At 72.8% G+C, this 57671-nt stretch carries 47 protein-coding genes (2 of these 47 cut by a window edge); 30 read left to right on the forward strand and 17 right to left on the reverse strand.

All coding sequences use genetic code 11. The features are described 5' to 3' along the window. A protein-coding gene (gene dnaG / locus VF202_10280) for a DNA primase (protein HEX7040491.1) crosses the window boundary here: on the reverse strand, window positions 1–410 show its start. The gene continues 1411 nt to the left of window position 1, outside the view; 410 of the gene's 1821 nt are visible here — the first part of the coding sequence; its start codon is at window positions 408–410; the stop codon falls past the left edge of the window. 50 nt (window positions 411–460) lie between these two features. Continuing rightward, on the reverse strand, window positions 461–1003 hold the full coding sequence (locus VF202_10285) for a phosphoribosyltransferase family protein (GenBank protein HEX7040492.1): 543 nt from the start codon (window positions 1001–1003) through the stop codon (window positions 461–463). A 99-nt stretch (window positions 1004–1102) separates the two neighbouring features. Between VF202_10285 and ruvB the strand changes: the two genes are divergently transcribed. The 5 genes from ruvB (at window position 1103) to VF202_10310 (ending at window position 6987) form a co-directional block, all read left to right on the forward strand. Further along, complete coding sequence (gene ruvB / locus VF202_10290) at window positions 1103–2104, forward strand: Holliday junction branch migration DNA helicase RuvB (protein ID HEX7040493.1); 1002 nt, start codon at window positions 1103–1105, stop codon at window positions 2102–2104. A 70-nt stretch (window positions 2105–2174) separates the two neighbouring features. Continuing rightward, a complete protein-coding gene (locus VF202_10295) occupies window positions 2175–3239 on the forward strand; it encodes a response regulator (GenBank protein ID HEX7040494.1) in 1065 nt (354 codons plus the stop codon). Between the two features lie 359 nt (window positions 3240–3598). After that, on the forward strand, window positions 3599–4882 hold the full coding sequence (locus VF202_10300) for an ABC transporter substrate-binding protein (protein HEX7040495.1): 1284 nt from the start codon (window positions 3599–3601) through the stop codon (window positions 4880–4882). Window positions 4883–5050: 168 nt separating this feature from the next. Then, complete coding sequence (locus VF202_10305; GenBank protein ID HEX7040496.1) at window positions 5051–6145, forward strand: sugar ABC transporter permease; 1095 nt, start codon at window positions 5051–5053, stop codon at window positions 6143–6145. After that, window positions 6142–6987 carry a carbohydrate ABC transporter permease gene (locus VF202_10310; GenBank protein ID HEX7040497.1) on the forward strand — a complete coding sequence of 282 codons (846 nt, stop codon included), beginning with the start codon at window positions 6142–6144 and terminating at the stop codon, window positions 6985–6987. The genes VF202_10305 and VF202_10310 overlap by 4 nt, the downstream gene beginning before the upstream one ends. An 82-nt stretch (window positions 6988–7069) precedes the next feature. Here the strand turns inward: VF202_10310 and VF202_10315 are convergent, their stop codons facing one another. Further along, window positions 7070–9043, reverse strand: a complete 1974-nt coding sequence (locus VF202_10315) for an acetoacetate--CoA ligase (protein HEX7040498.1) — start codon at window positions 9041–9043, stop codon at window positions 7070–7072. 23 nt (window positions 9044–9066) lie between these two features. Between VF202_10315 and VF202_10320 the strand changes: the two genes are divergently transcribed. From VF202_10320 to VF202_10355, 8 genes are all read left to right on the forward strand, one after another. After that, window positions 9067–10932, forward strand: a complete 1866-nt coding sequence (locus VF202_10320; protein ID HEX7040499.1) for an ABC transporter transmembrane domain-containing protein — start codon at window positions 9067–9069, stop codon at window positions 10930–10932. 5 nt (window positions 10933–10937) lie between these two features. Continuing rightward, on the forward strand, window positions 10938–13001 hold the full coding sequence (gene uvrB / locus VF202_10325) for an excinuclease ABC subunit UvrB (GenBank protein HEX7040500.1): 2064 nt from the start codon (window positions 10938–10940) through the stop codon (window positions 12999–13001). Further along, on the forward strand, window positions 12998–14650 hold the full coding sequence (locus tag VF202_10330) for a hypothetical protein (GenBank protein ID HEX7040501.1): 1653 nt from the start codon (window positions 12998–13000) through the stop codon (window positions 14648–14650). Before uvrB ends, VF202_10330 begins: the two co-directional genes overlap by 4 nt. 46 nt (window positions 14651–14696) lie before the next feature. Then, a complete protein-coding gene (locus tag VF202_10335) occupies window positions 14697–15188 on the forward strand; it encodes a CarD family transcriptional regulator (protein ID HEX7040502.1) in 492 nt (163 codons plus the stop codon). Further along, window positions 15185–16057: a 16S rRNA (adenine(1518)-N(6)/adenine(1519)-N(6))-dimethyltransferase RsmA gene (gene rsmA / locus VF202_10340; protein ID HEX7040503.1), complete on the forward strand. Its 873-nt coding sequence runs from the start codon at window positions 15185–15187 to the stop codon at window positions 16055–16057. Before VF202_10335 ends, rsmA begins: the two co-directional genes overlap by 4 nt. A gap of 94 nt (window positions 16058–16151) precedes the next feature. Further along, complete coding sequence (locus VF202_10345) at window positions 16152–17096, forward strand: carbohydrate kinase family protein (GenBank protein HEX7040504.1); 945 nt, start codon at window positions 16152–16154, stop codon at window positions 17094–17096. A gap of 260 nt (window positions 17097–17356) precedes the next feature. Then, window positions 17357–18310: a S41 family peptidase gene (locus VF202_10350; GenBank protein HEX7040505.1), complete on the forward strand. Its 954-nt coding sequence runs from the start codon at window positions 17357–17359 to the stop codon at window positions 18308–18310. Continuing rightward, window positions 18307–19158 carry an MBL fold metallo-hydrolase gene (locus VF202_10355; GenBank protein ID HEX7040506.1) on the forward strand — a complete coding sequence of 284 codons (852 nt, stop codon included), beginning with the start codon at window positions 18307–18309 and terminating at the stop codon, window positions 19156–19158. The genes VF202_10350 and VF202_10355 overlap by 4 nt, the downstream gene beginning before the upstream one ends. A gap of 19 nt (window positions 19159–19177) precedes the next feature. On the opposite strand, the gene thrC is transcribed toward VF202_10355, so the two are convergent. Together thrC and VF202_10365 are read right to left on the reverse strand one after the other, a co-directional pair. Then, window positions 19178–20497, reverse strand: coding sequence for a threonine synthase (gene thrC / locus VF202_10360; GenBank protein ID HEX7040507.1), 1320 nt, complete (start codon window positions 20495–20497; stop codon window positions 19178–19180). Further along, window positions 20494–21528: a homoserine dehydrogenase gene (locus VF202_10365; GenBank protein ID HEX7040508.1), complete on the reverse strand. Its 1035-nt coding sequence runs from the start codon at window positions 21526–21528 to the stop codon at window positions 20494–20496. Before VF202_10365 ends, thrC begins: the two co-directional genes overlap by 4 nt. Before the next feature lie 111 nt (window positions 21529–21639). Between VF202_10365 and ychF the strand changes: the two genes are divergently transcribed. The 4 genes from ychF to VF202_10385 all read left to right on the forward strand — a co-directional run bounded on the left by ychF (window position 21640) and on the right by VF202_10385 (window position 26053). Beyond that, window positions 21640–22725, forward strand: coding sequence for a redox-regulated ATPase YchF (ychF, locus tag VF202_10370; GenBank protein HEX7040509.1), 1086 nt, complete (start codon window positions 21640–21642; stop codon window positions 22723–22725). A gap of 108 nt (window positions 22726–22833) precedes the next feature. After that, on the forward strand, window positions 22834–23439 hold the full coding sequence (locus tag VF202_10375) for a helix-turn-helix domain-containing protein (GenBank protein HEX7040510.1): 606 nt from the start codon (window positions 22834–22836) through the stop codon (window positions 23437–23439). Between the two features lie 281 nt (window positions 23440–23720). Next, the gene (locus VF202_10380; GenBank protein ID HEX7040511.1) at window positions 23721–23909 is read left to right on the forward strand and encodes a hypothetical protein; all 189 of its coding nucleotides are present in this window, start codon (window positions 23721–23723) and stop codon (window positions 23907–23909) included. After that, window positions 23906–26053: a BspA family leucine-rich repeat surface protein gene (locus VF202_10385; GenBank protein ID HEX7040512.1), complete on the forward strand. Its 2148-nt coding sequence runs from the start codon at window positions 23906–23908 to the stop codon at window positions 26051–26053. Before VF202_10380 ends, VF202_10385 begins: the two co-directional genes overlap by 4 nt. A gap of 123 nt (window positions 26054–26176) precedes the next feature. On the opposite strand, the gene VF202_10390 is transcribed toward VF202_10385, so the two are convergent. Further along, complete coding sequence (locus VF202_10390; GenBank protein HEX7040513.1) at window positions 26177–28828, reverse strand: POTRA domain-containing protein; 2652 nt, start codon at window positions 28826–28828, stop codon at window positions 26177–26179. 74 nt (window positions 28829–28902) lie between these two features. On the opposite strand from VF202_10390, the gene VF202_10395 reads away from it, so the two are divergent. Together VF202_10395 and VF202_10400 are read left to right on the forward strand one after the other, a co-directional pair. Next, window positions 28903–29745, forward strand: coding sequence for a purine-nucleoside phosphorylase (locus VF202_10395; GenBank protein ID HEX7040514.1), 843 nt, complete (start codon window positions 28903–28905; stop codon window positions 29743–29745). Window positions 29746–29809: 64 nt separating this feature from the next. Then, window positions 29810–30316: a DivIVA domain-containing protein gene (locus tag VF202_10400; protein HEX7040515.1), complete on the forward strand. Its 507-nt coding sequence runs from the start codon at window positions 29810–29812 to the stop codon at window positions 30314–30316. A 101-nt stretch (window positions 30317–30417) separates the two neighbouring features. Here VF202_10400 and VF202_10405 read toward each other — a convergent pair whose 3' ends face one another. Together VF202_10405 and VF202_10410 are read right to left on the reverse strand one after the other, a co-directional pair. Further along, window positions 30418–30861 carry an SUF system NifU family Fe-S cluster assembly protein gene (locus VF202_10405; GenBank protein ID HEX7040516.1) on the reverse strand — a complete coding sequence of 148 codons (444 nt, stop codon included), beginning with the start codon at window positions 30859–30861 and terminating at the stop codon, window positions 30418–30420. After that, the gene (locus VF202_10410) at window positions 30861–32087 is read right to left on the reverse strand and encodes a SufS family cysteine desulfurase (GenBank protein HEX7040517.1); all 1227 of its coding nucleotides are present in this window, start codon (window positions 32085–32087) and stop codon (window positions 30861–30863) included. The genes VF202_10405 and VF202_10410 overlap by 1 nt, the downstream gene beginning before the upstream one ends. A gap of 78 nt (window positions 32088–32165) precedes the next feature. On the opposite strand from VF202_10410, the gene recF reads away from it, so the two are divergent. Genes recF through gpmI form a run of 3 tightly spaced genes read left to right on the forward strand, consistent with a single transcriptional unit; the run spans window position 32166 to window position 35741 of the window. Next, a complete protein-coding gene (gene recF, locus VF202_10415) occupies window positions 32166–33233 on the forward strand; it encodes a DNA replication and repair protein RecF (protein HEX7040518.1) in 1068 nt (355 codons plus the stop codon). A 40-nt stretch (window positions 33234–33273) separates the two neighbouring features. Further along, window positions 33274–34200, forward strand: coding sequence for a DUF721 domain-containing protein (locus tag VF202_10420; protein ID HEX7040519.1), 927 nt, complete (start codon window positions 33274–33276; stop codon window positions 34198–34200). Between the two features lie 20 nt (window positions 34201–34220). Continuing rightward, the gene (gene gpmI / locus VF202_10425; protein ID HEX7040520.1) at window positions 34221–35741 is read left to right on the forward strand and encodes a 2,3-bisphosphoglycerate-independent phosphoglycerate mutase; all 1521 of its coding nucleotides are present in this window, start codon (window positions 34221–34223) and stop codon (window positions 35739–35741) included. A gap of 151 nt (window positions 35742–35892) precedes the next feature. Here gpmI and groL read toward each other — a convergent pair whose 3' ends face one another. The 3 genes from groL to VF202_10440 form a co-directional block, all read right to left on the reverse strand. Continuing rightward, window positions 35893–37530 carry a chaperonin GroEL gene (gene groL, locus VF202_10430; GenBank protein HEX7040521.1) on the reverse strand — a complete coding sequence of 546 codons (1638 nt, stop codon included), beginning with the start codon at window positions 37528–37530 and terminating at the stop codon, window positions 35893–35895. 42 nt (window positions 37531–37572) lie between these two features. Further along, window positions 37573–37875 (reverse strand): co-chaperone GroES, encoded by a 303-nt coding sequence (gene groES, locus VF202_10435; protein HEX7040522.1) that lies wholly within the window; start codon window positions 37873–37875, stop codon window positions 37573–37575. Between the two features lie 226 nt (window positions 37876–38101). Then, a complete protein-coding gene (locus VF202_10440; GenBank protein HEX7040523.1) occupies window positions 38102–38431 on the reverse strand; it encodes an FUN14 domain-containing protein in 330 nt (109 codons plus the stop codon). Window positions 38432–38571: 140 nt separating this feature from the next. Between VF202_10440 and VF202_10445 the strand changes: the two genes are divergently transcribed. The 6 genes from VF202_10445 to VF202_10470 are packed head-to-tail and all read left to right on the forward strand — an operon-like array spanning window position 38572 to window position 44815. Continuing rightward, entirely contained in the window at window positions 38572–39504 is a 933-nt protein-coding gene (locus VF202_10445) for a pseudouridine-5'-phosphate glycosidase (protein ID HEX7040524.1), read from the forward strand. After that, on the forward strand, window positions 39501–40589 hold the full coding sequence (locus VF202_10450) for a RodZ domain-containing protein (protein ID HEX7040525.1): 1089 nt from the start codon (window positions 39501–39503) through the stop codon (window positions 40587–40589). The genes VF202_10445 and VF202_10450 overlap by 4 nt, the downstream gene beginning before the upstream one ends. 16 nt (window positions 40590–40605) lie before the next feature. Then, window positions 40606–41772 carry an ABC transporter permease gene (locus VF202_10455; GenBank protein ID HEX7040526.1) on the forward strand — a complete coding sequence of 389 codons (1167 nt, stop codon included), beginning with the start codon at window positions 40606–40608 and terminating at the stop codon, window positions 41770–41772. Window positions 41773–41825: 53 nt separating this feature from the next. After that, on the forward strand, window positions 41826–43610 hold the full coding sequence (locus tag VF202_10460) for a DUF2207 domain-containing protein (GenBank protein HEX7040527.1): 1785 nt from the start codon (window positions 41826–41828) through the stop codon (window positions 43608–43610). Window positions 43611–43637: 27 nt separating this feature from the next. After that, a complete protein-coding gene (locus VF202_10465) occupies window positions 43638–44384 on the forward strand; it encodes an ABC transporter ATP-binding protein (GenBank protein ID HEX7040528.1) in 747 nt (248 codons plus the stop codon). Further along, a complete protein-coding gene (locus tag VF202_10470; GenBank protein ID HEX7040529.1) occupies window positions 44381–44815 on the forward strand; it encodes a DUF423 domain-containing protein in 435 nt (144 codons plus the stop codon). Before VF202_10465 ends, VF202_10470 begins: the two co-directional genes overlap by 4 nt. Here VF202_10470 and VF202_10475 read toward each other — a convergent pair. Then, window positions 44799–46154: a family 1 glycosylhydrolase gene (locus tag VF202_10475; GenBank protein ID HEX7040530.1), complete on the reverse strand. Its 1356-nt coding sequence runs from the start codon at window positions 46152–46154 to the stop codon at window positions 44799–44801. The two genes, VF202_10470 and VF202_10475, sit on opposite strands and share 17 nt — an antisense overlap. Before the next feature lie 45 nt (window positions 46155–46199). Between VF202_10475 and VF202_10480 the strand changes: the two genes are divergently transcribed. Together VF202_10480 and VF202_10485 are read left to right on the forward strand one after the other, a co-directional pair. After that, the gene (locus VF202_10480; protein ID HEX7040531.1) at window positions 46200–47150 is read left to right on the forward strand and encodes a DMT family transporter; all 951 of its coding nucleotides are present in this window, start codon (window positions 46200–46202) and stop codon (window positions 47148–47150) included. 188 nt (window positions 47151–47338) lie between these two features. Next, a complete protein-coding gene (locus tag VF202_10485) occupies window positions 47339–47845 on the forward strand; it encodes a CarD family transcriptional regulator (GenBank protein HEX7040532.1) in 507 nt (168 codons plus the stop codon). A 131-nt stretch (window positions 47846–47976) separates the two neighbouring features. Here VF202_10485 and VF202_10490 read toward each other — a convergent pair whose 3' ends face one another. The 5 genes from VF202_10490 to rplJ form a co-directional block, all read right to left on the reverse strand. After that, a complete protein-coding gene (locus VF202_10490; protein HEX7040533.1) occupies window positions 47977–48372 on the reverse strand; it encodes a hypothetical protein in 396 nt (131 codons plus the stop codon). Between the two features lie 104 nt (window positions 48373–48476). Further along, on the reverse strand, window positions 48477–53117 hold the full coding sequence (locus VF202_10495) for a DNA-directed RNA polymerase subunit beta' (GenBank protein ID HEX7040534.1): 4641 nt from the start codon (window positions 53115–53117) through the stop codon (window positions 48477–48479). Further along, window positions 53114–56491, reverse strand: a complete 3378-nt coding sequence (locus VF202_10500) for a DNA-directed RNA polymerase subunit beta (GenBank protein ID HEX7040535.1) — start codon at window positions 56489–56491, stop codon at window positions 53114–53116. Before VF202_10500 ends, VF202_10495 begins: the two co-directional genes overlap by 4 nt. A 408-nt stretch (window positions 56492–56899) precedes the next feature. Beyond that, window positions 56900–57289, reverse strand: a complete 390-nt coding sequence (rplL, locus tag VF202_10505) for a 50S ribosomal protein L7/L12 (protein ID HEX7040536.1) — start codon at window positions 57287–57289, stop codon at window positions 56900–56902. Between the two features lies 1 nt (window position 57290). Then, a protein-coding gene (rplJ, locus tag VF202_10510; protein ID HEX7040537.1) for a 50S ribosomal protein L10 crosses the window boundary here: on the reverse strand, window positions 57291–57671 show its 3' portion. 156 nt of this gene lie beyond the right edge of the window; the window shows 381 of its 537 coding nt (coding positions 157–537); its start codon lies beyond the right edge, outside the window; it ends in the stop codon at window positions 57291–57293.

A 57671-nucleotide genomic window follows, 5' to 3' on the forward strand; every position in this document is an offset into this window, starting at 1 on the left:
TCGGCGAGGCCGCGCCCGGCCAGGTAGTCCCGCGCCGGACGGCCCAGCTGGGAGCGGAAGAAGGCCAGCGCGAGCTTGTTGACGTCGAGGAGGTCGCGGCGCTTGCCCGCCGCCTCCGAAGGCGGCGTGACCTCGACGCCGGCCCTGGCCCCGAGGAGGCGCAGCGCCTCGGGGAACGACAGCGCCTGGGTGCGCATGACGAAGTCGAAGACGTCGCCCTTGGCCTGGCAGCCGAAGCAGTAGAAGAAGCCCCTGTCGACGAGCACGTGGAAGGACGGCGTCTTCTCGGAGTGGAACGGGCACAGGCCCTTGAGCCGCCCGCGCCCGGCCGGCCTGAGGCTCACGACCTCGCCGACGACCTCGGCGATGGGGAGCCTCTCCCTGATCAGCTCCTTGGCGTCCCGGCTCACGGACAGCACCTCTCCTCGCCCCCGCGGGGGCGGCGCCCCGCCCCCGCGCCTCAAGCCCCGGCGGCGGCCGGGAAGAGGGGCAGGTGGCCGAGCGCGGTCACGTCGTCGCGGCCGTTCCCCTCGGTGAACACGACCAGGGTGCCCACGACCTCGGCACCGACGCTCTTCAGCAGGTCCTTGAGGCCGTCGAGCGTGCCGCCCGTGGAGACGACGTCGTCGACGATGGCCACCCGCCTGCCGGCGAGGCGCTCGACGTCGTTGCCGTCCAGCACGAGGAGCTGCGGCTTGCCGGTCGTGATGCTGACGACCTCCCGCGTGACAGGCGAGACCATGTACGGCTTCACCGTCTTGCGCGCCACGACGTAGGGCAGGCCGGTCCTCACGCTCAGGGCGTGCGCCAGGGGCACGGCCTTGACCTCCGGCGTGACGAAGCCCTCCACGCCCGGCGGCAGCCGCCGCGCCAGCTCGTCGGCGGCGACCTCGGTGAGCTCGGTGTCCCCGAGCAGGTTGAGCAGGGCCACCGACACGCCGCCCACGTCGACGACCGGCAGCTCCCTCTCGATCCCGCCCACTGTGATGCGGTGCGTAGGCACTTCAGCCAGCCTCCCGTGCGTCGCCGCCCCGGTCGCCCGGGGCGGGCCGACGAACATGCAGATTACCGCGACCGGGCCGCCGGCATGCCCCGTGGTACGATGCGCGTCGTGGAGGACGTACGCTTGCGCCCTACCACCTTGGCCGAGTACGTAGGGCAGGCGCGCCTCAAGAAGAAGCTGGCGGTCTACCTCGAGGCGGCGCGCGAGAGGGGCGAGCCCCTCGACCACCTGCTCCTCTACGGACCGCCGGGTCTGGGCAAGACCACCCTGGCGCACATCGTCGCCCACGAGATGGGCGTGGGGATACGCGTGACCTCGGGACCGGCGATCGAGAAGCCCGGCGACCTGGCCGCGATCCTCACGAACTCCCTCGAGGAGGGCGACGTCCTGTTCATCGACGAGATCCACCGCCTGAGCCGCGTCGCTGAGGAGCACCTCTACCCCGCGATGGAGGAGTTCAAGATCGACATCGTGCTGGGCCAGGGGCCGGCGGCGCGCTCCATAAGGCTCGAGCTCCCGCGCTTCACGCTGATAGGCGCGACGACCCGGCCGGGCCTCATTACCGGCCCGCTGCGCAGCCGCTTCGGCATCGTCGAGCACCTCGAGTTCTACACGGGCGAGGAGCTCGCCGAGGGTGTGCTGCAGGACGCCAGGCGGCTCGGCTTCGCGATCGACGACGACGCAGCCCTGGAGATCGGCCGACGCTCGCGCGGCACCATGCGCATCGCCAAGCGCATGCTCAGGCGCGTGCGCGACTACGCCCAGGTGGCGGGCGACGAGCGCATCACGCTGGGGCGCACCCGCGCCGCGCTGGAGTCCCTCGGCATCGACGACGCCGGCCTCGACAGGCGCGACAGGGCGATCCTCGACGCCATCGTCCACAAGTTCGTGGGCGGGCCCGTGGGCCTCGACACGCTGGCCACGGCCGTGGGCGAGGACCGCACGACGCTCGAGGAGGTGTACGAGCCGTTCCTCATCCAGATGGGGCTGCTCCAGCGCACCGCCAGGGGCAGGGTCGCCACCGAGGAGGCGTACCGGCACCTCGGCCTGCCGGTCCCGGTCGCGGACGCGCCGCTGTTCGGCGAGGCCGGCGCGGGGTGAGTACCTAGCGGGAGACTTATCCCTCATCGCCGCGGCGCCCGGCTTGGCACCCTGTCGTTAGGGTGAGAGCGTGATCGAGGGCAGCCTCCGGAACGTCCCGCTAGCCGACATCTTCCAGGTCATCGCCACCGGCCAGAAGTCGGGCGTGCTGACGGTGCAGCGCGGCCAGGCGCGCGCCCGCATCTACTTCGACCAGGGGCGCATCGGCTACGCCCACGTCACTCCCGGCGTGCACCTCGGCGAGATCCTCGTCCGCATGGACCTCCTCACCGCACACGAGGTGCAGGAGCTCCTGAGGAGGCAGCACGCCGAGAACCCCGGCACGCAGCTGGGCGAGATGGCCGTGCGCCTCGGCCTCCTCAAGCAGGAGGACCTCCACCAGGCCATCGACCGTCAGGTGCTCGAGGTCGTCAGCGACCTGCTCACCTGGTCTGAGGGCCACTTCTACTTCACCGACACCCCCACGGAGGCGACGCAGCAGAGCCTCGACCACAGCGTCGACGCCATGAGCCTGCTCATCCAGGTGGCGGCCAGGCAGGAGCAGTTCGCCTCCACCGACGTCGGGCCCGATGCCGTCTTCACGCGCGCCGGCGACCCCACCCGCGTGGACATGCCGCCGGGCGGCTGGGAGGTGCTGGCCTCCGTCGACGGAAGGCGCTCGGCCCGCACGATCGCGGCCGAGCTCGACCTGACCGAGCGGCACGTCTACCACCTCCTCGGCGAGCTGGCCAGGCTCGGGGTCATCGAGCGCATACCCGTGGCCGCCGACGACCCGCTCGTCCTCGTGGTCTCCCCCAACACCGCCCTGCAGCGCCTCATCAGGCTCGGCCTGCAGCGCGCCGGCTTCACCGCGGCGGCCGTCTACCGCTACGACGAGACCGAGCGCGCGATCGAGGAGCACCACCCGAGCGCCCTCGTCGTCGACGACGACCGCGTCGGCTCGGCGTGGGAGGTCGTGCGCGAGCTGCGGCGCCGCCCCGCCCACGCCCACGTGCCCGTGCTGGTGCTGGTCGACGAGCAGCCGCGCCCCGGCCTGTTCCGCCGCCTCCCCCGCGCCGAGACGCTGCTGAAGCCGTTCCACGAGCTGCGCCTGCAGGAGCTCGTGAGCCGCATGGTGGGCCGCAAGGCGACCTGACCGGCGGGACAGCCGTCGCCCGACCCGACCGGCGGGCGCGCCGCTAGGCGACCCGCACCCCGCGAAGCCGGCCGGCCCGTGAGGCCGCCACGCGAAGCCGGCAGGGCCGAGCCCGCGTTCGCGCCGTGCCGGCCGGGCAGAAGACCGCGTCTTCGCGTCCGGCACGAACCCCGCGCGCACGTGAGGTTTGCCACTCACGACGACCGCTGCTATCATCGGGGCGCCAATCGCTCGTCCTAGCGCCGGGCGGCGCGTCCCGCCGCCGTCGCTGCCGCCGCCCCTCCCGGGCGCGGGCCGACGGCGACGCTGCAGCGCGGGCGTGCTCGCACCCGCCGGGCGGGCCACGAAGGGAGTCCAGCATGAAGAGGTTCCTACTCGCTGCGGCGGTCCTGTTCTTCGTCGGGACCAACGCGCTGGCGCAGGAGGAGCAGGTGACCATCGTGGTCGCCACGGGCGCCGTGGGGCAGGAGCTGGAGCTCACCCGCGCCGCGGCCCAACGCTACATGGAGCAGCACCCCAACGTGACCGTGGACGTCATCGAGACGCCCGACCTGTCGAACGACCGCCTCGGGGTCTACCTGCAGGTGTTCGAGGCGCAGTCGCCCGACATCGACGTCATGCAGATCGACGTGATCTGGCCCGGCGACCTGGCCGAGCACCTGGTGGACCTCTACGAGTACGGCGCCGAGGAGGTGGTGGACCAGCACTTCCCGGCGATCGTCGAGAACAACACGGTCGACGGGCGCCTCGTGGGCATCCCGTGGTTCACCGACTCCGGGCTCCTCTACTACCGCACCGACCTCCTCGAGAAGTACGGCTACGACGCCCCGCCCACCACCTGGGACGAGCTCGAGGAGATGGCCCAGACGATCCAGGACGGCGAGCGCGCCGAGGGCAACCCCGACTTCTGGGGCTTCGTCTGGCAGGGCAACTCGTACGAGGGCCTCACCTGCGACGCCCTCGAGTGGATCGCCTCCAACGGCGGCGGCACGATCATCAGCCCCGACGGCCAGGTGACGATCGACAACCCGGCCGCGGTCGAGGCCGTCGAGCGGGCGGCCGGCTGGGTGGGCACGATCTCGCCCGACGGCGTCACCAGCTTCGGCGAGGAGGACGCCCGCAACATGTTCCAGGCCGGCAACGCGGCCTTCATGCGCAACTGGCCCTACGCCTACAGCCTGGGCAACGCGGAGGACAGCGCGATCGCCGGCAAGTTCGACGTGGCGCCGCTCCCGGCGGGCGCCTCGGGCAACGGCGCCGGCACGCTCGGCGGCTGGCAGCTCGCGGTGTCGCGCTACAGCGAGCACCCCGACATCGCCGCCGACGTGGCGCTCTACCTGGCGTCGCCGGAGGAGCAGAAGATCCGCGCCGTCGAGGGCAGCTTCCTGCCGACCGTCATGTCGCTCTACGAGGACCCCGAGGTCCTCGAGGCCGCGCCGTTCTTCGGCCGGCTCTACGACGTGCTCATCAACGGCGTCGCGCGCCCCTCGACGGTGGCAGCCCCGAACTACGCCCAGGTCTCGCAGGCGTTCTACACGGCGGTCCACGACGTGCTGACGGGCGCCTCCACGGCCGAGGACGCGCTGGCGCTCGCCTCCCTCGACATCCAGGACATCACCGGCCTGGAAGCCGGCCAACCCTGACGCTGCCGAGAGTCGAGCTGAGCGTCTGACTTCAGACGGGGCCGGGCCTGCCGCGAGCGAGCCCGGCCCCGCGTCGCACGGGGCCTCGCGGACCGAGAGGGACGCGGGGCGCAGGGGAAAGGAACGAGAGTGGAAGGGAGCCTACCGGCATCCTCGGACCGCGAGGGGGTGCTCACGCCTCCGAGGACGGCCACGGCGCGGAAGAGGGGCCCGTCGCGCCTGGCGCGCGCCGAGGCCCGCACCGCCTGGCTGCTGCTGCTGCCGACCTTCGTGATCCTGGCCGTGATCGCGTTCTACCCGTTCTCGCGGGTGGTCACCTCGAGCTTCACGAACGCCCGCTTCGCCAGCGCCAACGCCGAGACCCGCTACGTCGGCCTGGCGAACTACCGCGCGCTCCTCTCGATGACGATCAGGGAGCTGCCGCGCGTCGTCGACGATGACGGCCAGCCCGTGCTGCGCGACGGCGAGCCCCAGTACGAGAGCTGGGTGCGGGTGCTGCCGCGCGAGCCCCTGCGCTACCGCGCCGTCTTCGAGTTCTCGCTGCTCGGCCGGCGCTACGTCGTCGGCGCCGTCACCGCCCCGTTCGTCAGGGCGATCTGGGACACCAGCGTCTTCACCGTCATCGCGGTGTTCCTCGAGACAGTGCTGGGCATGGTCATCGCCCTCGCCCTCAACACCGAGTTCCGCGGGCGCGGGCTGATGCGCGCGGCCATGCTCGTGCCCTGGGCCGTGATCACGGCGGTGAGCGCGCGCATCTGGGAGTGGATGCTCCAGCCCACCCGCGCGGGCCTGTTCAACGCGCTCGGCAGCTACCTGGGCATCAGCGACGGACGCACCGACTTCTTCGGCAACCTGACCCTGCAGCTCCCCAGCATGATCGCGATGGACGTCTGGAAGACCACGCCGTTCATGGCGCTGCTGCTGCTCGCCGGGCTCTCGACGATCCCCTCGGAGCTCTACGAGGCTGCCGAGGTCGACGGCGCCAGCCGGCTCAGGCAGTTCTTCACGATCACGCTGCCGCTCCTGAGGCCCACGCTGGCCGTGGCCCTGGTCTTCAGGACCCTCGACTCGCTGCGCGTCTTCGACATCTTCCAGGTCGTGCTCGGCAACCGCCGCTTCTCCATGGCCAGCTACACGCAGGACCTGCTCATCAGCCAGCGCGACATGGGCACCTCGTCCGCCGCCTCCGTCGTGATCTTCGTGATCATCGCGATCTTCGCCGTGCTCTACATACGCATGCTCGGCCAGAGGAGCCTCGAATGACCCGCGCTGCCAGGCGCGCCGTCGGGCGCGCGCTCTTCTACGTGCTCATCGCCGCGATCTTCGTCTACCTTATGTTCCCCTTCTACTGGGCGATCGTCTCGGCGCTGAAGACGCAGTCCGAGCTGATCAGGACGCCGGCCACGCTGTGGCCGACGAACCCGGTCCTCGACAACTTCAGGTCGGTGCTGTCGAACGACCGCTTCCTCAGAGCCCTCCTCAACTCGACGATCGTCGCGAGCTCGGTGACGGTCCTCTCGCTGGTCGTCGGCTCGTTCGCCGGCTACGCGCTGGGCAAGATGCGCTTCGCCGGCAAGACCCCGTCGCTCTACGTGATCCTGGCGATGACGATGTTCCCGCAGATCGCCGTCCTCGCCGGCCTCTACGCCGTGATCAGGGTGCTCGGCATGCCGTCGATACCCAGCATGATCCTCTCCTACATGCTCTTCACGCTGCCGTTCACGGTGTGGGTCCTGACCTCGTTCTTCCGCGGACTGCCCGACTCGCTGCTCGAGGCCTCCCGCGTCGACGGCGCCACGCTCTTCCAGGCGTTCCGCCTGGTGCTGCTGCCGCTGACGGCGCCGGCGCTCGTCACCACGGGCCTCCTCGCCTTCATCCAGGCGTGGAACGAGTACCTGTTCGCGCTGACCTTCACGGTCATCGACCCGCCGGCGCGGACCGTGCCCGTCGCCATCGCGCTGTTCACGGGCGAGGTCGCCAGGCAGGAGCCCTTCGGCGAGATCATGGCCGCCGCGATCATCGTGACGATCCCGCTCGTCGCGCTGGTCCTGATCTTCCAGCAGCGCATCGTCGCCGGGCTGACGGCCGGCGCCGTGAAGGGTTAGGAGCGGGCCCAGGCGGGGGCGCAGGGCCGTCTGAGGGTCCCCGGTCGCCCTCCGCCCGCTGCCGCCGCGCGGCGCCGGCGGGCTAGGCCCGCGCCGCGGCGGCCTTTGCCGCGATCTCCTCGAGCACCTCGGGGTTCGCCACGACCTCGGCGTTCTCGACGGGCTGGCCGTTGACGAGCTTGGCGACGGCGATCTCCATGGGCTTGCCGCTGCGCGTGCGCGGCAGGCCGGAGACCTGCAGCACGACCCGCGGCACGTGCCGGGGCGAGGCGCCCTCGCGGACCGCCCGCTTGACGCGCGCCTCCAGCTCGCCGGTGAGCTCCACCCCCGGACGCAGCACGACGAGGAGCCACACCTCCTCGTCGCTGGCGACGCCGCCGGCCAGCTCGGGCCCCACCTTCCGCCCCACGGCCGCAGCCTCCACGACCTCCGGCACCGCCTCCAGCGCGCGGTAGACCTCGGCCGTGCCGATGCGCACGCCGCCGGGGTTCAGGGTCGCGTCGGAGCGTCCGTGCACGACGATGCCGCCGTGCGCCGTGAACTCGATCAGGTCGCCGTGCCGCCACACGCCGGGGTAGGTGGAGAGGTAGGCGGACCGGTAGCGCGCGAAGCCCTCGTCGCCCAGCAGCCGCAGCGGCATCGAGGGCAGCGGCTGCCGGCAGACGAGCTCGCCGGGCCTCCCCGTCACCGGGCGACCGTCGTCGTCGAAGGCGGCCAGGTCGACGCCCAGGCCGGGACGCTGGATCTCGCCCGCGTAAACCGGCAGCGTCGGCACGCCCAGCATGAAGCAGCCGACGATGTCGGTGCCGCCCGAGATGCTGGCCAGGTGCACGTCCTCCTTCACGCGCTCGTAGACGTAGCGGAACCCGCTCGGGGAGAGCGGCGAGCCCGTCGAGGTGATCGTGCGCAGCGCCGACAGGTCGCAGCGCTCGCCCGGCCGCGCGTCGGCGGCGGCGAGCCCGTGGAGGTAGCGCGCGGAGGTGCCGAACAGCGTGACGCGGTGGCGCTCCGCCACCTCGAACAGGGCCAGTTCGTGGGGATGCACGGGCGAGCCGTCGTAGAGCACGACCGCGGCGCCGCAGGCCAGCGACGACACCAGCCAGTTCCACATCATCCAGCCGCAGGTCGTGTAGTAGAGGACGACGTCGCCGGGACGCACGTCGCAGTGCAGCGCCAGCTCCTTGACGTGCGTGAGCAGCGCGCCGCCGGACCTGTGCACCAGCGCCTTCGGCAGCCCGGTCGTGCCGGAGGAGAACAGCACGTAGAGCGGGTGGTCGAAGGGCAGGTCCTCGAGCACCGGCTCGCCGCCCTCGCCGAGGAAGGCGTCCCAGGTCACGAAGCCGGCGGGGACGGCGTCGGGCAGGCCGGGGTAAGGCACCGCCACGGCCGGCACCCCGCCGAGCGCGTCCCGCAACCGGGTCGCCGTGCCGGCGGTGTCGAAGCGTCTGCCGCCGTAGAGGTAGGCCGTCGTGGCGAACAGGGCCTTGGGGCCGAGCTGCGCGAAGCGCGCCGCCGCCGCGTCCGGCCCGAAGTCCGGCGAGGCGGACGCGAACACGGCCCCCAAGCCCGCGCAGGCGAGCAGCAGCGCCAGCGTCTCCGGCAAGTTCGCGGCCAGCGCCACGACGTGGTCGCCGCGCCCCACGCCCAGCCGCCTCAGGCCCGCCTGTACGCGCGCCACCAGGTCGAACAGCTCGTCGCGCGAGAGCGTACGCTCCGCGCCGGCCTCGCTGACGGCCACCACGGCCGGCGCCCCGCCGTCCACAGAGTCCGGCGGCCTGAGCAGCGCGCGGGCGTAGGAGAGGGTCGCGCCCTCGAACCAGCGCGTCAGCGGCATGGGGTCGCCCGAGCGCACGCGCGAGGGAGGAGTCGCGAAGGGCAGGCGCAGGTACCGCGCCAGGAAGCCCCAGAACGCCTCGGGCTCCCGCACCGACCAGGCGTGGAGGGCGTCGTAGTCGGGGAGGCGCACGCCGTGCTCGGCCTCCACGGCGCGCCGGAAAGCCTCCATGCGCGACGCGGCAGCCCGCTCCTGCGTCGGGCGCCACAGGGGCGTGGTCACGGACCCGAGTGTACCCTTGGCTGATGACCTTCCCCCGTTCCGGACGCGCCCCAGGGACCCGCGCCGGCGGCCGCCGGGAGGGCGGGCGTCCTGGTCGCGGGCTCGACCTGGCCCCGCTGCGCCGGCTCGCCGCACTCGCGCGGCCCCACGCCGGCTGGCTCGCGCTCGGGGTCGCCAGCGTCGCTTTCGCCGGGGTGATCGGCCTGGCGTTCCCCCTGGTCGTGCGGAGCCTGCTCGACGCCGCCTTCGCGCCGGGAGCGGCGCCGGGCGCCGCACGGAGGGCGCTCGACGGCGCCATGCTGCTGCTCGTCGCGCTGATGCTGGTCCAGGCCGGGTTCAACTTCCTGCGCACCTACAGCCTCGGACGCGTCGGCGAGGCCGTCGTCGCCGACCTGCGCAAGGCCGTGTTCGGCCACCTCATAGGCCTGGACGTGCCGTTCTTCACCGGCCGCAAGACCGGCGAGCTCGTCTCGCGCCTCACCGCCGACGTCGCCACGGTCCAGGCGGCCGTCTCCCAGGCCCTGGCGCAGCTAGTGAACCAGGGCATCACCCTGCTCGGCGGCCTCGTGCTCCTGTTCGTGCTCCAGCCGCGGCTGACCCTGGTGATGCTCGCCGTGGTGCCGCCAGTGGTCGTGGCCGGCGCCGTCTTCGGGCGCGGCCTGCGGCGCGCCAGCGCCGAGTTCCAGGACCGCCTCGCCGCCGCCAGCGCCGACGCCGAGGAGGCGATAGGCGGCGTGCGCGTGGTCAAGGCGTTCGGCGCCGAGGAGACCGAGCGACGCCGCTACGCCGCCGGCGTGGACGCCGCCTTCCGCGCGGGCCTGAGGCGGGTGCGCCTCCGCGCCCTGTTCATCCCGGCCGTGCTGCTGTGCGCCTTCGCGGGCCTGGGCACCGTGCTGTGGTACGGCGGGCGCCTCGCGCTCGCCGGCCAGCTCTCCTCCGGCGACCTCGTGGCGTTCCTGCTGCTCACGATGTTCGTGGCCGGCTCGCTGGGCACGTTCACCGGCCTGTGGTCGCAGCTCCAGGAGGCGTCGGGCGCCTCGCAGCGCGTCTTCGAGCTCCTCGACGCCCGGCCCGAGCTGCCGGTGGACCCTGACCCCGTCCGCCTCCCGAGCGCGCGCGGCTCCGTCGCCCTCGAGGACGTGAGCTTCACCTACCCGGGCCGCCCCTCCCCCGCCCTGGCCGGCGTGAGCCTCGCCGCCGAGCCGGGCAGCGTCGTCGCCGTCGTGGGGCCCAGCGGCGCCGGCAAGAGCACGCTGCTGTCGCTCCTGCTGCGCTTCGCCGACCCCACGTCCGGGCGCGTGACGCTAGACGGCGTCGACCTGCGCCGCCTCGACCCCGGCGACCTGCGGCGGCACGTCGGGTACGTGCCCCAGGAGACCGTGCTGTTCTCCGGCTCGGTCGCCGAGAACCTGCGCCTGGCCAAGCCCGACGCGTCGGACGACGAGCTGCGCGCCGCCGCCGAGGCCGCCGACGCCCACGCCTTCATCGCGGAGCTGCCGCAGGGCTACGACACGCCGGTCGGCGAGCGCGGCGTGAGGCTCTCCGGCGGGCAGCGCCAGCGCATCGCCATCGCCAGGGCCCTCCTCAAGGACCCGCGCGTGCTGCTCCTCGACGAGGCCACCAGCTCGCTCGACGGCGAGTCGGAGGCCGCGGTCCAGCGCGCCCTCGCCCGCCTGATGGCCGGCCGCACCACCGTCGTCGTGGCGCACAGGCTGGCCACGGTCGTGAACGCCGACAGGATCTACGTGCTGCACGCCGGACGCGTCGTGGACGCCGGCACGCACGCCGAGCTGCTGGCCCGCGGCGGCCTCTACCGGGCGCTCTTCGCCTCGCAGGCCGAGGCCGGCATCACCGGCGACCCGGAGGCCCGCCGAGCCTTATATGATTAGTGGTCATGCCTCTCGAGGTCAGGTCGCCTTACGAGCCCAAGGGGGACCAGCCCGAGGCCATCGCCGGGCTCGTCGAGGGCCTCAACGACGGCCTGCGCTTCCAGACGCTCCTCGGCGCCACCGGCACGGGCAAGACGTACACGATGGCCAAGGTCATCGAGGCCGTGCAGCGACCCGCCCTGGTGCTCGCGCCCAACAAGATCCTCACGGCCCAGCTCGCGTCGGAGTTCAAGGAGTTCTTCCCCGACGCCGCCGTCGAGTTCTTCATCTCGTACTACGACTACTACCAGCCCGAGGCGTACGTGCCGGCGCGCGACCTGTTCATCGAGAAGGACGCGAACATCAACATGGAGCTGGAGCGCCTGCGGCACTCCACGACGCGCAGCCTCCTGACGCGCAAGGACGTCATCGTCGTCGCCTCGGTCTCGGCGATCTACGGCCTCGGCTCCCCTGACGAGTACGAGAAGCTGCACCTACTGCTCGACGTCGGCCGCGTCCTGCCTCGCGACCAGATCCTCGGCACGCTCGTGACGCAGCAGTACGAGCGCAACGACATCGAGCTGCAGCCCGGCCGCTTCCGCGCGCGCGGCGACGTCATCGAGGTCTGGGCCGCCTACGAGGAGCAGCCGCTGCGCATCGAGCTGTGGGGCGACGAGATCGACAGGATCACGCTCATCGACCCGCTCACCGGTGACGAGACCGCGGAGCTGCAGAGCACCACGGTCTTCCCCGCCAGGCACTACGTGACCCCGCACGACAAGCTGCAGCCGGCCATAGAGGCCATCGAGCGGGACCTCGAGAGGCAGCTCGACTACTTCGAGAGCGTCGGCAAGCTCCTCGAGAAGCAGCGCCTGCGCGAGCGCACGCTCTACGACCTCGAGATGCTGAGGACCCTCGGGTACTGCAACGGGATCGAGAACTACTCCCGCTACCTCGAGAACAGGCCGCCCGGCTCGGCGCCGAACACGCTGCTCGACTACTTCCCCGACGACTTCGTCGTCTTCCTCGACGAGTCCCACGTGATGGTCCCGCAGATCAGGGGCATGTACAACGGCGACAGGGCGCGCAAGCAGACGCTCGTGGACTACGGCTTCAGGCTCCCCGCTGCGCTCGACAACAGGCCGCTGAAGATGGAGGAGTTCCTCCAGCGCGTCGGCCAGGTCGTGTTCGTCTCCGCCACGCCCAACGAGGAGGAGCTCTCCCTCTCCGACCAGGTCGTCGAGCAGGTGATCAGGCCCACGGGCCTCGTCGACCCGGCCGTGCACGTCAAGCCGAGCCGCGGCCAGATCGACGACCTCCTCTTCGCCGTGCGCGAGCGCGCCGAGCGAGGCGAGCGCGTGCTGGTCACGACGCTCACGAAGAAGATGGCCGAGGACCTCACCGAGTACCTGGCGGCCCAGGGCGTGCGGGTGCGCTACATGCACTCGGACATCGACGCCGTCGAGCGCCAGGTCATCATCAGGGACCTGCGTCTCGGGCACTTCGACGTCCTGGTGGGCATCAACCTGCTGCGCGAGGGCCTCGACCTCCCCGAGGTCAGCCTCGTGGCGATCCTCGACGCCGACAAGACCGGCTTCCTGCGCAGCGAGCGCGCGCTGATCCAGACGATCGGCCGCGCGGCGCGCAACGTCAACGGCGAGGTCTACCTCTACGCCGACGAGGTGTCCGAGGCGATGGCCGCGGCGATCGCCGAGACCGAGCGCCGGCGCAACAAGCAGCTCGCCTACAACGAACGCCACGGGATCACGCCCGAGTCGGTGCGCAAGCGCGTGCACGAGGTGATCCGCGGCGAGGCCGAGGCCGAGGCGGAGGGCCCGCCGCCACGCCTCGACCCGTGGGAGCGCGAGCTGGCGTTCGACGACCTGCGCCAGGAGCTGGCGCTCCTGGAGAACGAGATGTGGGCCGCCTCGGAGTCGCTCGACTTCGAGCGCGCCGCGGCGATCCGCGACCGCATCCGTGAGATCGAGGCCAGGCTGCAGGGCAAGGACGTCAAGGTCGCGACGATCCCCGGCAAGCAGGCGCGCAGCTCGACGGTGGCGGCCCCGGCGGCGCGGAAGGCCTCGGCGTGAGGACCCGCGCCGCGTCGCGCGCGCCGGGTACGCGGCGCGCGCTCACCTCCCGCGTGCTCCTCGCCTCACCGAAGCTCGGCGCGCCCCCGGCCGCGAGGCGACCGCCGCGCGGGCTCGCCCTGACCCTCCTCCTCGCCGCGACGCTGGCGTCGGCCCAACCCTACGCGGCCGACGGCGGCTTCGGCGAGCCCGTCCGCGTCTCCTCCGGCACGCTGCCGGTGGTGGCGGCCGCCGCCGGCGAGGGCGCCGCCTACGTCGTCACCGCCGACGAGTCGGGGGTGATCGCCTTCGCCGCGCCGCCGGGCGACGCCGGTCCCCTGCGAGTGGCGGAGTCGAGCACCGTGCGCGGGGTGTGGGCCACCGTGTCCGGGGGCGAGCTCGCCGTCGCCTGGGTCGAGCGCGACCGCGCCACCGGCCAGACGCGTCACTGGCTCACCTACCGCGGCGAGAGCCACCTGCTGTTCACGCACACCCAGGAGACGCCTCTGGTCGTGGGCCCCGGAGCCGACGGACCCTGGGTGCTCGCACCGCTGCGCGAGGAGGAGCAGGCGCGCCTGACGCTGTTCACGTGGCGCGGCGGCGCCCCGGTGCGCGACGAGGTCCTCTACGCCACCCACCGCTCCGTGCGCGGCGCTTACGCGCTCGACGACCCGGACCCCGGCGCACCCGGACCGGCCTGGGTCGCCTGGCTCGAGGGCGAGACCCAGATGACGCCGGTGGGCCTGCGCTCGGAGTGGAACGCCTACGTCATGCCGGCCGCCCCCGGCGCGCCCGTCGCCGACCTCGGCCTGGCCGACGTCCTCGACGAGAGGCAGACCGTGGCACTCGGCCGCGGCCAGGACGGCGCCGTGCTGGCACTGTGGCGGGCGCAGGAGGCGAACCTGCAGGCGAGCCGCGTGGAGAGGGCGTCGGGCAGGCTCGTGGTGACCGACGAGGTGGACCTCGGCGAGGTCGGCAGGCCCGTCGCCTGGAGCGGCGGGGAGGCCTACTGGCTCGAGGGGCCCTACCTGCGGCGCGCGGCGCCCTTCGCCGGCGGCGAGCCGGTGAGCGTCGCCTGGTCGCCGGTGCTGGTGGCCGAGGCGTCCCTGGCCGCGCCGGCGGACGGCGGCGCGGTCACCCTAGCCTGGTACGGGCGAGCCCAGGGGGGCGAGGTGAGGGTGTACGCCAGCGACGACAGCGCCCCGTTCGAGCCCGGCTTCGTCGACCGCCTGGCGGCGTCGATGGGCTGGAGCCCGTGGAACGTCTGGGAGGAGGCGGCCGGTCAGGCGCTGACCGCCGTCATCGTCGGCGTGGTGGCCGCGATAGCCGTGGCACCGGCGCTGTTCCTGGCCAGCCTGCTGCTGCCGCGCCTCCCGGGGGTCAGGGTGCGTCCGGTCGCCGCCGGCGCCGTCCTCGGGATCGTGCTGCCGTCGCTGCTCGTGGCCCTCCTGGCCTGGCGCGTGCCGGGAGCCACCGCGGGCGCCGGCTCGCTGCTGGGCCTGCCGGTGTCCCTGGCCGTCGGGGCCCTGGTGGGCTACCTCGCCACGCGCCGCGGCGACCGCGAGGCGCAGCTCCACGTGCTCGTCTCCTCGGCCGTCACCGTGCTGGTCGGGCTGACCCTGTGGTCGTTCGCCTACTACCGCACGTGGGCGCCTTTCGTCGGTCTCTGACGGCTACCGCGGGCCGAGCCGGGCCCGTGTTACGCTGTAACGCACTGTGACGTTCAAGGTGGGTGACCACGTCGTCTACCCGTCCCAGGGGGCAGGGGTGGTCCAGGAGCGCACCACCCGCGTCGTGCTGGGCGAGACGCACGAGTACCTCAAGGTCGTCTTCGTCAGGGGCGACATGGAGGTGCTGGTGCCCCTGAAGAAGGGCGAGGAGGTGGGCCTGCGGCACACCGTCGAGGCCGACGAGATCGGCCGGCTGCTCGACGCGATCCGCGAGGCCGACCTGACGCTCCCCAACCAGTGGCCGCCCCGCTTCCGCGCCGAGCAGGAGATCCTCTCCACCGGCAGCGCCTACGACCTGGCGCGCCTGATCGGCGTCCTCGCCAAGCGGGACGTCGAGAAGGGCCTGGCAGCCACGGAGCGCGAGGTCCTGGAGAACGCCAAGACGATGCTCGCCAGCGAGCTGGCCGTGGTGCAGGACATCCCGCTAGACGAGGCCGAGAGGCAGCTCGACGAGGTCATCGCCTTCCACGGCACTTGAGCCGCGCCGCCACGGGCGGGCCGCTCACGAACCGCTCGGTCGTGCGCGACCTGCTGGAGCGCCACGGGCTGGCGGCCGACAGGTCCTTCGGCCAGAACTTCCTCGTCGACCCCTCGGTGCTGAAGGCGGTGGTCGACGCGGCGGACGTGACCGGGCGCGACACGGTCCTCGAGGTCGGGCCCGGCCTCGGCACTCTCACCCGCGAGCTGGCCGCGCGGGCCAGGCGCGTCGTGGCGGTAGAGCTCGACGCCCGTCTCCTCCCGGTGCTCGAGGAGACGCTGGCGGGCCTGACGAACGTGGAGGTCGTGCACGCCGACGCCCTGAGCTTCGACCTCTCGACCCTGCCGGAGGGCTGCGTGCTGGCCGCGAACCTGCCCTACAACGTGGCCACGCCGGTCATCGCCCGCGCGCTCGAGTCCTGCCGCTTCGCGCGCCTCGCCTGCCTCGTGCAGCTCGAGGTGGGCGAGCGCCTCGTCGCCCGTCCCGGCGACCAGGCCTACGGGGGCCTGTCCCTGCTGGTGGCGCACTTCGCCCGCCCGCGCCTGGTACGCACCGTGCCGCCCGGCGCGTTCGTGCCGGCACCGAAGGTGCGCAGCGCGGTCGTCGCGCTCGAGGTCGAGCGCGACGCGCGTCCGCGCCCCGACCTCTTCGCGCTCATCGCGGCCTCGTTCGCCCACCGGCGCAAGACCCTCAAGCGCAACCTCGTGATGGCCGGCTACCCGGAGGACGAGGTCGACGCCGCGATCGCCGCCGCCGGGCTCGCCGCCAAGGTGCGCGCCGAGCGCCTCGGCCTCCCCGAGTTCGACGCGCTCCTGCGCTCGCTGGGACCGGTCCCGCGCCGCGACAGGACGCGCGCGAGCGGGGATTAGAATGGCCCGGCAACCTAACGCGCCTGGCTCGGCGGCCGGAGGACCGGTCCGTCGCCCGCGCATGCCGCCCGGCGGCCCTAGGAGCGGAGCCTAGATGCCCAAGTTCCTCGTGGTCGGCGACGCCACAGTCGACCAGATGTACTTCGTCAACGAGTTCCCCGAGCCAGGCGGCGAGGTCAGCGCCGTGCGGGCCGTGCTGGAGCCGGGCGGCTCGGGCGGCACCGTGGCGACCGTCCTCGCGCGCCTCGGCAACGACACGCGCATCGCCACGCGCGTGGGCATCGGGGCGTTCGCGGAGCTGGCGCTGCGCAACGCCGTACAGGCCGGCGTCGACCTGCGCCTGGTGCAGCGCGACGAGGTCCACCAGACGAGCAGCGTCACGCTCATCGTCACGCCCGACGCCCAGCGCACGATGATCAGCGCCGCCGGCGCGAGCCGCTACCTCGACTCCGCCGCCCTGCGGGCCGAGGACGTGGCAGACCGCGACGCCCTCGTGCTCAGCGCCTACTCGCTCATCGGCGGCAGGCAGAAGGAGTACGCGCTCCGCACGCTCGAGCTGGCGCGCGAGCACCGCCTCACCGTGTTCGTCGACCTGGGCACCACGGCCGTGCTCGCGCTCGGCGCGCGTCTGCTCGACCACGTCGCCGAGGCCGACTACCTGCTCATGAACGAGTACGAGCTCTACGCGCTCACCGGCCAGTCCACGATCACCGGCGCCGTCGCCAGCCTGCGCGACGCCGGGGTGGAGAACCTGGTCGTGAAGGTGGGCGAGAACGGCTCGATCCTCTTCACGTCGGAGCTCTCCGAGCTGGTCGAGGCGCACGACGTCGACGGCGTCGTCGACAGCACCGGCGCCGGCGACTACTACACCGCCGCCTTCGCGCACGCCGTCATGAGCGGGTACGACGTCCTCACGGCCGCCCGCATGGCCAACGTGGCCGGCGCGCTGAGCACGACCAAGGTGGGCGCCCAGTCTGTGGTGTTCGACGCCGCGCGCCTGGAGGAGGCCGGGGCCGCGCTGGCCACGGCGCCGGCGTGAGGGTCCGGCCACACGGCGCGACGGCTGCTCGCATGGAGGCCGCCTCGAGGCCGCAGGACGCCGGCCGCGCGGGGGCAGTCGTCGTACCGCTCGCCGTCCGTGCACGGCACGCCCTCCTCGCACCGCTCGCCGTCCGCGGTCGCGCGGCGGCCCTGGCGCTGCTCGCCGCCGCGCTCGCCGCCTGCTGCCCACCCGCCGTCTCGTCCAGCGCCGCGGCCCCGCCAGCGGCCGCGGGCGCGCCGACGCGGGGCGCCGCGTCCGTGAAGGTCCAGGAGCGCACCTACGCGCAGCGCTTCGAGAGCGCGTGGCGGCTCGTCGACGAGCGCTACTGGGACCTCGACCGACTGGGCGTCGACTGGGTCGAGGTCGGCGAGCGCTACCGCGCGCGCCTCGGCGAGGTGGAGACCGACGACGACCTCTACGACCTCCTCGAGGCCATGTACCGCGAGATCGGCGACCAGCACTCGGTCTACGTGAGGCCGGAGCGGGTGGACGAGGTGAGGCGCACCTACGGCGACCTGCCCTGCCTGGCGCTCCTCGACCTCGAGGCTTCCCGGCCCGGGGCGGGCCTCGCGCTGGCGCTGCCGGCGGCGGGCCTGGCCCAGGCCGGTGATGGCGTCGTCACCGACCGGATCGGTCCCATCGGCTTCGGCGTGACCGCGGCCGGAGACCGCCGCGTGGGCTACCTCCGCGTGCGTGACCTCGCCAGCGACGGCGTCGCCGAGGGCGTGAGGCAAGCGACGGCCCGCCTCGCGAGGCAGGGCGCCGACGCGCTGGTGCTCGACCTGCGCGGCAACCCCGGCGGGAGGCTCGTGACGATGATGCAGGTGGCCGGCGTGTTCACCAGCGGCTTCCTGTGGCGCGCGGTGCTGAGCTGGTCGCTGCCCATCCCCTACCCGGCCGTCGGCGAGCCGGTGACGGACCTGCCGCTCTACGTGCTCGTCGACCGCGACGTGAACAGCGCCGCCGAGGGACTGGCCGGCGCCCTGCAGGACGCGGGCCGCGCCACGGTGGTCGGCGAGCGCACGGCCGGCAACGTCGAGGCCGTGCTGCCCTTCTGCCTGCGCGACGGCTCGCAGGCGTGGATCGCCACCGGCGTGCTGGCGCCCCTCCTCGGCGCGACGTGGGAGGGGCGCGGCGTCGAGCCCGACGTCGCCGTCCCACCGGAAACCGCCCTCGACGCGGTGCTCGAGCTCGTGCGGGAGGGTCGATGACGCACGCCGCAGAGAGGGTCAGCGAGCACGTCTGGCGCGTGCCCGTGGCGGTGGCCACGCTGCCGCCCTACGACCACACGAACGCCTACGTGATCGCCGACGGCGGCGTGGGCCTGGTGGTCGACCCCGGGTCGCCGCTGGCCGCTTCGACCGACGCCATCGCGTCGGCGCTGGGTGAGGCCGGGGTGCGGCTCGTGAAGGGCATCGTCCTCACGCACGGCCACCCCGACCACTGGGAGGGCCTGGCGGCCGCGCTGGAGCGCTTCGACGCGCCCAGCGTCTACGTGCACGCCGCCGAGGCGGAGCGCGTGGCCGTCGACGCCCGCAAGGTGCTGGTCACGAACGACGTCGTGATCACCGTCGGCGACCTCGCCGTCGAGCTGATCCACACGCCCGGGCACAGCCCCGGCCACCTCTCCGCGGTCGTGCGACCGCCCCACGGTCCGCCCGAGGCGGCCCTGGCCGGCGACCTGGTCGCCGCCACGGGGTCGGTGTGGGTCGGCAAGCCCGAGGGCGACGTCGGCGCCTACCTGGCCAGCCTGGAGCGCCTCATCGCGGTCACGCCCCCGGTGCTCGGCACCGGGCACGGGCCCGTCGTCACGGACCCCGTCGGCAGGCTGAAGGAGCAGCGCGCGCACCGGCTCGAGCGCGAGGAGCAGGTGCTGCGGGCGCTCCAGGCGGGGCCGCTCGACGCCTCCGCCGTGACGCGGACCATCTACCCGGGCGCCGACGGGCAGCTCCGCGACCTCGCCAGGCTCTCGGTGCTGGCGCACCTCGACAAGCTCGAGGCTGAGGGCCGGGTGAGGCGCCTCGGCGACGGCGACGAGGCGCCGTTCGCGCTGGCCTAGTCGCGCCGCGAGCGTCCCCTCAGCCGTTCGCCGCCGCGAGCAGCGCCGACCTCAGCGCGGCGGGATCGGCACGAAGCGGCAGCGCTCGCCTCTCGGCCCGCGCGAGGCGCGCTAGTCCCTCGTGCGCCGGCGGCGCGGCACCGGTGGCGCGCGCGACCGTGTCGGGGAACTTGGCCGAGTGGGCGGTCGCCAGCGCGACGGCGGGACCGGTCCTCCCCCGGGCGCGCTCGCGGTGGGCGGCCTCCACGGCCACGGCCGTGTGGGGGCACGCCACGTAGCCGCGGCGCGCGTGCAGGTCGCGCATCCGGGCCAGGGTCGTGGCGTCGTCGACGGCCTGCCCCGTCACCCTGCCCCGCAGCCCCTCGCCGTAGAGGGCGTAGAGCCGCTCGAAGTTCGACGGCCCGCCCACGTCCATCGCGCTCGACAGGGTCCTCACGCTGCCCGCGAACCCGTAGGGCTTCGCGCGGCCCTCCAGGAACCGCACGAAGTAGTCGTTGGCGTTGTGCGCCGCCACGAACGAGGAGCCGAGGCCCGCCAGGTCGGCGGCGAGGAGGCCGGCCGTGAGGTTCCCGAGGTTCCCGCTGGGGACGACGTACCAGGGCTCGCGCTCCTCGCCGAGCCGCCGCAGCTGCACGGCGGCCCACAGGTAGTAGACGACCTGAGGCAGGAGCCTGCCGACGTTGATCGAGTTGGCCGTGGAGAGGCCGAGGGGTCCCAGCTCGGGGTCGGCGAGGGCGGACTTCACCAGCCGCTGGCAGTCGTCGAAGGTCCCCTCGACGGCGAAGGCGGTGACGCCCGGACGCACGGCCGTGAGCTGCGCCTCCTGCACGTCAGAGACCTGGCCGCGCGGGTAGAGGACGGCCACGCGCAGCGACCCGAGCCCGGCGAAGGCGTCGGCGACGGCGCCGCCGGTGTCCCCCGAGGTCGCCACGAGCACCGTGGCGCTGCGTCCTCTCCGGGCGAGGGCCGCGTCCATCAGGCGCGCCATCGCGCGGGCGCCCACGTCCTTGAACGCCGCCGTGGGCCCGTGGAACAGCTCGAGCACGTGAAGGTCGTCGTCCAGCTCGACCACGGGCAAGGGGAAGTCGAGGGCACCCGCGAACAGCGCCTCGACCTCTCCGGCGGGCAGCCCCAGGAGCGGAGGCAGCACCGCCGCAGCGACCTCGGCGGGGTGCATGGCATCGCGCCACGCCTCCGCGGCAGCCGGCAGGTCCGCCGGGAGGTAGAGCCCGCCGTCCGGCGCGAGGCCGCGCAGCAGCGCCTCCTCGAACGAGACCTCTGGCGCGGCGCCGCGCGTCGAGCGGTAGCGCACTTCCGCCGCCGGGCGGGCTGGTCTCATGCCGCGACGGCCTCGGCGCCGGCGGGCAACGCGGACGGACCGGCGACCGCGAGCGCGGCGCCCGCGTCGGCGGCGTTGGCGACGGGGGCGTGGCCTCGTCCGCCCGCCAGCGCGGCCATCACGTCGGACACGACGGCCGTGGCCGTGGCCCCGCCGCCCGCGCCCGGCCCGCGCACGGTCACCTCGCCCAGCGGTCGGCCGGTGAACACGAGGGCGTTCGCGGGACCGGAGACGACCAGGGGGTGGCCGCCCGGCAGCGACACGGGACGCACCGCCGCCCGCCAGCCCGCTTCGGTCGGGAAGACGCTGGCGACGAGCCGCACGCCGCGTCCGCGCGCCGCGTGGGCGATCACGACCTCGCGCGGCAGGCCGGCCACGCCGCGGGTCGCGGCGCGCACGTCCACGAAGGTCAGGCCCGGGTCGAAGGCGAGGCGCGCCAGCAGGGCGACCTTGTGGGCGGCGTCGATGCCCGCGACGTCGAGCGTGGGGTCGGCCTCGGCGAAGCCCGCCTCCTGGGCGCGGCGCAGCGCCGCCTCGTAGCTGGAGCCCGCCTCCATGTCGCTGAGTATCGCGTTGCAGGTGCCGTTGAGCACGGCGTGCAGGGTCACCGGGCGGCAGCCGCGGAGCGCGCCGGTGAGGGCGCCCACCACCGGCGCGCCGGCCATCACGGCGGCCTCGCACCACACCAGGCCTTCACGCAGGTAGGGGGCGAACTCGTCCCAGCGCTCGGCCAGGGCGGCCTTGTTGGCCGTGACGACGGCGGCGCCGCGCGCCAGCGCGGCCAGCGCCAGGTCGGCGGCCGCTCCGGTGCCGCCCGCCACCTCGACGAGCACGTCGGCGTCGTCCGCCGCGGCGGCGTCGGCGGTGACGAGGTCGCGCCAGCCCGCGAAGGAGCGCTCCTTGCCCGCGTCGCGCACCACTACCGCCGCCGGCTCGACCCCCGCCACCTCGCGCAGCAGCTCCACGGCGCGCGACCCGACCGTCCCGGCGCCCACGACCACGACCCGCCTACGCCCCGTCCCAGACGGCATGCGCGCGACTGTATCACGCGGGCCGCGGCGCCTCGGACCCGCGAGCTTCTGGTATGCTCCCCCTTCGGCGCCGAACGCGCCGGAACGGCCCTGCGGCCGCGGGAGTGGGATTTGCTAGGGATCGGCATCGTGGGGCTGCCCAACGTGGGCAAGTCCACCCTGTTCAACGCGATCACCAAGGCGGGCGTCGAGGCGGCCAACTACCCGTTCGCGACGATCGACAGGAACGTCGGCGTGGTGGCCGTGCCGGACGAGCGCCTCGAGGCGCTGCGCCGTCTCTACGCCAAGCCGGGCCGCGACGTGCCCGTCATCCCCACCAGCGTCGAGTTCGTCGACATCGCCGGGCTGGTCAAGGGCGCCTCGCAGGGCGAGGGCCTGGGCAACCAGTTCCTGGCGCACATCCGCGAGGTGGCAGCCATCGCCCACGTCGTGCGCTGCTTCGACGACCCCAACGTCGTCCACGTCGCCGGCAAAGTGGACCCCGCCGCCGACATCGCGGTCATCGAGACGGAGCTGATGCTCGCCGACCTGGCCGCGCTCGAGCGCCGCCACGAGCGCCTGCGCCGCAGCGCGAAGGGCGACCCCGACGACGCGGCCCTGCTGAAGGTGGTCGAGGCGCTGATGGCGAGGCTGGAGGAGGGCGTCCCGGCGCGCCGCAGCGGCGTCGCGGCGCCCGCGTCCCTGGGGCTCATCACGGCCAAGCCCGTGATCTACGTCTGCAACGTCGCCGAGGAGGACGTGGCCACCGGCAACGACCACGTCGAGGCGGTCCGGGCGATCGCCGCCGAGGAGTCGGCCGACGTGGTCGTGGTCTCGGCGCGCATCGAGGAGGAGCTGGCCCAGCTCGAGCCGGAGGAGCAGCGGGCGTTCCTCGCCGACATGGGCCTCGAGCGCTCCGGCCTCGAGCGCCTCATCAGGACGGGCTACCACACGCTGGGCCTCATCACGTTCTTCACCGCCGGCGAGAAGGAGGTCCGGGCCTGGACCGTCAAGCAGGGCACCAAGGCGCCGCAGGCCGCCGGCGAGATCCACTCTGACTTCGAGCGCGGCTTCATCAGGGCCGAGGTGATCGGCTGGGAGGAGCTCGTCGCCGCCGGCAGCATCGCCGCGGCGCGCGCGAAGGGCCAGCTCCGCGTCGAGGGCAAGGAGTACGTCGTGAGGGACGGCGACGTCATCCACTTCCTGTTCAACGTCTGAGGTCGAACCGGGCCGTCCCCCGTCGGCCCCGCGCCGCGACAGCACGTAGGCCGCGTGTGTCACGTCTCATCTACGTGGCGGTATCGTCGTCGTCAGGAGGACGTGCTCGTGAGCACGGTGAAGCGCAGCCCGGTACTCGATCAGCGGCAGGCCGAGAGCGGCGAGGTCTTGCTCTTCCCCGGCCGCTCCGACCACCTCTATCGCCTCAAGGGCGGGCTCATCCGCCTGTACACCGTCGACGACGACGGCACCGGCGTCACCCTGCGCTACGTCAAGCAGGGCGGCTACTTCGGCGAGGAGGCGCTCACGGGCGAGCAGCGGCGCTACTTCGCCGAGGCCGTGACGCCGTCGGTCGTCGAGGTCATAGACCCCGCCGGGCTCGACGAGGCCGAGCTGCGGCGCCTCGCGACAGTGCTGGCGGCGGCGCTCGACGGCATGGGCCGCGCCCTGCACCGCCTGGCGGGGAAGCCGCTGCGCGCGCGCGTGGCCGCCGAGCTCCTGGAGCTCTCCGACTCCGACCTCTCCGGACGCAGTCCCGACGGCGCCCCGATGGTCTACATCACCCACGACGAGCTCGCCACCGCGGTGGGCTCGGTGCGCGAGACGGTCACGAAGGTCGTGGGCGAGCTCGTGCGCCTCGGCGCGATCCGCGCCGGCTACGGCAAGATCACGGTGCGCGACGAGCGGGTCCTGCGCGAGGTCGCTGGCGAGTAGGACCCACGGGTGGGCGCCGCCGAGGGCCCCGGAGGCGTGACGTGCGGCGCCCGGCTCGACCCGGTCGCTCCCACGTCCTGAGCCAGCCTCACAGCGCTGCTCTTCTGCCCCGCCGGCGCCGTGCGCGCCGCCCGCGCCCACCCCACCTGCGCCTGCGACCGCCTGCCCGGCTGTGGGACATCTAACGCCCACCGCGCGGTGAGAGGGCTATGAGTGACCGAGGGGGGAGTCCGTCTTAGACCCACCGTCCTCGATCCATAGCTGACCCCCGGGAGAACACCATGACAACTTGGCTGCGGCTTCCCGCCGCGCCCGCGCTGCGCCGCTTCGGCGCCGGCGCGGACGAGGCGCAGCGCGTCCTTCTCGGCACGAGCCACGACCCGGTCGACACGAGCGTCGACGCCTACGTCACCACCCTTCGCAGGACCGGAGAGGCGACGCCCGCCCGCGGTCGCGGAGGCCCGCGGTGAGGCGCGCCAGCCGCGCCGTCGCGGCGCTGCTCCTGCTGACCCTCATCGCCTGCGGAGGACCGAGCGCCCCTCTGCTCGGCGAGCCGAGCCTGCTCGGCGTGACGCCGAGCAGCGTGTCCCAGGAGGGCGCCGAGGTGACCATCACCGGCGCCAACCTCTTCCAGGCCGTCGCGGGCACCGCGCTGCCCGACGAGCTGAGCGCCACGCTGTGCGGCGCCGGCCTCGTCGACCTCGAGGTCCAGGGCGAGACGCGCACCGTGTCCCTGCCGTCGGTGGGCACGGCCGAGGTGCGCGTGGGCGACACGGTCACCGGGACACTGGAGAGCCACGACGCGACCGGCTCGAGCGCCCTCGTGCTCACGCTCCCCGACGGGCGCGAGCTCACGCTGGAGGACGCCGTCACCTGCTACGACCCCGCACCCGCCGTCACCGGCTTCGAGCTGGACACGGAGACCGCGGGCGTCGGGCAGCCGGTCACGTTCACCTGGCAGGCCGAGAGCCCCGACGGGCTCGACCTCACCTGCAGCCTCGACCCCGGCGACGGCAGCGCGCCGATCGCGCCCGGCGACTGCGGGAGCGGCAGCGTCGTCCACACCTACGCCACCGAGGGCGACATCACGGCCACGCTCACGGTCACCGACAGCGAGCAGCGCGAGACCGTGACCGAGCTGGCGTTCCACGTCTCCTTGGTGCCGCCCGAGGCGAAGACGGACGAGGTCACCGTGAACGTCCTCGACCTGCCGCTCGACATCCCCGTCGCCGACCTCCTCGCCAACGACGTCGGCCTGGGCCTCTCCGTCGTAGCTGTCGCGCCGACCGGCCGCGTCACCCTCAGCGGCGGCACCGTCACCTACGACCCCGGCTCCGACTACGACCACCTCGGCACCGCCGACAGCGCCGTCGACACCTTCACCTACACGATCAGCGACGCCGACGGGGTGACGGCGGTCGGCGAGGTGCAGGTGACGGTCACCGGACAGGACCGCGTGCTAGGCCTCACCGTCTCCGTCCCGGACGGTGTGGGCGCGCTCTACCCCGGCCTGGAGGTCGAGCTGCAGGCCGACGTCGACGTGGCCGGAGCGGCCAGCACCGACGTCACCTGGGAGAGCAGCGACGAGGGCGTCGCCACCGTCGACGCCAGCGGCAAGGTGCGGGCCGAGAGCGTCGGCGACGTCACCATCACCGCCACCAGCGTCTACGACTCCTCCTTCGAGGCCAGCGTGGACCTCACTGTGGACTCGCCGCTCACGCTGCGCATCGACCTGACCCTGCCGGAGGTCGTGGGCACCACCTTCCAGCTCCCGATCTCCGGCCTCGGCGAGGTCACCGTCTACTGGGGCGACGGCGACAGCGAGACCATCACGAAACCCGCCATGCCGCAGCACGAGTACGCCGCCGCAGCGGCCTACACCATCAACGTCACCGGTACGCTCACGAGCGGGGCCCGCTTCGGCGTCGGCATAGGCGTCGGCAACGACGACGGCGAGTACCTGAACGCCGCGGCCGTCACCTCCCTCGACTCCTGGGGCGACTTCCAGTTCGTGAGCCTCGCCCAGGCCTTCGTCGACGCCGTCAACCTGACGAACGTTCCAGGCCACATCCCCTCCACGGTGACCGACCTGACCGAGGCCTTCAGGAACGCCGAGAAGTTCGACGACGACATCGGCGGCTGGGACACCAGCAACGTCACGTCCATGGCCTACATGTTCGACCGAGCGCTCCTCTTCGATCAGGACATCGGCGGCTGGGACACCAGCAACGTCACGACCATGAGGTCCATGTTCGCCCTCGCGACGGAGTTCGACCAGGACATCAGCGACTGGGACACCAGCGAGGTCACGGACATGGCGTACATGTTCAGCCTCGCCTACGAGTTCAACCAGGACATCAGCGGCTGGAACACCAGCAAGGTAACCAGCCTGCGGGCCACGTTCTCAGACGCCTATGCGTTCGACCAGGACATCGGCGACTGGGACACCAGCCAGGTCACGGACATGCACAGCCTCTTCCTGAACGCGACGAGCTTCGACCAGGACCTCACCGGCTGGTGCGTCGTGCAGTTCGAGGACGAGCCGACGAACTTCAGCAACGGCTCGGCCCTCCAGCCCGGGAACCATCCGCATTGGGGCGAGCCCTGCACCTAGTCGCCCTCGCCCACCGCCACGGCCCTCCACGGGCCTAGGCCGAGGGCTGTCCGTACGGGAGCTCGGGCGGCGACCCCTCGCGGGGTCGCCGCCCTTCCTTCGCGCCCTGGCGACGCGACGGGATCAGAACACCGGCCCCACCCTGAAGCTGAACACGCCGGTGGGGTGGCGCTGACTGAAGGCGTAGTCGAGGCGCACCGCCGGCAGCAGCACGCCGCCGAAGCCGAGGTTGACCTGCACGCCCACGCCCGCCGAGGCGAACAGCGGCGTCTGGTACTCGGGGAAGCCAGGCACCGTCGACGCCCAGCCGAGGTCGACGAACGCCACGCCTATCACCGTCTGCGTGGCGAACGTCGAGAGCTGGAAGTCGTAGCGGTACTCGAAGCTGCTGGTCATGTAGGTGCGCGAGAGACCGAAGTCCTCGCGCCGGTAGCCGCGGATCTGCGTGGCGACGTCCACGCTCTGGCCCACGAAGAAGCGCTTGCTCGTCGGGTAGAGGCCGCCGAACTGGTGACCGAGGTCGAGGCGCACGCCGAAGACGTGGTTCTCGTCCTGCACCTGCTCCGGCACCACGTCGGCGAGCTTGAAGTACGTGCGCGCGCCCAGGGTCGCCTGCTCGTAGACGTAGGTGACCCGGTCGTCGGTGTCCGGGTGCAGGAAGTCGTTACCGAAGCCCACGCCCAAGGAGCCGTAGGCGGCCACGCCCTCGGTGGGGAAGTCGGCGTTGTCGCGGTCGTCGTAGCTCACGCGCGCGCTGGTGAAGCCAGAGAGGCCCGACGTGGGCAGGTACTGCAGCGACTCGCTCTCGGGCAGGAAGCAGTTGTGCGGGTTCTGGATCTCGTCGCCCTCGATCTCGCACGGCGTGCGCACCGGCTCGAGCATGTACTGCGTGTACGAGCCGCTGGCGCCGAAGCTCACCGAGATCTCCGGCGTCAGGGGCCGCGCGACCGTGAACCCGAAGCCGGTGGAGCGCGAGGTGTACTCGCCCACCCGCACGCGGTTCTCCTCGGTCTCCGGCAGCCCCGGGTACTGGATCGTCGTCTGCCCGCCGGCCGTCAGCGGCTGGTTGTTCGCCACCACGCTGAACAGCGACGCCGACAGCGATGTCGGCACCTCCTGGAGGTCGAGGTAGTCGACGTAGAGCCACGGCACCTCGTAGCTCACCCTGCCGCCGAGCATGAACCCCACGTCGGTGCTGGAGGCCGTCACCTCGCCGCTCACCGAGTGAGCCAGGCCGAGGAAGTCGCGCTCGTTGTAGCTCAGGCTCGCCGAGAACCCCGTGTCCGTCGCGTACTGCGCCGCCGGACGCAGCTCGCCGGTCGAGCGGTCCCGCACCGTCACGACCACGTTCACCTGGTCGTTCTCGCCGGTGGGCTCGAGCGCGTAGTTCACCACGTCCACCACGCCCAGGCGGGCCACGTCGAGCAGCCCCTCGACGATCCGCTCGTCGTTCACCACGGTGCCCACGTCAGGCAGGTAGCGCGTGATGACCCGCGGGTCCGTCCCGCCCTGCCGACCGTCGTAGGCGACCTCGTACCCGGCCACCTTCAGCTCGGTGACGCGCTGGATGTAGGTGCCGTCGTCGTAGGAGAAGTCGGGCGCCGTGAGGATGCGGTAGCCGGCGTCCTGGTAGGCGCGGACGATCTGCCGGAAGTCCTCGTCGGCCACGGCCGACGCGAAGTTGTCGCCCACCTCGGTGCGCAGGACCGCGCGCAGCTCCTCGTCGGAGAGGACCGTGTTCCCCTCGAACTCGATGCGCTGCACCGGCCCCGCGGTCTCCGGCGCGCCCAGCCGGAACGTCACGCGCACGCCGCCACTTGGCGACACGGCCGCCTCGAGCTGGATGTCGCTCGAGCGCCCCCGCGCCAGGCGACGCACGTCCTCCAGCAGCGTGTCGTAGTTGAACAGGTCGCCCGGCTTCAGGCTCAGGTCGGCGGGGTCGACGCCCAGCGCGGTCGTGTCGATCGAGGCGATCGTCAGCTCCCTTATCGCCACGTCCAGCACCCCGCCGGAGAGGCTCGTGGCGTTCACGTCCACCCCCGAGCCGCGGTAGCCGAGCGCCGCGTAGCGGTTCGACACGGCCTGCAGCGCCTGGCGGTAGAGCTGCGGGTCGAAGCCCTCGGCGTCGACGACGCCCCGGAAGATCTGCCCCAGCTCGGACTCCTCGAGCACCGTGTTCCCCGAGAAGCGCGCCTCCTCCACCTCGGCGCTCTCGTCCACGACGTAGGTGAGGCGCACCGGGACGTCGTCCTCCGACTCGGCCAGGTCCGGCGCCGGCGCCACCTCCAGGTTCACCTCGACGTCGAACGGGAAGCCCGACTGACGGTACGCCTGCCTGATCGTGTCCCGCGCCTCGCTGGCGCGGATCGTGTTGTACACGCGTCCGGGCGCCAGCAGGTGCGTCGAGGCCAGGACCTCGCGCAGCGCGTCCTGCGACAGCGACTCCACCCCGTCGAACTCGACCTCGCCGATGTGCGGGTTCTCAACCACGCGCACGACCAGCACCGGTCCGGCGCCGCCCTCCTCGATCTCCACGCTCACGCTCTCGAACGTGCCCAGGCTGTAGACGCGGTTGCGCTCCGCCTCCAGGTCCACCGACGCCGCGTCGGTGCCCGCGCGCGTCGTGATGATCGTCCGCACGATGTCCGCGTAGGTCGTCGTGCCCTCGACGCGCACCTCCACGATGCGGCCGGAGGGTGCCACCTGGGCCAGGGCCGAGAGCTGTGATGCGAGGGATAGGCAGAACGCGAGCACGACGGCTAGGCGGCGCGGCATGCGGGCATCTTACCTAGGCGCATGAGACGGCGGTGCGCCGTGCCGATGGGCCTCGGACCGTTATCATCGCCGCCATGAGCCAAGCTGACGCCGCGCGCCTCGTCGGCGACCCCGGCCAGGTCCCGGCGGCCGCCAGGGTGGTGCGGGAACGCACCGCGCTGGTGCCGCGGATCGGGCTGATCCTCGGCTCGGGTCTGGGCGCGCTCGCCGACGAGGTCGACGGCGTCTCGGTCCCCTACGCCGAGCTCCCCGGCATGCCCGTCTCCTCCGCCCCTGGACACGCGGGCCGCCTGCACGTGGGCTACCTCGAGGGTCGCGAGGTCGCCGTCATGCAGGGCCGCGCGCACCTCTACGAGGGGTTCACCGCGGCGCAGGTCACTTACCCGGTCGCGTTGCTGGCCGCGCTCGGCGTGAGGTCGGTGGTCGTGACGAACGCCTGCGGCGGCCTGGACCCGAAGTTCCGCGCCGGCGAGCTGATGCTGCAGGTCGACTTCATCAACATGACGGGCCAGAACCCTCTGATAGGCCCGCTCCCCGACCCCGCGCTCGAGCGCTTCCCCGTGATGTTCGACTGCTACGACCCGGCGTACCGCGAGGCGGCACGCAGCGCGGCGCTGCGCCACGGCATCGCGCTCCGGGAGGGCGTCTACCTGGCGATCAGCGGGCCGAGCTACGCCACGCGGGCCGAGCTGCGCGCCTACCGGACCCTGGGCGCCGACGCCATCGGCATGTCGACGGTCCTCGAGGTGCTGCGCGCCAGGCAGCTCGGCATGAGGGTGCTGGGCATCTCCGCCATCACCGACATGGCCATCCCCGACTCGGACGAGCACGCCACGGGCGAGGAGGTCGTGGCGATGGCGGAGCGCATGGGCGAGTCGTTCAAGCGGCTCGTGCGCGCGGTGCTGCCGGAGCTGTGATGGGCGGTGCCGCCGCGACCGTGAGGCGCGCCGCGCCGCGAGCGCGCGGGCAGGAGGTGCGAAGGTGCGGCTGAGCCCGCTCGAGATCGAGCACATGGAGTTCCCGCGCGGCGCGGGCGGCTACCAGCGGCGCCACGTGCGCGACTTCCTCGAGCGCGTGGCGTCCGAGGTCGCCGACCTCCTCAAGGAGGTGCAGGACCTCCAGGGCGAGCTCGACGCCTCCCGGCAGCAGGTCGCCGAGCTGCAGGCGAAGGAGGCCGAGCTCCAGCGCGCCGTGATCGCCGCCGAGCGCATCGCCAACGAGATCAAGGAGAACGCCAAGCGCGAGGCCAAGCTGATCCTCGACGAGGCCGAGCGCGTGCGGGAGCGCCGCCTCGCCGACCTCGACGCCGAGGTGGCCCGCACGCGCGCCGACCTCGATCGGCTGCAGCGCGAGCAGGCGCTGTTCCGCGAGCAGTTCCGCGCGCTGCTGCAGGCCTACTCCCGATCGCTGGAGGCGCTGGGCGGCAAGACGACGGCCGGGGAGGACGCGGCGGAGGCGGCGACCGTCCCGCAGAACGCGGGCGAGTAGCGGCCCGCCCCTCGGGCGCGGTCCGGAGGCGATCCTCTCGCCGACGACCGGCTCGGCGTTCGGGCCCGGGCCGCCGTGCCGGGTCGGGCGAGCCCGTCCTCCTAGCGCGCTCCGGGACGCGCCGCGCCCAGCTCGGCCAGGGCGTGCTCGAGCGTCACCCACGGCAGGGTCGCGCACTTCACGCGGGCGTGCAGCTTGCTGACTCCCTTGAGTACCCGCGCCTCGCCGAGCCTCTCGGCGGGCTCCTCGCCCCTGACCATGGCCTTGAAGTCGACGGCGAGGCCCAGGGCCTCGTCGGCAGCCTTGCCCCGCACGGCCTCCGTCATCAGGCTGGCGGACGCCTGCGAGATCGCGCAGCCGACGCCCTCGAACGCCACGGTCTCGAGCCTGCCGTCATCGAGCGCGAGGTAGAGCGTGATCTCGTCGCCGCAGCCGGGGTTCACGCCGGGGTAGGCGACGTCGAAGCGCTCGGGCCGGTAGCGGTTGCGCGGGTGCCGCGAGTGCTCCAGCACCGCGGCCTGGTAGAGGTCGGCGAGCAGGCCCATCAGGCGAAGGCCGCGAAGTGCTCCACGACCCGCTCCAGGGCGGACACGAAGGCGTCGACCTCGGCGAGCTCGTTGTAGACGTAGAAGCTGGCCCTGGTGGAGGCGGCGATACCCAGCGCCTGGTGCAGCGGCTGGGCGCAGTGCTGCCCCGCCCGCACCGCGACGCCCTCGAGGTCGAGGGCGGTGGCCACGTCGTGGGCGTGCACACCGTCGACGACGAAGGTGACCAGCCCGACCCGACCCTCGCCCGGACCGACGAGCGTCACGCCGGGCAGCCCGCGCAGGCCCTCCACGGCGCGCGCCACGAGCGCCTCGTCGTGCCTCCTCACGGCCTCCATGCCGAGGCCGCGCAGGTACCTCACGGCCGCGGCGAAGCCGACGGCCTCGGCGATGCTGGGCGTGCCCGCCTCGAAGCGCTTCGGCGGCGGGGCGTAGGTGGTGCCCTCGAACGACACGCGCGAGATCATCTCGCCGCCGCCCATGTAGGGGGGCATCGCCTCGAGGAGCTCGGGCCGCGCCCACAGCGCGCCGATGCCCGTGGGGCCGAGCATCTTGTGCGCCGAGAACGCGTAGAAGTCGCAGCCCAGCGCGCTCACGTCCACCGGCAGGTGCGGTGCCGCCTGCGCGCCGTCGACGAGCAGCAGTGCACCCGCGGCGTGCGCGACCGCGGCGACCTCGGCCACGGGGTTCGCCGTGCCGAGCACGTTGCTCACGTGGAAGACGGCCACCAGCTTGGTGCGGGGGCCTACGGCCGCCCTGAGGGCGTCCATGTCGACGCGCCCCTGCTGGTCGAGCCCGACCGGGCGCAGCGCCGCCCCGCGCTCGGCCGCGACGATCTGCCACGGCACCACGTTGGCGTGGTGCTCGGCGACGGTCACGACGACCTCGTCGCCGGGTCCCAGGTTCGCGCGCCCCCAGCTCGCGGCGACGAGGTTGATGGCCTCGGTGGCGTTGCGCACGAACACCAGCCCCGCGGGGTCGGCGCCCACGAACGACGCCACCTCGGCGCGCGCCTCCTCGTACAGCGAGGTCGCCTCGACGGAGAGCACGTGCGCGCCGCGGTGCACGTTGGCGTGGTGACGGAAGTAGTACTCGCTCATCGCCTCGACGACCTGCCGAGGCTTCTGCGAGGACGCCGCGCTGTCGAGGTACACCAGCCGGCGGCCGTTGACCTCGCGCTCCAGGACTGGGAAGTCGGCCCTCAGCGAGCCTGCGTCTAGCGTCACGCCCGATGCTACCAACAGCGGGCGAGCCCTGACGTCCGCGCGGACGGCGCTCGGGACCCGCGGCGGTAGACTGCCGGGGTGCGCCTGCGGTCGCTCACGCAGCTCGCGTTCCGCAACCTCGTCACGCGCCGGGTCTCGTTCCCCGACGGCGTGGTGGCGGTGGTCGGGCAGAACGCTTCGGGCAAGAGCAACCTGCTGCACGCGGCCTACCTCGGCTGCAACGGCACCCTGGCCGCCGGCAACCTGGGCGACATGGTCGCGTTCGGGCACGAGGAGGCGTACGTCGGGGTCGAGGTGGAGCACCTGAGCGGCACGAGCCGCGTCGAGGTGGGCTTCGCCGCCGGGCGCAAGGTCGTGAGGCTCGACTCCCAGGTCTCTCGCGCCGCCGACGTCTCGCGCCACGTGGCCGCCGTGCTGGTGACGCCGGAGGACTCGGAGCTCGTGCACGGCTCGCCGAGCGCGCGCCGCTCGTTCCTCGACGCGCTGATCTCGAAGGTCTCGGCGCGCTACGCGGCGCTGGTGCGCGAGTACGGCCGGGTGCTCGAGCAGCGCAACGCGCTGCTGCGCCTCTCCCCGCGCGACGCCTCGCTGCCCGACTGGACGGCCCGCCTCGTGAGCGTGGGCGCGGAGGTGGACGCCATGCGCGACCGCCTCGTGCGGCGGCTCTGCCCTCTGGCGTCCGAGGTCTACCGCGACGTGTCGGGCGACGACGCGCCGTTCGGCGTCCGGCTGGCCCGCAACTGGGAGGGCGAGGACCTGGCCGCCGCCGTCGCCGCCACCCGCGCGGCGGAGCTGGCGCGCGGCGCCACCGTGGTCGGGCCGCACCGCGACGACCTCGAGCTGACCCTGGGCGGCATGGACGTGCGCGCCTTCGGGTCGCGTGGCGAGGCCCGCACCGCGGCGCTGGCCCTGCGCGTCGCCGAGTACCGCCTGCTCACCGAGCGGCACGGCGAGCCGCCGGTGTTGCTCGTCGACGACTTCTCGGCCGAGCTCGACGCCGACCGCCGCGCCTACCTGCTGTCGCTCACCGCCGGCACGCCGCAGGCGATCGTCACCGGCACCGAGCCGCCGCCGCACCACGACGCGCTGTTCCGCGTCATGGACGGCGAGGTCGCGCTCATCGACGCGGTGGGGGCGCCGGCGTGATGGCGTCCGACCCGACGCCGGCGCGCTCGGAGGGCGCGGCGTGAGGGGCGGCGGGCCCCGCAGCGCCGGCGAGCTCATCGCCGAGGTGTTCCGCCGCAAGGGCATGCGGCGGTCGCTGCGGCGGGCGGAGGCGGTGCTGCTGTGGCCCCGCGTCGTCGGCCGCGACGTCGCGCGCTTCAGCTCCGCCAGGGCGTTCCGCGACGGCGTGCTGTACGTGGACGTCACCGACTCCGAGACCGCGATGCACCTGAACATGCAACGTCAGCGCTTCGTGGCCGTCTACCACGAGACCTACGGCCTGCGCGAGGTGAAGGACGTGCGCTTCCAGGCCGGCCGGCTCGCGGCCGCAGACGGGGAGGCGGGAGCCGCCCAGGGCGAACGGCCCGACCCCGACCCCGCCGAGGTGGCGAGCCTGGAGCGGGCCGTCGACGACGCCGAGCTGCCCGGTGACATCGCCGACGTCGCCCGCGCGGCGGCGCGGACGCTGGCGGGCCACTGGGCCAGGCAGCGCGCCGCCGGCCACGCGCCCTGCCCCACGTGCGGCGCGCTCCACGACGGCGCCGTGGCCGGCCTGTCGCCGCGCGAGCGTCGCCTGGCCGAGCTCGGCCGCCACAGCGCGGAGCTGCGCGACCGCGAGCTGTGCCCGAGCTGCCGACGCGCGGCCAGGGAGCCCCGCGTGGTCGCGGCGGCCCGGCGCCTGGCGCTGGCCCCCGCCGAGCCGCACCACGAGCTGTCAGTCGAGGAGGCCGCGGTCGCCCACCGCCTGGCCGCCATCTACCTGGAGGAGACCTTGGAGGACCTTCTGCCCCGCGTCGTCTCCGACGCCTCCCTGCGCCCCCACCTGGAGCGGGCGGCCCGGTGCCGCGCCGCGCTGGCCACGGGCAGGGACCCCGACGACCTCGCCGACGAGGACCTGCGCGTCCTCGACGAGCGCGTCGCGCGCGTGCTCGGCTGGACCTGGTCGTGACACGGGCCGCCCGGCCGGTGATGCTCGTCGTGCTCGACGGCTTCGGCCTCGCGCCGGCGGGGCCCGGCAACGCCGTCGACCTGGCCCACACGCCCTGCTTCGACGCCATCTGGCGGGCCGGGCCCCGCACGACGCTCGAGGCCTCCGGCAACGCCGTGGGCCTGCCCGCGGGCCAGATGGGCAACAGCGAGGTCGGCCACATGAACATCGGCGCCGGGAGGCGGGTCGTCCAGAGCCTCACCTACGTGCAGGAGCGGATCGAAGACGGAGGGTTCTTCGCGAACCCGGTGCTGCTGGAGACCTACGAGGCGGCACGAGCCGGCACCCTCCACCTGCTCGGCCTCGTCTCGGACGGCGGGGTCCACAGCGACCTCGGGCACCTGCTGGCGCTGCTCGACCTGGCCGCCAGGCTCAGGCTGCCGCGCGTGCGCGTGCACGCCTTCACCGACGGGCGCGACAGCGCCCCCGACGGGGCGCCCGGGTACCTGGCGGCGGTCGAGGGCAAGCTGGCCGAGGTCGCACGCGCCGGGGTGGACGCCCGCATCGCCACCGTCTCGGGCCGCTACTACGCCATGGACAGGGACAGGCGCTGGGACAGGACCGCCCGCGCCTACGACGCCGTCGTGTGCGGGCGCGCCGAGCACGCCGCGCCCACGGCGGCCGAGGCCGTGGGCGCGGCCTACGCGCGCGGCGAGACGGACGAGTTCGTGGTCCCCACCGTCGTCGGCGCGCCGGAGGCGATGCGCGACGGCGACGCCGTGTTCTTCTTCAACTTCCGGGCGGACCGCGCCAGGCAGCTCACCTACGCGCTCACGCAGCCGGGCTTCGACGGCTTCCCGCGCTGCGCGACGCCCCGCGTGCGCTTCGCCTCGCTCATGGAGTACGACCGCGAGCTGGGCCTGCCCTACGCGTTCGCTCTGCCCCCGCTGACCAGGGGCCTGTCCGAGGTCGTCTCGGGGGCCGGCCTGCGGCAGTACCACACCGCCGAGACCGAGAAGTACGCCCACGTGACCTACTTCTTCAACCTGCAGCGCGAGGAGCCGTTCCCCGGCGAGGAGCGCCTGCTCGTGCCCTCACCTAAGGTCGCCACCTACGACCTCCAGCCGGAGATGAGCGCGCCGGCCCTCACCGACGCGACGGTGGCGCGCATCGACCAGGGGGTGGACGACCTCGTGCTGATCAACTACGCGAACCCCGACATGGTGGGGCACACGGGCGTGTTGGAGGCGGCGGTGAGGGCGTGCGAGGCCGTCGACAGGGGCCTGGGCCGCCTCTTGGCCGCCTGGAGGGCCCGCGGCGGCACGGCCGTCGTGATCGCCGACCACGGCAACGCCGAGCAGATGCTCACCGCGGCGGGCGAACCGCACACGGCGCACACGTCGAACCCGGTGCCGTGCGTGCTCGTCTCCGACGACCCCGCCGTGGCCTCGCTGCGCCTGCGCGAGGGCGGAGCGCTCGGGGACGTGGCACCCACGGTCCTCGAGCTGATGGGCCTGCCGCAGCCCGACGAGATGACGGGGCGCTCGCTCATCGAGCGCTGAGCCGCGACGAGAGGACCGCCGCCCGGCGGGCTGCCGGGAGGAGGTAGCGTTCCCTTCGTGAGCTGGGCTTAGAAGTCCATGCCTCCGCCCACATGACGCCGCCGCCCGGCATGCGACCGGGCGGCGGTAGCGTTCTCTTCGGGAGCTGGGCCTAGAAGTCCATCCCGCCCATGTCGCCACCGGGCACGCCGGCGGCCTTCTCCTCCTTCTCGGGGTGCTCAGAGATCACCACTTCGGTGGTCAGGAGCAGGCCCGCGATGGAGGCCGCGTTCTGGAGCGCGGTGCGGGTGACCTTCGCCGGGTCGACGATGCCCGCGGCGAACATGTCGTCCACGAACGAGTCGGTGGCGGCGTTGTAGCCGAACTTGCCGTCGTTCTTCTGCCGGATGGCGTTGACGATCACGCTGCCTTCGGCGCCGGCGTTGGCCGCGATCTGGCGGGCGGGCTCCTCGAGGGCGCGCATGAGGATCTGGGCCCCGGTGCGCTCGTCGCCCTCGAGCGTGTCGGCGACCTGCTTGACGGCGTCCATGGCGTGGATCAGCGTCACGCCGCCGCCCGCGACGATGCCCTCCTCGACGGCCGAACGAGCCGTGGAGAGGGCGTCCTCGAAGCGGTGCTTCTTCTCCTTGAGCTCGGTCTCGGTGGCGGCACCGACGCGGATGACGGCCACGCCGCCGGCCAGCTTGGCGAGGCGCTCCTGGAGCTTCTCACGCGCGTAGTCGGAGTCGGTGGTCTCCAGCTCGGCCTTGATGCCCTTGATGCGCTCGTCGATGACCTTGCGGTCGCCCTGGCCCTCGATGATCGTGGTCTCGTCCTTGCTGGCGCGGACCCGCTTGGCGCGGCCCAGCTGGTTGAGGCGCACGTTCTCGAGCTTGTGGCCGAGCTCCTCGCTGATGACCTCGCCGCCGGTGACGGCCGCGATGTCCTTGAGCATCTCCTTGCGGCGGTCGCCGAAGCCGGGGGCCTTGACGGCGAGCACGTTCAGCGTGCCGCGGAGCTTGTTGAGGACGAGGGTCGCCAGCGCTTCGCCCTCGACGTCCTCGGCGATGATCAGGAGCGGCTTGCCGGTCTGGATGACCTGCTCGAGCACGGGCAGGAGGTCCTTCAGCGCGCTGATCTTCTTCTCGTGGATGAGGATGTAGGGGTCCTCGAGCACCGCCTCCATGGCGTCGGAGTCGGTGATGAAGTACGCGCTGATGTAGCCCTTGTCGAACTGCATGCCCTCGACGACGTCGAGCTCGGTGTCGAGGGTCTTCGACTCCTCGACCGTGATGACGCCGTCGCGGCCGACCTTGTCCATCGCCTCGGCGATGAGCTGGCCGACCGCGGCCTCGTTCGCGGAGATCGAGGCGACCTCGGCGACGGCCTTGCTGTCCTCGACGCTGCGCGCCAGGGCCTTGATGCGCTCGACGGCCGCGTCGACGGCCTTGTCGATGCCGCGCTTGAGGCCCAGCGGGCTGGCGCCGGCGGCGACGTTCCTCAGGCCCTCGCGGACGATCGCCTGGCCGAGCACGGTGGCGGTGGTCGTGCCGTCACCCGTGATCTCGTTGGTCTTGGTGGCGATCTCGATGAGGAGCTTGGCGCCGATGTTCTCGAGCGGGTCCTTGAGCTCGATGTCCTTCGCGACGGTCACGCCGTCCTTGGTGATGGTCGGGCCGCCGAACTTCTTCTCGAGGACGACGTTGCGCCCCTTCGGCCCGAGCGTGACCTTGACGGCGTTGGCGACGGCGTTGACGCCGCGCTCCAGCGCGCGCCGCGCCTCTTCCTTGTAGATCAGATCCTTGGCCATCTTCCCTCTACTTCCCTGTGTCTACCTGGGTGCTTGGCTGTCTCAGCCGAGGACGGCGTGGATGTCGCGCTGGCTCAGGATCATGAGCTCGCGCCCGTCGAGCTCGATCTCGGTCCCGCCGTACTTGGCGAAGACGACGGTGTCGCCCACCGCCACGTCGATCGGCTCGCGGGACCCGTTGTCGAGGTACTTGCCCGGGCCGACGGCGAGGACCTTGCCCCGCTGGCTCTTCTCCTTGGCGCTGTCGGGCAGCACCAGACCGCTGGCTGTGGTCTGCGGCTCGTCGATGACCTCGACGACGACCTTGTCGCCCAGCGGCTTCAGCGTCAGCTTCTGATCAGCCATGCTTCCTCCACTTTTCCGGATGTGCCTGTTTGGCACTCGACACCTGCGAGTGCCAACCACCCACAATGCTATCCATGCCCTTCCGAGGCTGTCAACTGCGCCCTATCAAGCTCTCTGTGCCGCCCGGGCTAAGCACACTTGACAACGACGCGCTCAAGTTCGGCGGCGGCCACGGGCCGGCCGGAGCGTGCTCGCCCCCGCGCCGCGCCTCCCCGGCGCCGGGCCCTCACCCGCGGCGCAGCCCGATGATGAACGCCGGGACGAAGGCGGCGGCGAACGGCACGTTGAAGGTGAGCAGCGCGATGAGCCCGCGCCACGTGCCCTGCAGCGACTCGCCGGAGAGCAGGGGGTCGACCCGCCGCTGCACGACGTCCCAGTTCACGCTCACGAACCCGGACCAGGCGAGGAGCTGCACCGCGATGAACAGCAGGCCGACGACCAGGGCGACGACCTTGCCCACCTTCTTCACCGCGTACCCGGCGACGAACCCGGCCACCGCGCCGAAGCCGATCTGCTCGACCCAGGGCCACACGGCCGACAGCTCGGGCACGTCCACGCGAGCGACGTTACCACGCTGCTGGACGATAGCCGTGCGCCACGCAGGGGTGCGAGGCGCCGGCGGGACGCGCCCGGGGGGCCTACGGTCCGCGGCCGCCTCAGACCCGCTGACAGCGGCGCCATCGGTAAGATGACCGCGTGAGCAGCGAGGTCCCCTTCCGCCTCGGGACGCGCGTCCGGGACGCCCTGGAGGTCGGCGCCCCCGTCGTGGCGCTGGAGTCTACGGTGATCACCCACGGGCTGCCCCGGCCGCGCAACCTGGACGCCGCCAGGCGGCTGGAGGCCGTGGTGGCGGGAGCGGGTGCCGTGCCCGCGACCGTCGGCGTGCTCCACGGCGAGGTCGTGGTCGGCCTCGGCGGCGCCGAGCTGGAGCGCTTGGCCGCGGCCGACGCGGACAAGGCCTCGCTGTGGAACCTCGCCGCCGTGGTCGCTCGGCGCGCCGACGCCGGCACTACGGTCGCGGCGACGCTGTGGGCGGCCCACCGCGCCGGCATCGACGTGTTCGCCACCGGCGGCATCGGCGGTGTGCACGACGTCCCGTTCGACGAGTCCGCCGACATCGCGGCCCTCGCCCGCTACCCCGTCCTCACGGTCTGCGCGGGCCCCAAGAGCATCCTCGACGCGCGCGCGACGCTCGAGCGGCTCGAGAGCGCCGGCGTCCCCGTCGTCGGCTACCGCTCCGACACGCTCGCCGGCTTCCTGGTCCCGCATACCGACCTGCCCCTGCCCGCGCGGGTCGGCACCCCTGAGGACGCCGCCGCGGTCCTGCTGGCGCAGCGCGGGCTGGGGTTATCCTCTGGCGTGGTGCTCAGCAACCCGGTCTCCGACGGCCTGCACGCTGAAGAGCTCGACGCGCTGAGGCGGCGCGCCGAGGCCGAGCTGCGGGCCCGCGGCGTGCGCGGACGCGACGCCACGCCGTTCCTGCTGGCCGAGCTGGCGCGTCTCTCCGACGGGCGCACCGTGGACGTGAACGCGAGGCTCCTCGAGGAGAACGCCGCGCTGGCCGCCCAGGTCGCCGTCGCCTACCGGCGCCTCGCGTCCGCCGCCAGCCCGGTGGGAGGACGGGCTTGAGCGACGAGCGGCGCATCGACACCACCTCCGTCGGACGCCCCCAGGGGCTGGGCGACCTCCTCAGGTCGGCGCGGGAGAGCCGCGGGCTGTCGCTGGCCGACGTCGCCGAGCTCACCCACGTGCGCCAGGAGTACCTGCGCGCCCTCGAGGAGGGCCGCTACGGCGACCTCCCCGAGGACGTCTACGCCCGCAACTTCGTCAGGCTGTTCGCCCAGGCCGTGGGCGTCGAGGCCGAGCGCGCCCTCTCCGCGTACCAGTCGGAGCGCCGCCAGGCGGGCGGCCTCTCGACCCTCGAGATGCGCCTCGAGCAGGAGCGCCGCGGCGAGCGTCCCCCGCCGCCGCGCCGGCGCCGGCGCTCGGAGGCCGGCGACCGCCCCGGCCTCAGCCTGGGACCGTGGGTCCCGACGATCGTGCTCGTGGGGGCGCTCGTCGCCCTGGCCGTGTGGGGCTTCAACCGCCTCATGGCGCCGGGCCGGCCCGTCGGCGGCGCCCAGCTCGACCAGGCGCCTCCCGCCGCCTCCGACGCGCCCCCGGCCGAGGCGCCAGCCGCTCCCGCCGACGACGCCGGCCTGCCGGCGACCGTGCTCGTCAGCGTCGTGTCCGAGCCTCCCGGCGCCACCGTCAGCATCGACAGCTTCGTGCTGCCTGGCACGACGCCCATCCGCGACGTCCCCGTGACGGCGCGCGCCGGACGCGTCCTGCGCGTGAGCCTCGAGGGCTACCAGACGCTGGAGCAGCCCGTCGACCTCCTCGAGGACCAGACCCTCACGGTGACCCTCGTGCCCGAGGCCGCGCCGCCGGCGCCGGGCGCCGGCGCGCCGCAGGCGGGGCAGGTGGGGTCCGACCAGCTCGCCATCGAGGTGACGGCCCCGACGTGGCTCGAGGTCTACCGCGGCACGAGGCGCAACGAGGGCGAGCGGCTCGTCTACCGCACCGCCCAGCCGGGCGAGAGCTTCACCTTCGACCTGCCCGTCTACGTCCACGTCGGCAACGCTGCCGGCGTGCAGCTCACCCTCGGCGACACCGTGATCGGCGCGCTCGGCTCCTCTGGGGCCGTGGTGGGGCGCGCGTTCACCGGCGAGTGAGGGAGGCCCCCGACCGGTGAGGGGCGCCGTCACCGCGCAGCTCGCCCTGACGTCGCTGCGCCACCGCCCGCTGCGCACCGGCCTTACCGCCCTCGGCATCGCCATCGCGATCGCCTCCACCGTCGTGTTCATGTCGATCGGCGAGGGCCTGCGCAAGGCGTTCGCGGACCAGCTCGCGGGCCTGGGGCCCGACATCCAGGTCAGCTTCGGCGAGGTCGGCGACGACCTCTTCCCCACCGCGCCCGACCTGCCGGCGGAGTACGTCGAGCGGCTACGGGCCGACGCCGAGCGCTTCGGCATCAGGTCCGTGACGCCGGCGCTCCTCTACCTGCGCGGCGGCCTCTCCCCCAGCCAGTCCTTCGTCTTCGAGGGGCTGCCCACCGACGTGCCGCTGAACGAGGTCTTCACGGGGGCCTCGGTGGTGGAGGGGCGCCTCCTGACCCCTGAGGACGAGGAGGCTCTGGTGGCCGTCGTGGGGCGGTCCGTGGCGTCGCGGGCGCGGCTCGAGGTGGGCGACGAGCTGCGCCTCAACCCCGACGCGACGTTCGAGGTCGTGGGCGTCGTCTCGTCCGACGCCGGGCTGCTGGAGAACCTCGTGATCGTGCCCTTCGCCTCCCTGCGCGAGGCCATGGGCGTCGAGGACCGCGTGAGCACGATCATGGTCAAGCTCGAGGACCCGGCGCGCGCCGACAGGGTCGCCGAGGAGATCGAGGCCGCCTACCCCGACCTCGGCGCCCAGACGCAGGCCGGCGCGATGAGCGTCGTGCAGGACTCGCTGCGCATCTCCGACTTCGTGCGCCTCGGCATCAGCGCGATCGCCCTCGTGGTGGGCGCGATCGCCGTCGCGAACACGATGATGATGAGCGTCTTCGAGCGCACCCGCGAGTTCGGCGTCGTGCGGGCTGTGGGCGCGCGTCCCACGTTCCTGTTCTCCATCGTCGTGCTCGAGTCCGTCGTCCTGTCGCTGGTCGGCGCCGCCGTCGGCGTGGGACTCGGCACCCTGGCGACGCGGGTCGTGAACGCCATCGCGAACGACTACGTCGGCCTCTCCGTCGCCGCCGTCACGCCGCGGCTCGTCGCCTTCGCGGTGCTGGTCGCGGCCGCGACGGGGCTCCTCGCCGGGCTGCTCCCGGCCGGACGCGCCGCGCGCGTGCCCATCGCCGTCGCCGTCGCTCGCGAGTGAGGGCTCTCGCCGCGCCCGCGCGCGGCCGCGCCTGCCCCCGTAAGATGAGAGCCATGCCGCCGCGAACGACGCGGGCGCTCCTCGCGCTCGCGCTCGCCCTCCTCGGCGCCGCCGCCCAGGCCCAGAGCTACGAGTGGCGCGACGTCGTGCAGGTCGTCACCATCGAGCCGTCTGGCGACGTCATCGTCGACGACACGCGCACCCTGTGGACCGACGACGACTTCGGCGAGGCGTTCATCTGCTTGGAGCTGGAGGAGGGCCAGCGCGTGGACCTGCTGCCCGGCTCGGGGGCCGTGAGCAGCGGTCCGCCGGCGACGGCGTTCACGCAGCCGTGCTCGGCCGGGACGGAGCTCGTGGTGCGCAACCAGGAGCGGGTCAGCGAGAGGCGGGTGCGCTTCCACTACCGCCTCTCCGGCACCATGGAGTTCTTCAGCGACGTGGCGCAGTGGTACTGGAACCTGATCCAGCTCGATCACCCGCCGATCGTCGGCTACCGGCTCACCGTCGAGGCGCCGGGGCCGATGGAGGAGCCCTACGACGCCTTCGTCCACCGCTACGCCAACCCCGAGAGGCCGGTCGTCACGCTCTCGCCCGACCGCTCCGTCCTCACGGTGACGCTCGAGCGCATCCCCCCGGGCGCCGGCGTCGAGGTCGACTACCTCATGGACCCGGACCTGTTCGAGCCGCGCGGGCGCATGCCGGGCATGGAGCAGGCGCTGATCGAGGAGGCGGAGATCGCGGGCATAAGCGAGGGCCTGGCGGCCAGGGCCGCCCTCCGGCGCTCGGCCTGGTGGACGCTGCTGCCGGCGGCGATCGTCGCGTTCCTCCTCGTGGGCGTGGTCAGGGCGTACGTGAGGCACGGCCAGGAGCCCGACGTCGCGGTCATGCGCTACCCCTTCGAGCCGCCCAGCGACCTGCCGCCGGCGGCCGTGGTCGCGATGCTGACCCAGTCGTTCCAGCCGGGCCTCATGGGCAACGCCTTCATGGCCACGATCATGGACCTGGCCAGGCGGGGCTACGGCGAGTTCACGTCGCGGCGCGGGCGCTTCGAGATGCGCCTCGACCTGCAGCGCTCGACCGAGGGCCTGCAGCCGTTCGAGGCGGACGTGCTCCGCTACCTGAAGAACGCCGCGATGACCTACCGCCGCGGCGACCCCAGCCAGCTCGAGTTCCGCGAGATGCGCAGCTACTCGCAGCGCTACGCCTCGAGCTTCATGCAGCGCTGGGGCAAGTCGGTGCGCCAGTGGGTGGAGGCCAAGCGCGGCGGGCCGCTGGTGAACGCCGAGAGCCAACGCGTCGCCAACGCCTGGGCGGCGCGGGCCATCGGCGGCATGCTCGTGTGCATCGTCGTCGCGGCCGCGGCGGCCGGTCCCGGTCGCGTGGCGGGCATCGCGGGCGCCGTCGGCTCGCTGGCCCTGGCCGTCACGTCCGCCGTGGCGGTGCCGCGCTGGCGCCCGGAGATCGCCGCCGAGGTCGCGGCCTGGAAGGGCTTCAAGCGCACGCTCTCCGACTACACGCGCATGAAGGACGCCCCCGACGACTTCTTCAAGCTGTGGGACGTCTACTACGTCTACGCCGCCGCGCTGGGCGTCGCCGAGAAGTTCCTGAAGAACCTCGCGCGCGCCGCTCCGCTGCGGGGCATCGACGAGAGGACGGTCGCCAGCCGCGCCACGTGGATCGGCTCCACGTCCAGCCTGCACAGCCTCTCCGACGTCTCGCGCTCGGTGATGTCGCTGTCGCGTTCTCTGTCCGCGGCGTCGGCCACGGCGTCGTCGGGCGGGTCGTCCTCGGGCGGCGGCGGTGGTGGCGGCGGCGGGGGCAGCTCCGGGGGCCGCTGAGCCGCGTGCCCGCGGTACTATCGCCGGGTGCTGCGCGCCGAGAACCTCAGCAAGGTCTACCGCACCGGCGCCGCCGACGTGCACGCGCTCACGGGCGTCACGGCCGCCTTCCCGCCCTCGTGCCTGACGGTGATCCTCGGGCCGTCGGGCTCGGGCAAGTCGACGCTCCTCAACCTCCTGGCGGGGTTCGACACGCCCACCGCGGGCGCGGTGACCTTGGACGGCCAGGTCCTCGGTGAGCTCAGCGAGGGCGAGCGCGCCGACCTGCGCCTGCGGCGCTTCGGCTTCGTGTTCCAGTCCTTCAACCTCGTCAGCGTCCTCGACGCGGCGCAGAACGTCGCCCTCCCGATGGCGCTGGCCGGCGTCCCGCGCGCCGAGCGCACGCGGCGCGCGATGGCGCTGCTCGAGCGCTTCGGCGTCGCGCACCGGAGCGACCACCTCCCCCACCGGCTCTCCGGCGGCGAGCGTCAGCGCGTGGCCCTGGCGCGGGCGCTGGCGAACGACCCGGCGGTGGTGTTCGCCGACGAGCCCACCGGCAACCTCGACTCGCGCAGCGGCGAGGTCGTGATGCGCGCGCTGAAGGACGTGGCGGCCGAGGGACGCACGGTCGTGATCGTGACCCACGACAGGGAGCTCGCCGAGCTAGCCGACGCGCGCATCGAGCTGCGCGACGGGGTCGTGCGCGGCGTCAGCGGTCCCAAGGCCGCCGACGTGGCGCCCGACCTGGCGGCCGAGCCGCCCGCACCGCCCGCCGGCGTGGCGGGGAGCCCATGAGGCTGGGACCGCGGGCGGCGGGGTCGCTCGGCGCGCTGCTGGTGGCGCTGGCGGTGGCCGTGGGGGCGTTCGGCGCCCACACGCTGGAGGGACGCCTGCCCGCGGACAGGCTGAGCACCCTCGAGACGTCCGTGAGGTACCAGACCTACGGGGGCCTCGGCCTGTTGGCGATGGCGTTGGCGGCCCGGGTCGCCCGCGGCGGGACGGCGACGGCGGCGGGAGGGGCGGTCGGAGCGTCCGCGGGAGCCGAGAGGTCCGCGGCGCTGCTGGCCCTCGGCGTGCTCCTGTTCTGCGGCGCCCTCTACCTGCTCGCGGCCGGCGGCCCGAGACTCCTCGGCCTCGTCGCGCCGCTGGGCGGGGCCGCGATGATCGCCTCGTGGCTGTGGCTGGCGCTGTCGCTGTGGCGCGAGCCGGTCACGCCGTCGCCCTGACCTCGGCGGCCGGCGGCACCGTGCCGCTCGTGGCCACCTCGCGCAGCACGTCGTACGAGAGCTTCGGCACCCGGCGGAGCGTCCCCGGCTCGAGCCGCACGAGGCCGTAGCGCCTGGCGAACCCGTCGGTCCACTCGAGGTTGTCGACGAGCGTCCAGACGAGGAACGCGTCCACGTCGCAGCCCTCGGCGCGCGCCGCCAGCGCGGACCTGAGGTGCGAGAGGAGGAAGCGTGCCCGGCGCCAGTCGTCGACGCGTCCCGAGGGCTGCGGCTCGTCGCGGTACGCCGCGCCGCACTCGGTGACGGCGACGCGAGGGCCGCCGTACTCGACGCGCAGGCGGACCAGCACCTCGCGCAGGCCCTCCGAGTAGACCTCCCAGCCCATGGCCGTGGTCTCCGCGCCGGCCGGCGCCCCCGCCAGCGCCAGCCCGAAGGGGCTCTCGGGGTCGGCGCGCACGCGCAGCCGCGTGTAGTAGTTGACGCCCAGCACGTCAGGCGGGCGCGCGATCTCCGCCATGTCGCCGTCGCGCACGAGCGCCTCGACCAGGCCGTCCACCGGCTCGGGGTAGCCGCGGCCGAACAGCGGGTCGAGGAAGGCGCGGTTGAAGGCGGCGTCGGCCAGCGCGGCGGCCGCCTCGTGGTCCTCTCCCTCCTCCGCCGGCACGACCGGCTGGAGCATGACGATCGTGCCGACCTCGGCGCCGGGCAGCGCCTCGCGCAGACGCGCCGCGGCCAGGCCCGTGGCCAGGTTCTGGTGGTGCACGGCGCCGGCGAACGCCTCCAGGTCAGCGAGGCCGGGGGCGTGCCGGCCCGCCAGGTGCCCCAGCACGGCGTGGACGTTGGGCTCGTTGAGGACGAACACCCGCCGCGCGCGGCCGGCGAGGAGGTCGGCCACGGCCTCGGCGTAGTCGGCCAGGTAGTAGGCCGTGTCGCGGTTCCTCCAGCCGCCGCGCTCCTGCAGCGCCTGCGGCAGGTCCCAGTGGTAGAGGCACGCCCACGGCTCGAGCCCGCGCGCGAGGGCCTCGTCGAGCATCCGGTCGTAGACGGCCAGCCCCTCGCGCCGCGGACGGCCCTTCCCCGCGGGCATCAGCCGCGTCCAGCTCAGCGAGAAGCGGTAGGCCGTGACGCCGAGGCCGGCGGCGAGGTCGAGGTCCTCCTCCAGGCGCGCGAGGTGGTCGGTGGCCACGCCCCACTCCTCCGGCGGGAGGGACGAGCGGGCCAGGAAGCGGTCCCAGATCGACTCGCCCCGCCCCGACGACGCGCCCTCGGTCTGGAAGGCGGAAGTCGAGACGCCGAGGCGGAAGCCGTCCGGGACCTCGAGCTCAGCGTCTGTGTCCACGACACGACGTTAGCGCCGCGGCGCGAGCGGGGTACCATCGACCGCGTGACGCGAGCCAACGGGGAACCCGGGCGCGGCGCCGTCTACCTCGTGCTGGTCGGGGCGCTGGTCTCGGTCAGCTTCGCGGCGGTGTTCATCCGCCTCGCCGACGCGCCGGCGCCGGCCGTCGCCCTCTACCGGCTCGCCATCGCCACCGTCGTCCTGCTGCCCGCGACCCTGCGGGCCCGGGCGCGCACGCCTCTCCGCGGACGCGCCGCCTGGCTCACGGCGGCCTCCGGGCTGGCCCTGGCCATCCACTTCGCCACCTGGATCCAGTCGCTCTCTTACACGACGATCGCGGCCAGCGTCACCCTCGCCACCACCACCCCGCTGTGGACGGCCCTGCTCGGCTGGTTCGTCCTCGGCGCCGCGCCCACGCTCTCGGTGATGTTCGGCATGACGATCGCCGTGGCCGGCGCGGCGGTCATCGGCTTCGGCGACCTCGGCGGAGGCACGAACCCGGTCCTCGGCGACGCGCTGGCGCTCAGCGCCGCCGCCGCCGCGGCCGTCTACTTCCTCATCGGGCGCGAGGTCATGCGCGGCGGGGTGTCGCTGCCCGCCTACGTGGGCACCGTCTACGGCTGGGCGGCGCTGTGGCTGGCGCCGCTGCCGCTCCTCACCGGCACGCCCTACTGGGGCTACCCGCTCGAGTCGCTCGGCTGGATCGCGCTCCTCGCCCTGGTGCCGCAGGTGCTCGGCCACACGGGCCTGAACTACTCGGCCCGCCACCTCGGCGCCACGGTGACGGCCACCGCCGTCATCGCCGAGCCCATCGGCTCCGGCGTGCTGGCCGCGATCGTGTTCGGCGAGGTGCCGGGGTCGATCACGCTGCTCGGCGCCGTGCTGGTGCTCGTGGGCGTGATGCTCGTCGTGCGCTCCGGGGAGCCGCAGCCGCGCGGGGCGCGTCGGTCCCGTCCCGGGGACGGCCCGGTGGGAGCGGCACGAACGGAGACCTGACGGAATCCTCACATGGTGCAAAAGGTGCTTTCATCTGGTAGCATGGAGCACGTGAGCGTCACGCCGGTGGCCACGTACTTCGCTGCCCTGGACGCTCAGAACACCCATCTGACAGCCCCGACGCTAACGCGTGCGATCCGTGCGGCCATCCGCGCTGGCGGGCGGCCGCTCGAAGGGAGCGAGCCACGTTGAAAGACTCAGCGAAGACGTTCAAGAGCGGCGACCAGGTCGTCCTCCCGCCCTACGGCGTCGGCGTGGTGTCCGGCACCACCGACCGCGCCGTCGGGGGCACGGTCCAGAAGTACTACCAGGTCGAGTTCCCGAACGGAACGTCTCGCGCCTACGTCCCCGTCAACGCCCCGTTCGGCGCCGGCCTCCGGCCCGCGCTGACGCAGGAGGAGGTCCAGAGCGTCCTCGAGCGCCTGCAGAACGGCCGCATCACCCTGCCGAAGCAGTGGGCGGCGCGCCACCGCAAGGTCACCGACATCCTCACGAGCGGCGACCCCTACCAGATCGCCACCCTCGCCAGCGAGCTGCGCCGCTGGGACCTCGAGCGCGGCCTGCCCGACCTCGACCGCCAGGCCTACCGCCGCGCCATCCGGCTCCTCGCCGGCGAGATCAGCGCCGTGCTCGGCATCTCCGAGAGCGAGGCCCGCGCCCTCATGGGCGTGGGCGAGGAGGACGCGCTCAACTAGCGCGGCGGGGCGCCGAGGCGCCCCCCTTCACCGCAGCAGCGGCGCCGGGGCCCGTGAAGGGCCCCGGCGCTTCTCCTTGGCCTCTCGTCGCGGACGTGGACCGGGCGCGAGGGCGTCCTGCCCCGCCGTCCTCAGCCCTCGGGTCGCGTCTCCGCCTGCCCCGCCGCCGCCAGGTAACGGAGCGCGATCGCGTAGGCGGCGTAGTCGTCGAGCGGACGCCCCGGCGAGCGCATGCCGGGCGGGACGAGCCGCGCGAGGAGCCGAGGCGGGTTGTCGCGGTAGTAGAGCGCCTTGGCCTCCAGCGTCGTCCCCTCCTCCGGCACGACCACCGGGTCGTGACCGGCGCGGCGCAGCGCGGCGACGAGCGCCTCGCTGCCGGTGCCGTCGCCGACGAGCACGGTGGCGCCGGCCGGCAGCTCGAGCGACGCGGCCTCCTCGGGCGAGACCACCGCCTTCCGCAGCAGCTCGCCCGCGGCGCTGACGAACGCGACGCCGACGTTCCGCCCGGGGTCGAACGCGACCAGCACGGCACCGAGCCTAACGCGCGGCGCCGGCGTCCAGCCCGGCACGGCAGAGGGCGCGCCCGGTCGCGGGCGCGCCCTCCAGCTCTCGGCGGTCTACGGTCCGCGGCCTAGCCGCGCACCTCCGGCTGTTGCGCCGCGACCGGGGCGGCGGGCCGCTGAGCGGCCGGCGCCTCCTCGGCGGGGCGCTTCTCGGCCAGCTTCGCCAGCGTGCGCTCGTCGGCGACGCGGGTCTTGCGGATCGCGTCGAGGCCGGTGCCGGCGGGCACGAGGCGGCCGAGGATCACGTTCTCCTTGAGGCCGACGAGGTCGTCGACCTTGCCGGCCAGCGCGGCCTCGGTGAGCACGTGGGTCGTGTGCTGGAACGAGGCGGCCGACAGCCAGCTCTTCGTCGAGAGCGAGGCCTTCGTGATGCCGAGGAGCAGCGGCTTCCAGGTCGCGGGCGTCTTGCCCTCGGCCATGAGCTGCTGGTTGACCTCCTCGATGTCGAAGCGCTCGACGGTCTGCCCGGCCAGGTAGTCGCTGTCGCCGCCGTCGATGACCTCGACGTACTTCAGCATCTGGCGCACGACGATCTCGATGTGCTTGTCGTGCACGCTCACGCCCTGACCGCGGTAGACCTTCTGGATCTCGTCGACGAGGTAGGCGCGGACAGCGTCGGGACCGCGGGACTCGAGGAGGTCGTGCGGGTTGATGCTGCCGCGCGTGAGCGGGTCGCCCGCCTCGACGCGGTCGCCGTCCTTGACGACGAGGCGCATCGTGCGGTCGATCTTGTAGGTCTTGACGAACTCGCCGTCGTCGGAGGTGACTGTGACGCGGACGCGGTCGTCCTCCTCCTCGAGCGAGACGACGCCGTCGACCTCGGAGATCACGGCGCGGACCTTGGGCTTGCGCGCCTCGACCAGCTCGATCACGCGCGGGAGGCCCTGCGTGATGTCGGCGCCGGTCGCGATGCCGCCCGTGTGGAACGTGCGCATCGTGAGCTGCGTGCCCGGCTCGCCGATCGACTCGGCGGCGATCGTGCCCACGGCCTCGCCGAGGCTGACGTCGCGCATCAGCGACATGTCGAGCCCGTAGCAGGCGATGCACACGCCGGCGCGCGTCTGGCAGGTCAGCGGGCTGCGGACCGCCACGCTGCGCACGTCGGGGTCGTCCGCCATGCGCGCGGCGATGGCCCTGACGTCCTCCATGTAGAGGACCTCACCGGCCTCCTTCTTGAAGCCGCCGATCTCGAGGTCGAGCGCCAGGCGGCGTCCGTAGAGGCTCATCTCGAGGTGGCCGCGCGGGCGCGGGCGGCCCTCCGGCAGGTAGAGCGGGACCTCGATGAACTCGGCGCTGCCGCAGTCCTCCTCGCGCACGACGATCTCGTGGGCGACGTCGACGAGCTTCCTCGTGAGGTAGCCCGAGTCGGCCGTGCGGAGGGCCGTGTCGGCGCCGCCCTTGCGGGCGCCGTGCGTCGAGATGAAGTACTCGAGGACGTCGAGGCCCTCGCGGAAGTTCGCGCGGATGGGCAGCTCGATCGTCTCGCCCGACGGGTTCGCCATCAGGCCGCGCATGCCCGCGAGCTGGCGGATCTGCTGCGGGTTGCCGCGGGCGCCCGACTGGGCCATCACGAAGAGCGGGTTGAACGGCATGTTCTTCGAGAAGTTCTCGAACACGGCGTCCTTCACCTGCTCGGTCGTGTCGTTCCACAGGCGGATGACCTGGCTGAAGCGCTCGCGCTCGGTCATGAAGCCGCGCTCGGCGGCCTCCTGGATGCGGTTGAGCTTCTGCTGGGCCTCGGCGATGAGGTCCCTCTTCTTCTCGGGGATCGCCACGTCGTCGATGCCGATGGTGATGCCCGAGGTCGTGGAGAGCTCGAAGCCGTACTGCTTGAGGCCGTCGAGGAGGGCGGCGGTGCGCTCGATGCCGAGGCGCTTGAAGCTCTCTACGACGAGGTCGCGGAGCGCGCCCCTCTCGTAGACGGTGTCGTAGCGGATCAGGTCGGCCGGGACCTCGCCGCCGGCGGCGAGGGTCTCGCGGACGATGCGGCCGAACATCGCGCGTCCGGGGCTCGTCTCGACGAGCTCCCCGTCGATCTTGATGGTGACGGGGTCCTGCATGTCGATGAAGCCCTCCTGCACCGCCATCAGCGCCTCGTCGACGCTGCCGAAGCGGTACTTCAGGCGACCGACGCTCGTCTCCCGGCCCGCCACCTTGATCGGCGAGTTCAGGTCGACCTCGCCCGCGTCGTACGCCGCGAGGGCGTCCTCGGCGCTGTCGTACTCGTTGCCGGCGCCCTTCCGGCCCGTGTGGAGCTGGGTGAGCACGTAGAGGCCGAGGACGATGTCGCGCGTGGCGTTCACGTTCGGCCCGCCGTGCGCCGGCGAGAGCAGGTTGTGGCTGGCCAGCATCTGCAGCCTGGCCTCGGCCTGGGCGTACACGGACAGCGGCACGTGGATCGCCATCTGGTCGCCGTCGAAGTCGGCGTTGAACGCCTCGCAGACCAGCGGGTGGAGCTGGATGGCCTGGCCCTCGACGAGGACCGGCTCGAACGCCTGGATGCCGAGGCGGTGGAGCGTCGGCGCGCGGTTGAGGAGGACGACCTTGTCGGCGATGACCTCCTCGAGCGCGTCCCACACCTCGTCCTGGACGTCGCGGTAGCGCTCGAGCTTCTTGCGCGCGCTCTTGATGTTGTTGGCCAGCCCGCGCTCCTCGAGCTTCTTGAAGAGGAACGGCTTGAACAGCTCGAGGGCCATGCGCTTGGGCACGCCGCACTGGTGCAGCTTGAGCTGCGGGCCGACGACGATCACCGAGCGGCCCGAGTAGTCGACGCGCTTGCCGAGCAGGTTCTGGCGGAAGCGGCCCTGCTTGCCGCCCAGCAGGTCGGTGAGCGAGCGGTACGGACGGTCGGAGCCGGGGTGCAGGACCGGCGCGCCGCGGCGGCCGTTGTCGATGAGGGCGTCGACGGCCTCCTGCAGCATGCGCTTCTCGTTGCGCACGATCATCTCGGGCGCGCCCTGCTGCATCAGCTTCTTGAGGCGGTTGTTCCTGTTGATCAGGCGGCGGTAGAGGTCGTTGAGGTCGGAGGTCGCGAAGCGCCCGCCCTCGACCTGCACCATCGGCCGCAGGCTCGGCGGCATCACCGGCACGGCCTCGAGGATCATCCACGCCGGGTCGTTGCCGGAGCGGCGGAACGCCCTGACGATCTCGAGGCGCTTGCGGGCCTTGGCGCGCTTGTGCCGCGAGGGCGAGTTCATCTCCTCGACGAGCTCGGCCTCGAGCTGCTGCAGGTCGAGGGTCTCGAGGAGCTCCTTGATCGCCTCGGCGCCCATCTTGGCCTCGAAGTCGTAGCTCTCGATGACGCGGACCTGGCGCCTGACGAGGTCGATCTCGACGCGTCCCTCGATCTCGCTCCTGACCCTCCCGTCGTCGGCCAGCTCGTCGCCCACCTTCACGCGGTCGCCGTTCACGACGATCGGCTCGTCCTCGTAGGGGTAGACGCGGGCGCGCGAGACGATGATGCTCGCCGGGTGCGACAGCCTGACGGTGCCGGCGGCGGCCGCGACGATCTCCTGGGCGGCGTCGATGGCGCCGACGACCTTCTCGCCCGGCTGCACCTCGGCGCCGTCGCCCACCAGCACGTGCATGGTGGGGTTCATCTCGTGCTGCTCGCTGCGCTCCCACTCGACCTTGAGCGTGACCGTGACGCTCGTGCCCTTGGCCTTGCTGGCGCGCAGCTCGGCGGTGGCGCCGGTGGGCAGGGAGAGGGTCGTGCCGGCCTTCGCCGTGGCCAGCTCGTCGCCCTCCTCGACGAACTCGCCGCCGGTGACCGAGGGCTCCATGCCGGCCGGCAGCAGGTAGCTGACGAGGACCTCCTCGGTGTCGACGTCGCGGACGACGACGATGCCGCCGTCGCTGCCGATGGGCAGCAGCTCGACCACGCCCTCGTTCTCGGACGTGACGACGACGTCCTCGGAGAGCTCGGCGATGGGCTGGCCGCCCTTGTAGCCGTCCTCCTCCTCGATGAAGTCCTTCTTCGGGATGATCAGCCTGGCGTCGCGCGACTCGCGGTAGTCGAGCCTGATGCGCCGCGGGAAGCGGTACTGCGCGATGCCGGCGATCTTCGACTTCACGCCCTTGGCGAGCTGCTGGCCGGCCTCGACCCACTCGCCGTCGGCCACGACGGCGTCCTCGCCGCCGGGGATCGTGTAGGTCTCCTGCAGGCCGTAGCGGAGCTGGCGGTGCTCGTCGTCGGAGAGCAGGTCGCCGCGCTTGAGCGGCCTGTCGCCCAGCTTCGCGTCCTGCGGGTCGGTGACGATGTACTTGGCGAAGTAGAGGACCTGCTCGAGCTGCGAGGTCGAGAGGTTCAGGAGCGCCCCGACCTTGTTGGGGATGTCCTTGACGTACCAGATGTGCGCGCAAGGGGTCGCCAGCTCGATGTGGCCCATGCGGTAGCGGCGCACCGTGGAGCGGGTGACCTCGACGCCGCAGCGCTCGCAGGTCTTGCCGGCGAAGCGCTGGCCGCGGTACTTGCCGCAGGCGCACTCCCAGTCCTTCTCCGGACCGAAGATCTTCTCGTCGAAGAGGCCGTCCCGCTCCGGCTTGAGGGTGCGGTAGTTGATCGTCTCCGGCTTCGTGATCTCGCCGTAGCTCCAGCGCCGGATCGTGTCGGGCGACGCGATGCCGATCTGGACGCGGGCGAACTCGCGCTGCGGCTCGCGCGCGCGGGCGGCGTCACGGAACGCGTTGTTGAGGCGAGTGTCGCTCACCAGTGCCTCCCAGTCTCGTCGAAGATGTTCACGGGCTTGTCCTCGTCGTCGAGGACCTTGACGTCGAGCGCCAGCGAGTGGAGCTCCTTGACGAGGACCTTGAACGACTCGGGGATCGTGGGCTCGAGCACGTCGTTGCCCTTGACTATGGCCTCGTAGGCCGCGTTCCTACCGTCGATGTCGTCCGACTTGATCGTGAGCATCTCCTGGAGCGTGTAGGCCGCGCCGTGCGCCTTGAGCGCCCACACCTCCATCTCGCCCAGCCGCTGACCGCCGAACTGCGCCTTGCCGCCCAGCGGCTGCTGGGTGATGAGGCTGTACGGCCCGGTGGACCGGGCGTGCATCTTGTCCTCGACCATGTGGTAGAGCTTCATGATGTACATGATCCCGACGACGATCGGCGCGTCGATCGCGTCGCCCGTGCGCCCGTCGTAGAGCACGGCCTTGCCGGTGCGGGCCAGCGCCTTGTAGGCGGACTCGGGGTCGAGGCCCTCCGGCAGCACGCCCAGCTTGGCGGCGCGCTTGTAGACCTGCAGCTCGCGCCTGTCCCAGCCGAAGTCGTGCTGCTTGTACTCCTCGAGGTCCTTCATCGCGGCCTGCTCGAGGAGGTCCTTGATCGTCTCCTCGTTGGCGCCGTCGAACACCGGCGTCACGTAGTTCACGCCGAGCTTCAGCGCCGCCATGCCGAGGTGCGTCTCGAGGATCTGGCCGAGGTTCATGCGCGAGGGCACGCCGAGCGGGTTGAAGACGAGGTCGACGGGCGTGCCGTCCTCGAGGTACGGCATGTCCTCGGGCGGGAGGATCTTCGCGACGACGCCCTTGTTCCCGTGGCGGTTCGCCAGCTTGTCGCCCTCGATCAGGCGACGCTTCTGCGCCACGTAGACGCGGACCATCTCCTGGACGCCGGGGCGCAGCTCGACGCCGGGGTCGCCGCGGCGGAAGCGCACCGTGCGCAGCACGATGCCGCCGTCACCCGGCGGGACCTTGAGCGAGGTGTCCTTGACCTCCTTGGCCTTCTCGCCGAAGATCGAGCGCAGCAGGCGCTCCTCGGGCGTGGGGTCCTTCTCGCCCTTGAAGCTGGTGTGGCCGACGAGGATGTCGCCGGGACGCACCTCGGCGCCGATGCGCACGACGCCGTCCTCGTCGAGGTCGCGCAGCGCGGCCTCGGAGAGCCCGGGGATGTCGCGCGTGATCTTCTCGGGCCCCAGCTTGGTGTCGCGCGCCTCCTTCTCGAACTTCTCGATGTGGACGCTCGTGAAGATGTCGCGCCTGACCAGGCTCTCGGAGAGGACGATGGCGTCCTCGAAGTTGTAGCCGTCGAACGGCATCAGCGCGATGAGCACGTTCTGGCCCAGCGCCAGGCGGCCGTTCTGCGAGGCGGGCCCGTCGGCGATGACGTCGCCCTTCTTCACCTTCTGGCCCAGGCCGACGATCGGCTGCTGGTTGAGGTTCGTGTTCTGGTTCGAGCGCTGGAACCGCGTGAGCAGGTACTCGGTGGCGACGCCCTTGGCGTTCTCGATGACGATGCGGTTGGCGTCGACGTAGGTGACGACGCCGTCGTCGGTCGCCAGCACCACGGTGCCGGAGTCGCGCGAGACGCGCTCCTCGACGCCCGTGCCCACGAACGGCGACTCGGCCTTGATGAGCGGCACCGCCTGCGACTGCATGTTCGAGCCCATCAACGCGCGGTTCGCGTCGTCGTGCTCGAGGAACGGGATCAGGGAGGTGGGCACCGAGATGACCTGCTTCGGCGAGACGTCCATCAGGTCGACCTCGTCGGCCGAGACGAAGAACGGGTCGCCGAGGCGGCGCGCGACGATCGTGTCGACGGCGAACGTGCCGTCGTCGTTCAGAGGCGTGTTCGCCTGCGCGATCGTGTGCTTGTCCTCCTCGTGGGCGGTGATGTAGACGACCTCGTCGGTCACGCGCCCGTCCGTGACCACGCGGTAGGGCGCCTCGATGAAGCCGAGGTCGTTCACGCGCGCGTAGGACGCGAGCGAGGTGATGAGGCCGATGTTCGCGCCCTCGGGCGTCTCGATCGGGCAGATGCGCCCGTAGTGCGTGCGGTGCACGTCGCGCACGTCGAAGCCGGCGCGCTCGCGGGTCAGGCCGCCGGGGCCGAGCGCCGAGATGCGCCGCTTGTGCCTGAGCTCGGAGAGCGGGTTGACCTGGTCCTTGAACTGCGAGAGCTGGCTGCGGCCGAAGAACTCGCGCAGCGCCGCGACGATGGGGCGGCTGTTCACGAGCTTCTGCGGCGTGGCGGCGTCGGGGTTGCCGAGCAGCATGCGCTCGCGCACGCCGCGCGCCATGCGGCCCAGGCCGACGCGGATCTGGTCGGCGACGAGCTCGCCGACGGTCCTGATGCGCCGGTTGCCCAGGTGGTCGATGTCGTCCTCCTGGTAGCCCTCCCTGCCGGCCTGCAGGTTCACGAGGTACTGCAGCGTGGGCACCAGGCCGTAGTCGACGAAGCGCCCGTCCTCGTAGCCGAGCAGCGTGTTCGCGCGGTACGAGAGGCCGAGCTTGTCGTTCATCTTGTAGCGCCCGGCGTCGCCCAGGTCGTAGCGGCGCGGGTCGGCCAGCAGGCCGAAGAGGTACTGCGTGGCCTTGTCGACCTTGGGCGGGTCGCCGGGCCGGAGCACCGTGAACAGGCGCAGCAGCGCCTCGTCCGGCGTGATGCCGGCGGCGCCGTCCTGCTCGAACGTGACGTCGACGAGGGACTCGTTGCCGGCGAAGAGCTCGCGGATCTGGGTGTCGCCGTAGCCGAGCACGCGCAGCAGCAGGGTGAAGGGGAACTTGCGCTTGTTCACCTTCATCCACAGCACGCCCTGGTTGTCGAACTCCACCTCGATCCAGGGGCCGCGCTTCGGCATCGGGATGATGCTGGCCGTGTAGCGCTTCTCGCCGTCGGGCTGGACCTGCCCCGTGAAGTAGACGCCTGGCGAGCGGTGGATCTGCGAGACGATCACGCGGTCGGCGCCGTTGATGATGAAGCTGCCGTCCTCGGTCATGAGGGGCAGGTCGCCGAGGAAGACCTCGTCCTCCTTGATCAGGCCCGTGTCCTTGTGGACGAGCTGCAGCTTGGCGAAGAGGCCGGCGTGGTAGGTGAGGTCCTTCTCGCGGCACTCGTCGGGGTCGTACTCAGGCGGCTGGAGGCGGTACTCGAGGAAGTCGAGGACGAGGTCGGTCTGGCGGCCGCGTTCCGTCTCGTCGATCGGGAAGACCTCCTTGAACGCGGCCTGGAGCCCGATGTTCTCGCGCTCCGCCGGCGACTTGTCGAGCTGCAGGAGGCTCTCGTACGACTTAATCTGGATGTTCGTCAGGTTCGGGAGGTCGATGACCTCCTTGATCCTGCCGAAGTTCACGATCTCGCGCATCCTCATCCCTCCGCCTGGCTGGGGGTACCTGTGAAGCCGGGAACGGGCCGTCCGCTCGGCGAACGGCGGGCGACGGCGGCCGCGGGGGGCGTCGCGCCCGCTCCGGCCCCGCCCGCCGTGTGGTAGCTGTATGGTGCCGGCGCGTGTGGCCCCACCCGGACGAGGGTCACGCCGGCCATGCGCCTGGCCCGCGGGCCGGCGCCGTGAGTTGGGATAGAAGAGAACCGGGTCAAGATAGCGTTCTCGATGCTAGCAAGCCGGGAGGCGCAGCCGGGTAGCCTGGCTGGCGTACCCGGCCGCGCGCTCTGGACACGGCTGGCGAGGTTGTGTCTCTTGGTCACCGACCTCCCGGGTGCATCCGGTACGCGTGAGCCGGCGCGGGGTAGACCCCGCGCGGGTGGCTCGCGCTTACTTGACCTCGACGGTGGCGCCCGCGGCCTCGAGCTTCGCCTTGATGTCGTTCGCCTCGTCCTTCGAGACGTTCTCCACCACGACGCCGCCGGCCTCGACCAGGTCCTTGGCCTCCTTGAGGCCGAGGTTGGTGATGGCGCGCACCTCCTTGATGACCTGGAGCTTCTTGTCGCCCGCGCTCGTGATCGAGACGGTGAACTCGGTCTGCTCCTCGGCGGCGGCCGGGGCCTCGCCGCCGGCGGCCGGGACGGCCATCATGGCGCCCATGGGCATGGCGGCCGCGGCCTCCACGCCCCACTTCTCCTTCAGCCCGTCGACGAGGTCGACGAGCTCCATCACGGTGAGTCCGCTGAGCTGTTCGATCAGCGCTTCCCTGTCGAATGCCATCTCAAGCCTCCTGAGCTTGCTTCTGCTTGTCCGCGTAGTTGTCGATGACGGTCACCAGCTTCTGCGGCGGCGCGGCGAGGACGCCGACGAGCTGCTGCAGCGGGGCGAGCAGCGTGCCGAGCAGCTGGCTCTGCACCTGGGCCTTGGTGGGCAGCCTCGCGACGCGCTCGAGCGCGTCGGGTCCGAGGGCCGTGCCCTCGAGCCTGCCCCCCTTCGACACCGGGAGCTCCTTCGGGTGGTTCTTGGCGAAGTCCCTGATGGCCTTCACCGGCGCCGCCACGTCCTCGCCCACGAGGACGAGTGCGGTCGGCCCGGTGAGGACCTCCTCGAACCCCTCGACGCCCTGCTCCTTGAGCACGACGTTGATGAGGGTGTTCTTGGC

It is taken from the genome of Trueperaceae bacterium (assembly GCA_036381035.1).
In the GTDB taxonomy this organism is placed as follows: domain Bacteria; phylum Deinococcota; class Deinococci; order Deinococcales; family Trueperaceae; genus DASRWD01.

Bases quoted from the DNA above. Each gene is read 5' to 3' on its own strand.
- ruvB (HEX7040493.1), top strand. From the start codon at position 1,103: ATGCGCGTCGTGGAGGACGTACGCTTGCGCCCTACCACCTTGGCCGAG.
- VF202_10460 (HEX7040527.1), top strand. From the start codon at position 41,826: ATGCCGCCGCGAACGACGCGGGCGCTCCTCGCGCTCGCGCTCGCCCTC.
- VF202_10380 (HEX7040511.1), top strand. From the start codon at position 23,721: ATGACAACTTGGCTGCGGCTTCCCGCCGCGCCCGCGCTGCGCCGCTTC.
- VF202_10300 (HEX7040495.1), top strand. From the start codon at position 3,599: ATGAAGAGGTTCCTACTCGCTGCGGCGGTCCTGTTCTTCGTCGGGACC.
- rplL (HEX7040536.1), bottom strand. From the start codon at position 57,289: ATGGCATTCGACAGGGAAGCGCTGATCGAACAGCTCAGCGGACTCACC.
- gpmI (HEX7040520.1), top strand. From the start codon at position 34,221: ATGCTCGTCGTGCTCGACGGCTTCGGCCTCGCGCCGGCGGGGCCCGGC.
- VF202_10500 (HEX7040535.1), bottom strand. From the start codon at position 56,491: ATGCGCGAGATCGTGAACTTCGGCAGGATCAAGGAGGTCATCGACCTC.
- uvrB (HEX7040500.1), top strand. From the start codon at position 10,938: ATGCCTCTCGAGGTCAGGTCGCCTTACGAGCCCAAGGGGGACCAGCCC.
- VF202_10345 (HEX7040504.1), top strand. From the start codon at position 16,152: ATGCCCAAGTTCCTCGTGGTCGGCGACGCCACAGTCGACCAGATGTAC.
- groL (HEX7040521.1), bottom strand. From the start codon at position 37,530: ATGGCCAAGGATCTGATCTACAAGGAAGAGGCGCGGCGCGCGCTGGAG.
- VF202_10310 (HEX7040497.1), top strand. From the start codon at position 6,142: ATGACCCGCGCTGCCAGGCGCGCCGTCGGGCGCGCGCTCTTCTACGTG.
- groES (HEX7040522.1), bottom strand. From the start codon at position 37,875: ATGGCTGATCAGAAGCTGACGCTGAAGCCGCTGGGCGACAAGGTCGTC.
- thrC (HEX7040507.1), bottom strand. From the start codon at position 20,497: ATGAGACCAGCCCGCCCGGCGGCGGAAGTGCGCTACCGCTCGACGCGC.
- VF202_10405 (HEX7040516.1), bottom strand. From the start codon at position 30,861: ATGGGCCTGCTCGCCGACCTCTACCAGGCCGCGGTGCTGGAGCACTCG.
- VF202_10395 (HEX7040514.1), top strand. From the start codon at position 28,903: ATGAGCCAAGCTGACGCCGCGCGCCTCGTCGGCGACCCCGGCCAGGTC.
- VF202_10320 (HEX7040499.1), top strand. From the start codon at position 9,067: ATGACCTTCCCCCGTTCCGGACGCGCCCCAGGGACCCGCGCCGGCGGC.
- VF202_10365 (HEX7040508.1), bottom strand. From the start codon at position 21,528: ATGCCGTCTGGGACGGGGCGTAGGCGGGTCGTGGTCGTGGGCGCCGGG.
- VF202_10390 (HEX7040513.1), bottom strand. From the start codon at position 28,828: ATGCCGCGCCGCCTAGCCGTCGTGCTCGCGTTCTGCCTATCCCTCGCA.
- VF202_10470 (HEX7040529.1), top strand. From the start codon at position 44,381: ATGAGGCTGGGACCGCGGGCGGCGGGGTCGCTCGGCGCGCTGCTGGTG.
- VF202_10355 (HEX7040506.1), top strand. From the start codon at position 18,307: ATGACGCACGCCGCAGAGAGGGTCAGCGAGCACGTCTGGCGCGTGCCC.